Genomic DNA, 54,251 nt, shown 5'->3' with positions numbered 1-54,251 from the left:
CGGATCATGGGGGGAGGGTTAACGACCTGTACCTTGCATCAGGTGCAGATTCTTTTCCTTATGCTTTATGAGTTGGCGGTCGAGCTTGTCGTAGAGCGAGTCGATCGCCGCGTACATGTCTTCATGCTCCGCATTGGCGACCAGCTTTGCATTCGGTACGTGCAGGGTGGCCTCGATTTTCTGCTTGAGCTTATCGACCTCCATGATGACCTGCACGTTGGTGATCTTGTCAAAATGCCCCGCCAGCTTGTTCAGCTTGCTTTCGGTGTATTCACGCAGGGGTTTGGTGACTTCCAGCTGGTGTCCACTGATGTTGACTTGCATACAGCTTCTCCTTCGTTGCCAGTGCATAAAGCGGTGGGCAGGAATACCCACCACTGGAACGCTGTGGCCCGCCCGTCACATCAAACGCTTACGCTCGCTGGAAGGCGCGATCCCGAGGGACTCGCGGTACTTGGCGACGGTTCGACGGGCGACCTGAATGCCTTGTGCCTCCAGTAAACCAGCGATCTTACTGTCACTCAATGGCTTTTTCTGATTTTCCGCGGCAACCAGTTTTTTGATGATCGCGCGGATCGCCGTGGACGAGCATTCACCGCCTTCGGAGGTGCTGACGTGGCTTGAGAAAAAGTATTTCAGTTCATAAATACCCCGTGGGGTATGCATGAATTTCTGCGTGGTGACCCGGGAAATCGTCGATTCATGCATGCCCACCGCTTCGGCGATGTCATGCAGCACCAGCGGTTTCATGGCTTCGTCGCCGTATTCCAGGAAGCCGCGCTGGTGCTCGACGATCTGGGTGGCCACTTTCATCAGGGTTTCGTTGCGGCTTTGCAGGCTCTTGATGAACCAGCGCGCTTCCTGCAACTGGTTGCGCATGAAGGTGTTGTCGGCGCTGGTGTCGGCGCGACGCACAAAACCGGCGTATTGCGGGTTGACCCGCAGGCGTGGCACCGACTCCTGGTTCAGCTCCACCAGCCAGCGCTCGTTGTCCTTGCGCACGATCACGTCAGGCACCACGTATTCGGCTTCGCTGGACTCGATTTGCGAGCCTGGGCGCGGGTTGAGGCTCTGTACCAGCTCGATGACCTGGCGCAGGTCGTCTTCCTTGAGCTTCATGCGGCGCATCAACTGGCTGTAGTCGCGGCTGCCCAGCAGGTCGATGTAATCGGTGACCAGGCGCTGGGCCTCGGCGAGCCAAGGTGTCTTGGCTGGCAGTTGGCGCAATTGCAGCAGCAGGCATTCGCTGAGAGTGCGCGCGCCGATTCCAGCAGGCTCGAACTGCTGGATGCGGTGCAGGACGGCTTCAATCTCGTCCAGCTCGATATCCAGTTCCGGGTCGAAGGCTTCAAGAATCTCTTCAAGCGTCTCGTCTAGATAACCCTGGTTGTTGATGCAGTCGATCAGGGTTACGGCGATCAGACGGTCGGTGTCCGACATCGGCGCCAGGTTCAGTTGCCACAGCAAATGGCTCTGCAGGCTTTCGCCGGCGGAGGTGCGGGTGGTGAAGTCCCACTCGTCATCGTCGTTGCTGGGCAGGCTGCTGGCGCTGGTCTGGTAGACGTCTTCCCAGGCCGTGTCGACAGGAAGCTCATTGGGGATGCGTTCGTTCCATTCGCCTTCCTCAAGGTTATCCACCGTAGGGGCGGTTTCCTGATAGGAGGGTTCCTGCACGTCGGAATTGGGTTTTTGCTCGATGTTATCGGCCAGCGGGTCTGCGTTATCGAAGTCGTCGCCTTCTTCCTGGCGTTCGAGCATCGGATTGGACTCCAGGGCCTCCTGGATTTCCTGTTGCAGGTCCAGGGTCGACAATTGGAGCAGGCGGATGGCCTGTTGCAGCTGCGGTGTCATCGTCAGCTGCTGGCCCATTCTCAGGACTAGCGATGGTTTCATGGCAGGGGCTTAACACCTTATTCGCCGGCGCAATGCGCCATCCACGACAGGGCGCGTGAGCGCCAAACATAAGCAAATTATATGCCTGATGTCGGGGGCTTTGCCTAGAGCGCGGTAACAATAAAAATCCGGAGGTTTTCATTGACTCCCGCGCACCTCGGCAAACGGCCGTGACACCACGGTGTTTACAGGCGGAACTCGTGACCCAGGTACACTTCCTTGACCAGTTCGTTGGCCAGGATGGTGGCTGAGTCACCTTCGGCGATCAGTTGACCATCGTTGACGATATACGCGGTTTCGCAGATATCGAGGGTCTCGCGGACGTTGTGGTCGGTGATCAACACGCCAATGCCCTTGGCCTTGAGGTGATGGATGATCTGCTTGATGTCGCCGACCGAGATCGGGTCAACGCCGGCAAACGGTTCGTCCAGCAGGATGAACTTGGGTGCCGTAGCCAGGGCGCGGGCGATTTCCACACGGCGACGCTCACCACCAGACAAGCTCATACCGAGGTTGTCGCGGATGTGGTTGATGTGGAATTCCTGCAGCAGGCTTTCCAGCTCCTTGCGACGGCCATCACGGTCGAGCTCCTTGCGGGTCTCGAGGATCGCCATGATGTTATCGGCGACCGACAGTTTGCGGAAGATCGACGCCTCCTGCGGGAGATAGCCGATACCGGCGCGCGCACGGCCGTGCATCGGCTGGTGGCTCACGTCGAGGTCGTCGATCAACACGCGACCCTGATCCGCCTGGACCAGGCCGACGATCATGTAGAAGCAAGTGGTCTTGCCGGCGCCGTTGGGGCCGAGCAAGCCGACGATCTGGCCGCTGTCGATCGACAGGCTGACGTCGCGCACGACCTGACGGCTTTTATAGGCCTTGGCCAGATGCTGGGCTTTCAGGGTTGCCATTACTCGGCCTTCTTCTTCGGCTGGATAACCATGTCGATGCGTGGACGAGGCGCGGTGACCTTGTTGCCATTGGCACGACCGGCGTTAGCGATCTGTTTCACGGTGTCATAGGTGATTTTCTCACCTTCCGTGGAGTTGCCATCGGGGCTGAGCACCTTGGCCTGGTCGATCAGCACGATGCGGTTTTGCTGGGCGTGGTACTGGATGGTCTTGCCATAGCCTTTCATCGGGCCCGTGTCGGTGGGCGACTGCTTCTGTTCGAAGTAAGCCAGGTTGCCTACCGAGGTCACGACATCGATATCGCCGGTCTTGGTGCGCGTAAGCGTCACGGTATTACCGGTGATTTTCATCGAACCCTGGGTGATGATCACGCCGCCGGTGTAGGTGGCAACGCCTTGCTTGTCATCCAGCTGCGCATCGTCGGCCGAAATGTGGATCGGCTGCTGGCTATCGTTCGGCAGAGCCCAGGCGCTCACGCTTCCCAGTGCTGCGCCCAGACTGAGCAAAATAGGGAGAGTTTTAACGAGCCTCATACTGTCCTCTTACGTTCGATAGCAGGTGTATCCTGCTTTCTTTCAAATACGCTTTCATTCCCTTGCCAGTCGATACACCGCCAGCGCCGTCGATTCTAACGTCTTGCTCGGTCTGCGCATATTGCTTCTGCGGGAATACGGTCATGCGACTGCTGGTAATCACGGTCTCACGATTTTTATCGTCGGTGCGCGCAACGCGCACCGAGTCGATCAGTTCCACCTCGGTACCGTCCGGGTTGACCTCGCCACGCTTGCTGGTGACGTGCCACGGAAACTCGGTGCCGCGGTAAATATTCATGTCCGGGTTGGTCAGCAGGGTGATTTCGCTGGCCTTGACGTGCTCGACCTTGTCCGAGGTCATCTCGTACTGCACCTTGCCGTCGGGCAGGAACTGCACGCTCTTGGCATTGGTGGCGTAATAGTCGATAGCCCCCTCGTCAACCTGCGCAGCAGGCTGGTCGAGAAAGCGCTCCGGGCTGATATTCCAGTAGCCCACCGCCAGGAACAGCGCGGCGATGACCCCGAATAGCAGGAAGTTGCGAATCTTTTTGCTCAGCATAAAACGCTCTATAAGTAGGCGGCGTGGGCCGCTTCAAGGCTGCCCTGGGCACGCAGGATCAGCTCGCAGAACTCGCGGGCGGCACCTTCGCCGCCACGGGCGGTGGTGATGCCATGGGCGTGCTCGCGAACAAACGCCGCCGCATTGGCGACGGCCATGCCCAAGCCCACTCGACGGATCACCGGCAGGTCTGGCAGGTCATCGCCCAAGTAGGCGACCTGCTCATAGCTTAGGTTGAGTTGGCCAAGAAGCTCGTCCAGAACCACCAGTTTATCCTCGCGGCCCTGATACAGGTGAGGAATCCCCAGGTTTTGTGCGCGGCGTTCCACAACCGGGGTTTTCCGGCCGCTGATAATCGCCGTTTGCACGCCCGACGCCATCAGCATCTTGATGCCTTGGCCGTCGAGGGTGTTGAACGTCTTGAATTCGCTGCCGTCTTCGAGGAAGTACAGGCGGCCATCGGTCAGCACGCCATCAACGTCGAAAATCGCCAGTTTGATGTTCTTGCCGCGTTGCAACAGGTCGCTGGTCATTTACATCACTCCCGCACGCAGCAGGTCGTGCATGTTCAGGGCGCCGATCGGGTGGTCATTGCCATCGACCACCACCAGTGCGCCGATCTTGTGGTCTTCCATGATTTTCAAGGCTTCGGCTGCCAGCATCTCGGGACGGGCGGTCTTGCCGTGGGGGGTCATCACCGCGTCGATGGTGGCGGTGTGGATATCAATGGTGCGATCCAGGGTGCGGCGCAGGTCGCCGTCGGTGAAGACCCCGGCCAGGCGGCCGTCGGCTTCCAGGATCACGGTCATGCCCAAGCCCTTGCGGGTCATTTCCATCAGCGCGTCCTTCAGCAAGGTGCCGCGCTGGACGTGGGGCAATTCATCACCGGAATGCATGACGTTTTCCACTTTCAACAGCAGGCGACGGCCCAAGGCGCCACCCGGATGGGAAAACGCGAAGTCTTCCGCGGTAAACCCGCGGGCTTCCAGCAGCGCCACGGCCAGGGCGTCGCCCATCACCAGTGCGGCGGTGGTGGAGGAGGTCGGTGCCAGGTTCAGCGGGCAGGCTTCGTGGGCCACGTGAACATTCAGGTTCACTTCGGCGGCCTTGGCCAGCGTCGAATCCGGATTGCCGGTGAGGCTGATCATCTGGATGCCCAGGCGCTTGATCAGCGGCAGCAGGGTCACGATTTCGTTGGTGGTGCCGGAGTTGGACAGCGCCAGGATGATGTCATCCTTGGTGATCATGCCCATGTCGCCGTGGCTGGCTTCGGCCGGGTGCACGAAAAAAGCGGTGGTCCCGGTGCTGGCCAGGGTGGCGGCGATCTTGTTGCCGACGTGGCCCGACTTGCCCATGCCGACCACGACAACGCGGCCTTTGCTGGCCAGAATCATCTCGCAGGCGCGTACGAAATCTGCGTCGATATGCGCCAGCAAGCCTTCCACGGCTTCAAGCTCGAGGCGGATGGTGCGTTGTGCGGATTGAATAAGGTCGCTGGATTGGCTCATGTCTGAAATCGTATAGCCTGACGAAAAGTCGGCGATTATAGCGGTAATGATCAATTCCCTCACGCTAGTTCGTCAGGGTTTGTTCGCAATGCGCCTGAGATTCATCCTAAGCAACAATTTTTCCCTGTCCCCAATCTGAACAAGCGCTGTTCCGGCCTTGGGCGCCTTGTACCAGCAGTGATATAGTTCGCCGCCAGTTCGGTCCGCCCAGCCCACGTGCCAACTATTGCACAACGGTTGCAAACGTTTGTCGCAAGCGTGGTGTCTGAGTGAGAGGCTGCATCCCAAGGAGTTTAGATGAGTGCCGATAACGCCTACGCGGTCGAGCTGAAGGGACTGACCTTCAAGCGCGGGACGCGCAGCATCTTCAATAACGTCGATATCCGCATTCCGCGCGGCAAGGTCACGGGCATCATGGGGCCTTCCGGTTGCGGCAAGACCACCCTGTTGCGCCTGATGGGCATGCAATTGCGGCCCAGTGCCGGCGAAGTGTGGGTCAATGGCCAGAACCTGCCGACGCTGTCGCGCAGCGATCTGTTCGATGCGCGCAAGCACATGGGCGTGCTGTTCCAGAGCGGTGCGCTGTTTACCGACCTCGATGTGTTCGAGAACGTGGCTTTTCCGCTGCGGGTGCATACCCAGCTGTCCGATGAAATGATTCGTGACATTGTGTTGCTGAAACTGCAGGCCGTAGGCCTTCGCGGTGCCATCGACCTGATGCCTGACGAGCTTTCCGGCGGCATGAAGCGCCGTGTGGCGCTGGCGCGCGCCATTGCCCTCGACCCGCAGATCCTCATGTATGACGAGCCCTTCGTCGGCCAGGACCCCATCGCCATGGGCGTGCTGGTGCGCTTGATCCGCCTGCTCAATGATGCGCTGGGTATCACCAGCATCGTGGTCTCCCATGACCTTGCAGAAACCGCGAGCATAGCCGATTACCTCTATGTCGTCGGCGATGGCCAGGTGCTGGGGCAGGGCACGCCTGAAGAGCTGATGAACGCCGACAACCCGCGCATTCGCCAATTCATGACCGGCGATCCCGATGGCCCGGTGCCTTTTCACTTTCCGGCAGCGGATTACCGCTCAGATCTTCTGGGGAAGCGCTGATGCGCAAGACATCTTTTATCGAGAAGGTTCGCCTTTTCGGTCGCTCGGGTATCGACATTGTCGAAGTGCTCGGCCGTTCGACGATTTTCCTGTTCCACGCCCTGCTCGGTCGCGGCGGCATTGGTGGCGGCTTTGGCCTGCTTATCAAGCAGCTGCATTCGGTCGGCGTGATGTCCCTGGTGATCATTGTGGTCTCCGGGGTGTTCATCGGCATGGTGCTGGCGTTGCAGGGCTTCAATATTCTTTCCAGCTACGGTTCGGAGCAAGCGGTCGGGCAGATGGTCGCCCTGACGCTGTTGCGTGAACTGGGGCCGGTGGTGACCGCCTTGCTGTTCGCCGGGCGTGCGGGTTCGGCGCTGACTGCCGAAATCGGCAACATGAAGTCCACCGAACAGCTGTCCAGCCTTGAAATGATCGGCGTGGACCCGCTCAAGTACATTGTTGCCCCGCGCCTGTGGGCCGGCTTCATTTCCCTGCCACTGCTGGCGATGATCTTCAGCGTGGTGGGTATCTGGGGCGGTTCGTGGGTGGCGGTGGACTGGCTGGGCGTCTACGACGGCTCCTACTGGGCCAACATGCAAAACAGCGTGACCTTCAGCGGTGACGTGCTCAACGGCATCATAAAGAGCATCGTCTTCGCCTTCGTCGTCACCTGGATCGCCGTATTCCAAGGCTACGACTGTGAGCCCACTTCAGAAGGGATCAGTCGCGCCACCACCAAGACCGTTGTGTACGCCTCGCTGGCGGTACTGGGCCTTGACTTCATTTTGACCGCCTTGATGTTTGGAGATTTCTGATGCAAAACCGCACTGTGGAAATCGGTGTCGGCCTTTTCTTGCTGGCTGGCATCCTGGCTTTATTGTTGTTGGCCCTGCGCGTCAGTGGCCTGTCGGCGAGCCCCACCGCCGATACTTATAAACTTTACGCGTACTTCGACAATATCGCCGGTTTGACTGTCAGAGCTAAAGTGACCATGGCCGGTGTGACCATCGGCAAGGTCACGGCAATCGATCTGGACCGCGACAGCTTCACCGGGCGAGTGACCATGCAACTGGACAAGAAGGTAGATAATCTGCCGACTGACTCCACTGCATCTATCCTCACTGCGGGTCTGCTGGGCGAAAAATACATCGGTGTCAGCGTGGGTGGGGAAACAGCCCTGCTCAAGGATGGCTCGACAATCCACGACACACAGTCGTCGCTGGTGCTTGAAGACCTGATCGGTAAATTCCTGCTTAATACGGTCAATAAAGACGCCAAATGAGGAATCTGTTCATGATCTCTACCTTGCGACGTGGCCTGCTGGTGTTGTTGGCAGCGCTGCCGCTGATGGCTAACGCTGCAGGTTCTGCCCACGACCTGGTGCAGGACACGACCAGCAAAATGCTGGCTGACCTGACTGCCAATAAAGAGCAGTACAAACAAGATCCGAGTAAGTTCTACGACGCGCTCAACACCATTGTCGGCCCGGTCGTCGATGCCGAGGGCATTTCCCGCAGCATCATGACCGTCAAGTATTCGCGCAAGGCGACCCCGGCGCAGATGCAGACCTTCCAGGAAAACTTCAAGCGTGGCCTGTTCCAGTTCTATGGCAACGCTTTGCTTGAGTACAACAACCAGGGCATTACCGTCGCTCCCGCCGGTGATGAGTCCGGTGATCGCACCAGCGTCAACATGAGCGTCAAGGGCAACAACGGCGCCGTCTACCCGGTGCAGTACACCCTGGAGAAGGTCAACGGCGAGTGGAAGCTGCGTAACGTGATCATCAACGGTATCAACATCGGCAAGCTGTTCCGTGATCAGTTCGCCGACGCCATGCAGCGCAATGGCAACGACCTGGACAAGACCATCAATGGTTGGGCCGGTGAAGTCGCCAAGGCCAAGGAAACGTCCGATAAAGAAGCCGGGAAGCCTGCGCAATGACTGAAGCGGCTGTTCGTCTAGGCAATGCCGGCGAGCTGTTCATCAGCGGCGTGCTGGATTACCGCACCGGTCCTGACCTGCGCAAGCAGGGTCAGGCACTGATCAAGGCCAGCTCCGCACCCGCGCTGGTGCTGGATTGTTCGGCGGTGACCAAGTCCAGCAGCGTCGGTTTGTCGTTGTTGCTGTGCTTCTTGCGCGATGCTGAGGCGGCCAAAAAGCCGGTCAGCATTCGTGCAATGCCCGAAGACATGCGTGAAATCGCCGAAGTTTCCGGCTTGACCGAGCTGCTGGCGCATCCTTAATACACATTATTAGAGAGGCCCCCCGTCAGAGTCCTGCTATGCGGGGTTCGCAGGCGCGGGGCTTTTTTGTATGATGTGCGACCCGCGCGCACTGGGCGCCGATAGAGGTTGAGCATGCAGGCCCTAGAAGTTAAGAGCTTTCTTGAAGGAAAGCTGCCGGAAACGACCGTTGAAGTTGAAGGCGAAGGCTGCAACTTCCAGCTGAACGTGATTAGCGATGAACTGGCGGCACTGAGCCCGGTCAAGCGTCAACAGCAGATCTATGCCCATTTGAACCCGTGGATCACCGATGGCAGCATCCATGCGGTCACTATGAAATTTTTCAGCCGCGCGGCCTGGGCCGAGCGCACCTGAGCCCCCAAGGCGTCGAGATTCTTATGGATAAATTGATTATTACCGGCGGTGCCCGCCTTGATGGCGAGATTCGCATCTCCGGTGCAAAAAACTCCGCCTTGCCGATCCTGGCAGCGACCCTGCTGTGCGATGGCCCGGTCACTGTGGCCAACCTGCCGCACCTGCACGACATCACCACCATGATCGAGCTGTTCGGTCGCATGGGCATTGAGCCGGTGATCGACGAGAAGTTGGCCGTCGAAATTGACCCGCGCACCATCAAGACCCTGATCGCCCCGTACGAACTGGTGAAAACCATGCGTGCGTCGATCCTGGTGCTGGGCCCTATGGTTGCCCGTTTCGGTGAAGCCGAAGTCGCTTTGCCTGGCGGTTGCGCCATCGGCTCGCGTCCGGTGGACCTGCACATCCGTGGCCTTGAAGCCATGGGCGCGGTCATCGACGTCGAAGGCGGCTACATCAAGGCCAAGGCGCCGGAAGGCGGCCTGCGTGGCGCGAATTTCTTCTTTGATACCGTCAGCGTGACCGGTACCGAGAACATCATGATGGCCGCTGCCCTGGCCAAAGGCCGCAGTGTGCTGCAGAACGCCGCGCGCGAGCCGGAAGTGGTCGACCTGGCCAACTTCCTGAATGCCATGGGTGCCAAGGTTTCCGGAGCCGGCACCGACACCATCACCATCGATGGTGTAGAGCGCCTGCACACCGCAACCTACAAAGTGATGCCGGACCGCATCGAGACCGGCACCTACCTGGTTGCCGCCGCCGTGACCGGTGGCCGCGTCAAGGTCAAGGACACCGATCCGACCATCCTGGAAGCGGTCCTGGAAAAACTGCGCGAAGCCGGTGCCGAAATCACTACTGGCGAAGACTGGATCGAGCTGAACATGCACGGCAAGCGTCCTAAAGCCGTCAACGTGCGAACGGCTCCGTACCCGGCGTTCCCGACCGACATGCAGGCGCAGTTCATCTCCTTGAACGCCATTGCCGAAGGCACCGGTGCCGTGATCGAGACCATCTTCGAAAACCGCTTCATGCACGTGTACGAGCTGCACCGCATGGGCGCGAAGATCCAGGTTGAAGGCAACACCGCCATCGTCACCGGTACCGAGAAACTCAAGGGCGCGCCAGTGATGGCCACCGACCTGCGGGCTTCGGCCAGCCTGGTGATCTCGGCGCTGATCGCCGAAGGCGACACATTGATCGACCGCATCTACCACATAGACCGTGGCTACGAGTGCATCGAAGAAAAACTGCAGATGCTCGGCGCAAAAATCCGCCGCGTACCGGGCTAGTTGCTGTTGTAGTGAGCGGGCTTGCCCCGCGCTGGAGCGCAAGCGCTCCCAAGATTTTTAGGGCCGCTTCGCAGCCGAGCGCGGGGCAAGCCCGCTCACTACAAATTAAAGAAGCAGTATGCTGAATTTGTTCCAAATCGAGGCTGTAATGGCCTCGATCTGTGTCCGGCGCCGTTTGCGACCGGGCAGCAATAGCCTGATGAAGGACTGACGTTTCCCATGTTGACCATCGCACTGTCCAAGGGCCGCATCCTTGACGACACTTTGCCGCTTCTGGCTGAAGCGGGCATCGTGCCGACCGAGAATCCGGACAAGAGCCGCAAGCTGATCATCCCCACGACCCAGGACGACGTTCGCCTGTTGATCGTGCGGGCTACCGACGTGCCGACCTACGTTGAACATGGCGCGGCCGACCTCGGTGTCGCCGGTAAGGACGTGCTGATGGAATACGGCGGCCAGGGCCTGTACGAGCCGTTGGACCTGCGTATTGCCCTGTGCAAGCTGATGACCGCCGGCCGTGTCGGCGACGTCGAGCCTAAAGGCCGCCTGCGCGTGGCGACCAAGTTCGTCAACGTTGCCAAGCGTTACTACGCCGAACAAGGTCGTCAGGTCGATATCATCAAACTCTACGGTTCGATGGAGCTGGCGCCGCTGATCGGCCTGGCCGACAAGATCATCGACGTGGTCGACACCGGCAACACCCTGCGTGCCAACGGCCTCGAGCCGCAAGACTTCATTGCCGACATCAGCTCCCGCCTGATCGTCAACAAAGCCTCGATGAAGATGCAGCACGCCCGTATCCAGGCGTTGATCGACACCCTGCGCAAGGCAGTGGAGTCGCGACACCGCGGTTGACTTACCCGCGTAGCCGGAAGGCTGCGCCCGTCTATCCGCCTCATAGCCAGAATTCTCAGGTGCCCAAGCGGAAACGACTGCTAGTTTAGGGCGCCTGAGTTTTTGCCAATTCTATTGAGGCCCTCGCTATGACCACGTCCACTGCAATTGCCCGACTCAACGCTGCCGACCCGGATTTCGCCCATCATCTGGATCATCTGCTGAGCTGGGAAAGCGTGTCCGACGAGTCGGTCAACGGGCGAGTGCTTGACATCATCAAGGCCGTGCGCGAGCGCGGTGATGCGGCGCTGGTGGACTTCACCCGCCAGTTCGATGGCCTGGACGTTGCGTCGATGTCCGACCTGATCCTGCCCCGTGAACGCCTGGAACTGGCCCTGACACGCATTACTGCACCTCAGCGCGAAGCCCTGGAAATCGCGGCGGCACGGGTGCGCAGCTACCACGAAAAGCAGAAACAAGACTCCTGGAGCTACACCGAGGCCGACGGCACCGTGCTGGGCCAGAAGGTCACGCCGCTGGACCGTGCCGGCTTGTACGTGCCAGGCGGTAAAGCTTCCTACCCGTCGTCGGTATTGATGAACGCCATCCCGGCCAAAGTGGCAGGCGTGACCGAAGTGGTCATGGTCGTGCCGACCCCGCGCGGTGAAATCAACGAATTGGTGCTGGCCGCCGCCTGCATCGCCGGTGTCGACCGCGTGTTCACCATCGGTGGCGCCCAAGCCGTCGCGGCCTTGGCTTACGGCACAGAGAGCGTGCCGAAAGTGGACAAGGTGGTCGGCCCTGGCAATATCTACGTCGCCACCGCCAAGCGTCACGTGTTTGGCCAGGTTGGTATCGACATGATCGCCGGCCCGTCGGAAATCCTTGTGGTGTGCGACGGCCAGACCGATCCGGACTGGATCGCTATGGACCTGTTCTCCCAGGCCGAGCACGACGAAGACGCCCAGGCGATCCTGGTCAGCCCGGACGCCGCGTTCCTCGACCAAGTCGCCGCCAGCATCAACAAGTTGCTGCCGACCATGGACCGCGCCGAGATCATCGAGAAGTCGATCAATGGCCGTGGTGCGTTGATCCTGGTGCGCGACATGGAGCAGGCCATCGAAGTGGCCAACCGCATCGCGCCGGAGCACTTGGAGCTGTCCGTCGCCGATCCGCAAGCCTGGCTGCCGTCGATCCGCCACGCCGGTGCGATCTTCATGGGCCGCCACACCAGCGAAGCCCTGGGCGACTACTGCGCGGGCCCGAACCACGTGCTGCCGACGTCCGGCACCGCGCGTTTCTCGTCGCCGCTGGGGGTGTATGACTTCCAGAAGCGTTCGTCGATCATCTTCTGCTCGCCGCAGGGCGCCTCCGAGCTGGGCAAGACCGCCTCGGTGCTGGCCCGTGGTGAATCCCTGAGCGCCCACGCCCGTAGCGCCGAATACCGCATCCTTGAAGAAAAGGGGAACTGAGACATGAGCAAATTCTGGAGCCCCTTCGTCAAGGACCTCGTGCCTTACGTGCCCGGCGAGCAACCCAAGCTGACCAAACTGGTCAAGCTCAACACCAATGAAAACCCCTACGGCCCATCGCCCAAGGCGTTGGCGGCGATGCAGGCGGAGTTGAACGACAACCTGCGCCTGTACCCGGACCCCAACAGCGATCTACTCAAGCAAGCGGTCGCCAAGTATTACGGGATCGATGCTGGCAAGGTGTTCCTCGGCAACGGTTCGGACGAGGTCCTGGCGCACATCTTCCACGGCCTGTTCCAGCACGACCTGCCGCTGCTGTTTCCGGACATCAGCTACAGCTTCTACCCGGTGTATTGCGGCCTGTATGGCATTCAATCCGACCCGGTGCCGCTGGACGAGCAGTTCCAGATTCGTGTGGCGGACTACGCCAAGCCCAACGGTGGGATCATTTTCCCCAACCCGAACGCGCCGACCGGCACCGTGCTGGCGCTGGATGCGGTGGAGCAGATCCTCAAGGCCAGCCCGGATTCGGTGGTGGTGGTTGATGAAGCCTATATCGACTTCGGCGGCAAAACCGCGATCAGCCTGGTGGACCGTTACCCGAACCTGCTGGTGACCCAGACCCTGTCCAAATCACGCTCACTGGCCGGTTTGCGCGTGGGCCTGGCCGTGGGCCATCCGGACCTGATCGAGGCGCTGGAGCGCGTCAAGAACAGCTTCAACTCCTATCCGCTGGATCGCCTGGCGATTGTCGGTGCGGCGGCGGCGTTCGAGGACCGTGAGTATTTCGACAAGACGTGTCAGTTGGTGATCGACAGCCGCAACAAGGTGGTCGGGCAGTTGGAGGCGAAGGGCTTTGAAGTGTTGCCGTCGGCAGCGAACTTTATTTTTGCTCGTCACCCCAAGCACGACGCTGCCGGCCTGGCGGCCAAGTTGCGTGAGCAAGGTGTGATCGTGCGGCACTTCAAGCAGGCGCGGATTGCGCAGTTCTTGCGGATCAGCATTGGTACGCCGGAGCAGAACCAGGCGTTGATCGATGGCCTTGGTGAGCTCTAAGCCACACTGAAGATCAAAAAAATGTGGGAGCGGGCTTGCTCGCTCCCACATTTGGTTTTGCGGTGTTAGTTACAGCAGCGGTTCGTCAGGCTTCTTGTTCTTCCAACCATCATTGCCCGGCAGCAGCAGGTTCAAACCAATCGCTACCACCGCACACAGGGCGATGCCCTTGAGGCCGAAATCGTCCGGCCCGGTGCCGGTGCCGACCAGCACACCGCCAATCCCGAATACCAATGTCACCGACACGATCACCAGGTTGCGCGCCTCACCCAGGTCGATCTTGTGGCGGATCAGCGTGTTCATGCCCACCGCCGCAATCGAACCGAACAGCAGGCACAGGATCCCGCCCATCACCGGCACGGGGATGCTCTGCAGCAGTGCGCCGAACTTGCCGATGAACGCCAGGCTGATGGCAAACACCGCCGCCCAGGTCATGATCTTCGGGTTGTAGTTCTTGGTCAGCATGACCGCGCCAGTCACTTCCGCGTAGGTCGTGTTAGGCGGGCCACCAAACAGGCCGGCGGCCGTGGTGGCAATACCGTCGCCCAGCAGGGTGCGATGCAGGCCGGGCTTCTTCAGGTAGTCGCGACCGGTCACGCTGCCGACCGCAATCACACCACCGATATGCTCGATTGCCGGGGCCAGGGCCACCGGGACGATGAACAGGATCGCCTGCCAGTTGAATTCCGGCGCGGTGAAGTGGGGCAGGGCGAACCATGGCGCGGCGGCGATCTTCGCCGTGTCGACCACGCCAAAGTAGAACGACATGGCAAAACCCACCAGCACGCCGGAGATGATCGGCACCAGGCGGAAAATACCTTTGCCGAACACCGCCACGATCAACGTGGTCAGCAGTGCTGGCATCGAGATCATCATCGCCGTCTGGTAATGGATCAGCTCGGCACCATCGCCGGCTTTACCCATCGCCATATTGGCGGCGATGGGCGCCATGGCCAGGCCGATGGAAATAATCACCGGCCCGATCACTACTGGCGGCAGCAGCCGGTCGATAAAACCGGTGCCTTTGACCTTCACCGCCAGACCCAGGAAGGTATAAACGAAACCGGCCGCCATCACGCCGCCCATGGTCGCCGCGAGGCCGAATTGGCCCTTGGCGAGAATGATCGGTGTGATAAACGCAAAGCTCGACGCCAGGAATACCGGCACCTGCCGCCCTGTCACCACCTGGAACAGCAACGTGCCCAGGCCCGCGGTGAACAGTGCGACGTTTGGATCAAGACCTGTGATCAGCGGCATCAACACCAGCGCGCCAAATGCTACGAAGAGCATTTGTGCGCCAGACAGGATCTGGCGCCAAAGCGGGTCGTTGAATTCATCCTGCATGCTCACGCGTCCTTCTGCTTGGTGCCGAAGATCTTGTCACCGGCATCGCCCAGGCCTGGGATGATGTAGCCGTGTTCGTTCAGGCGCTCGTCGATGGACGCGGTGTAGATCTGCACGTCCGGGTGGGCCTTCTCGACGGCCGCAATGCCTTCGGGCGCAGCGACGAGGACCATGGCGCGGATGTCCCGGCAACCGGCTTTTTTCAGCAGGTCGATGGTGGCAACCATGGAACTGCCGGTGGCCAGCATCGGGTCGATGATCATCGCCAGGCGCTCGTTGATTTCCGGAACGAGTTTTTCCAGGTAGGTGTGGGCCTCCAGCGTCTCTTCATTGCGGGCTACGCCCACGGCGCTGACCTTGGCGCCCGGGATCAGGCTGAGCACGCCTTCGAGCATGCCGATACCGGCGCGCAGGATCGGGACCACGGTGATTTTCTTACCAGCGATTTTCTCCACCTGGACGGGACCGGCCCAACCGGGGATCTCGTAGGTTTCCAGGGGCAAATCCTTGGTGGCTTCGTAAGTGAGCAACGCTCCGACTTCCTGAGCAAGCTCACGGAAGTTCTTCGTGCTAATGTCGGCGCGGCGCATAAGGCCGAGCTTGTGTCGGATCAGCGGGTGGCGGATCTCGCGAGTGGGCATGGGAAAGGCTCCGGCGGCGGGCAAAAAAACCGGCCTAGATTAATCTATCCGAGGGTGTTGTCCTATAGACATCTAGTACGTTAGTCCATTAAGGCTTGCTCGGAGCGCACGAGAAGCGTACCTTCGCCCGCTTTTCTTGCCACAGCACCCCCTTGGAGAGCGCCATGTCCGCTGATCTCGAGCATATCCGTCAAATCATGCGCGAGGCTGACTGCCTGTACACCGAAGCGCAAGTCGAAGAGGCGATCGCCAAGGTCGGCGCGCACATCACCCGCGAAATGGCCGACACCAACCCGGTGGTCTTCTGCGTGATGAACGGTGGCCTGATCTTCGCCGGCAAATTGCTGACTCACCTGCAATTCCCGCTGGAAGCCTCCTACCTGCACGCCACTCGCTATCGCAACGAAACCAGCGGCGGCGACCTGTTCTGGAAAGCCAAGCCGGAAGTTTCGTTTATCGACCGCGACGTGCTGATCATCGACGACATCCTCGATGAAGGTCACACCCTGGGCGCGATCATCGACTTCTGCAAACACGCCGGCGCGCGCAACGTGCACACCGCCGTGCTGATCGACAAAGACCACGACCGCAAGGCCCGCCCAGACCTCAAGGCCGATTACGTCGGCCTGCCGTGCATCGACCGCTACATCTTCGGTTACGGCATGGACTACAAAGGCTACTGGCGCAACGCCAATGGCATCTACGCCGTCAAAGGGATGTAAGCCATGGCCCGCTTTCTGGATCAGACGCTGTTTGCCGAACTGGCCGAGAAAGCGGGCGCCAGCCCTCGTGGCCGGCACCATCACAACTTCCACCAGATGGAAGAACCTTGCCACCGTCTGGCCGTAGGGCTGCAACCCAGCACTTATGTGCCGCCGCATCGTCACCTGAGTGCGGACAAGGCGGAAACCTTGCTTGTGCTGCAGGGCAGCCTGGGTTTGCTGGTGTTCAGTGAGTCCGGCGAAGTGCTCACCAAGCGCGTGATGCAGGCTGGTGGTGAATGCGCTGGGGTCGATCTTCCACCTGGCGTGTTCCACGGCCTGGTGGTGCTTGCGCCCGACACGGTGATGTTTGAGTGCAAGGCTGGCCCGTATCGCCCGGTGGGCGAAGGCGAACTGGCCGACTGGGCCCCCCGCGAAGGCGATGCCGGCGTGGCCGAGTATCAACGCTGGATGCTTGCCCAGTTCGATTGAGCTACAGTGCTGGGCCCATCTTGCCGGAGCGGCCCATGAGCCTGTTGATACGCACCTGCGCCGCCCTGGCGCTGACCCTCAGCCTGCCGCTGGCTGCGGCGCCGGCACCGATGCACAGCCAATTCCTGCCGTCGGACGATCTGGCCATGCGTGCCGAAACGCCCGATCAGCAACAACTGCTGCAAGTCACCGAGTATGCGGTGGTAGTCGGCAACCAGCGCCAGTCCAGCCAGCAGCCGATCCCGGTGACCTCGCCGCTGATGATCCGCCTCAAGGGAAAGTCCCTGAACAAAGGCGCCTCTATCGCTCAAGTGGTGCTCAATTTCGACGCCGAAAGCAAAAGCCTGAAAAAACCGGCCTACGATGACAAGAGCAAAACCCTGACACTGTCCTACCCGGTGGCCCAATACCGCGTGATTGTCGACCTGCTGCGCAATGACACGGTGTATGTGCAGTTTCTCAGCTACGCCAATGGCCACATCTGGGCGGATCTGCACACCGGCGCTGTAAAGGCCAGGTAGCCCCGCCTACACAAGCCCGCGCCCCGCAGGTAGACTTCAAACCCCGTGTAAATGTCTGCAGGCTGGAGTCGGTAATGCGTAAAGATAAGAAACAGGTGATTGGTGACGAGATCGGCGACGATCAGATCAAGTTGTTCCTGGACTTCGAGCCGGTCGACGCGACTTCCCCGTCCCTGCACAAACTGATCAAGGCCTACCGTGGCCTGCGTATCGACGATTTCGAGCGGTTCCTGGGCTTTTTCAAGGAAGCGGGCCTGGACCTCGACGGCAAGGATGAGCATGGCCAGACCTTCGTCGACCTGATCAAGGACCAGCGCAACGCGGACGAGTACATCGAACTGATCGAAAACGCTCGCGGCTGATTATCCGAGACATAAAAAAACGCCCCGTCCTCAGGTTGAGAGCGGGGCGTTTTTTATGGTGCTTCAAGCGTAGCTTTCGGTCTCGGCGGCAGGTTCAACCAGCTCCAGGCTGATGTTGTTCTGCGCGTTGATCTTGCGATACAGCTCGGCGTCCGTCTCCAGTACCTTTTCCCGTGCCGGGAAAATTTCCTGCAACTTGGCGGCCCATTCACCCGCTGCTTTGCCTGGGAAGCACTTCTCGATCAATTCCAGCATGATCGAAACGGTCACCGAAGCACCCGGGGACGCGCCCAGCAGCGCAGCCAGCGAGCCATCTTTGGCTGCGACCAGCTCAGTGCCGAATTGCAGCACGCCGCCTTTTTTCGGATCTTTCTTGATGATCTGCACCCGTTGGCCGGCCACTTCCAGGCGCCAGTCTTCGGCTTTCGCCTCCGGGTAGAAACGACGCAGGGATTCCAGGCGCTGTTCCATGGACTGGCGTACTTCGCTGACCAGGTACTTGGTCAGGTCCATGTTGTCGCGGGCCACGGCCAGCATCGGGCCGATGTTGCCGGCGCGAATCGACATCGGCAGGTCGAGGAACGAGCCGTGCTTGAGGAACTTGGTGGTGAAACCGGCGTATGGCCCGAACAGCAGGGACTTCTTGCCATCCACCACGCGGGTGTCCAGGTGCGGCACGGACATCGGCGGCGAACCCACGGCGGCCTGGCTGTAGACCTTGGCCTGGTGGTGCTTGACCACGTCCGGGTTGTCGCAACGCAGCCACTGGCCGCTGACCGGGAAGCCGCCAAAACCTTTGCTTTCCTCGATGCCCGAGGCTTGCAGCAGCGGCAGGGCCGCGCCACCGGCGCCGAGGAACACGAACTTGGCGTCCACTTCACGGCTGTTGCCGCTGTTGACGTCCTTGATGCTCACGGTCCAGCCCGCGCCGTTGCGCTTGAGGCCGGTGACGCGCTTGCAGTACTTGACCTGAGCGTCGGGCGAGCTGGTCAAGTGGCTGAGCAGTTGGTTGGTCAGCGCGCCGAAGTTGACGTCGGTGCCGTTCATCACGCGGGTGGCCGCGATTTTTTCGTCGAGCGGGCGGCCCGGCATCATCAGCGGCATCCACTCGGCCATTTCGCTACGGTCTTCGGTGTAGTGCATGTCCGAAAACGCGTGGTGCTGGCTGAGAGATTCAAAGCGCTTCTTGAGGAAATCCACGCCTTTGTCGCCTTGCACGAAGCTCAGGTGCGGCACCGGACTGATAAAGGACTTTGACGAGCCAAAGGTGCCCTTTTTGGTCAGGTACGCCCAGAACTGCTTCGACACCTCGAACTGGGTGTTGATGTGCACGGCTTTCTTGATGTCGATGGAGCCATCGGCGGCCTTCGGCGTGTAGTTCAGCTCACACAGCCCGGCGTGGCCGGTCCCGGCGTTGTTCCACGGGTTGGAACTTTCCGCGGCACCCGAATCCATCAGCTCAACGACTTCCAGCTTGAGGCCGGGGTCGAGCTCTTTGAGCAGTACGGCCAGGGTGGCACTCATGATGCCGGCCCCTACCAGTACTACGTCGACTGCTTCGTTATGCGCCATTTAACGCGTCTCCAAAATCTGCAGCACCAAATTGACGGCATGGCTGCCAGGAGTGACGGGGCGGTTCACGTGTTGCCCCAGGTTACCCATGGCCAGGATCGCCATGTCCGATTCGCAATTCTTTGCATGTTCAGCGCACGCTTCCTGCCGGGCTAATCTGCCTATGAACGCATTCATGGGCGCCTGTGGCAATTCGACTTATGGTCAAAGCGTGCGATTCGTGCAACCAATCCGTAGCGGACAGGCTCAAGCTCCGGTTTTTAAGGCGTGCTCGGTCCTGTGTGGTTGGGCTGTTCCAGACGCTGATGGTGCTTGTACAAACGCCAAACTATTCATTTGCTCGCCACACTCTTGTGAAGTTGTGAAAACCCGTTTTTTCACGCTCTTTTGAAGACGTGAACCTCAAAAAAGGGCTGCCCCAGCCTGGCACCTGGCCCCTAGCCGACACGCGGCAAAACGGGCAAACAACTCAAGTGGCCGAGCGCAATGGCAGCTCTGGCAGATTCGGTAAAGGCGGGTGGTTTGCAAAGAAAACAGCAAGCGCGCCAGCTTCACTCGATCTGTGTGGGCGGCTCTCTGTGGGCGATTGGGGGGTTAGTGCCGAGGCATTAACGATGCTGCGAGGCCCGATCAGGAGACGTCCTTATAATCGGGGGGAGATTGTAGCGAAGAACGCCAGGGAAATGGGCGTGTTTTATGACTTTTATTAGGCGTTCGGTCAGGCGGCCAACGGCTGATGCCGGGGCGACCGCGCAGGACGTGGGCTGACGCGGGCACGGGCTGGCAGCGGGTGGTGCATCCAGCTCAGGCGGATTTCATCGATTTCTACCCAGCCATCGCCAACAGGCGGCTGGCTGCATTCTTTGAAGGCCTGGCAACGACCTTGCACATCGAGCAGGGCGAACTGGCGAAGGGCGGGCTTGCGCGTAAACAATGACCAGAGAAAATGCATGGGGATCAACCTCCTGAGATTGGGACCCAGCATGCCTGGCCGGGATGACGAGCCCATGTAACGGGTGTGACATATCGGTGACATCGAACCGCCGCCCAGCCAACCGGTCTCAGGTTGTAACTGATGCTAGTTCCCCGCAGTGGCGCCCCGCTATACTGCCGGCCTGTCGGATCCTGATTTCTGGAGAGAAGCGCATGTTGCAACGCCTGTTGTTCGGTTTGATCACTGTGACCAGTTTGACGCTGGTTGGCTGCGCCAACAGCCCGCAACAACTGACCCCTGAGCCGAAAATCACCACGCAGCTGGCCCCAGTGGGCCACGGCCAGCCGGTGTCGGTGCGGGTGGTGGATGGTCGTCCATCGCCGACCCTCGGCTCGCGCGGTGGCCTGTACCCGGAAACCGCCCTGGTCTCGGTGAATGCCCAGGACGTGCTGCCCAAGCTGCAGGCCCAGGCAGAAGCCGCCGTGCGTCTGCTGGGTTTCACCCCGAGCGCGAATGCACCGGGTGCGCCGCAGTTGACCATCACCCTGGCTGAGCTGAAGTATCAATCGCCTAAAGACGGCCTGTACGTGACCGAAGCGTCCATCGGCGCGACCTTCAAGTCCGATGTCAGCGCCGGCACCCGTCGCTACAGCGGTCGTTATGGCGCGTCCCTGAACCAGCGCTTCGGCATGTCGCCGAACCAGGAAACCAACACCAAGCTGGTCAGCGACGTCCTCAGTGATGCCTTGACCCGCCTGTTCAAGGATCCAAGCATCGGTTCGTTGCTCAGCTCGCAATAAGCGATCCCACAAAAAGCCGGGCTCAGTGATGAGCCCGGCTTTTTTTCGTCTCCAGTTTCATGCGGCGCTGTCGATACAGAAATCCAGCAGGCTCACCCCTGTCAGCAGATCGGTCTCCGGCAAGTCCGCATGCTGGTGTCCGCCGAGGGCGCAATACACCAGCCAGTGGCGGTCCTGGACGTTGAATGCGAGGCCGCCGACCAGTGCTTCTTGCTCATCACTCTGGGCGATCAGGTACAGCCGATCCTGGTTTTGCGCGTGCAGCATGACAAGCTCCTAAGCGTCGAAGGGCAACAGAGTGGCTTGTTAAGGTGACGTTCAGGTGACGGCGTAAATTACTGGATACATTACCCGTCAATGGGGGAGGGAGCATTTACGGCGCCGGAGGCCACTATCGTTCAGGTTTGTATCTGAACTGATACCAAAACACTGTTTTACCGAGGTTTGCGATGGCGCTGCCCGCATTATTGACCAATGTTGTTGCGTTAGCAGTGGCCTGCCCGGGCGCTGCGCTGCTGTTCCTTACTCGCCTGCGCGAACAGCGCGCACTGGCCGACCTGACCGCGCAAGGTGAAGACCGTGCGATCGACCAACCGATGTTGTTTCTGGATGTGCGCACCGAACGGGCGCATCGTCTGGCTTACCGCATCGGGTTTGCCTGCCTTGGGCTGGCGCTGGCCATCTCCTGGCTCAGCACCCGCCTTTAGGCCCTACAGGGCAATCCCGGCCTTGACCCGATACTGATTACGCACCGGCGTTGCATATTGCACCACCAGGAAAGGGCGGTGCTCGGCCGGGCATTCGTTCAAGCGCCGCTCCCACTCTGCCTTGGCCTTGGCCAGTTCGTCCGCCGGGAACACTTCGGCGGCGGTCGGCACCTGCAATTGCGGGTCGGCATCGCTCCACTGGGCGTAGGCCAAGTAATGCACCGGGAACAAACGGTATCCGCCGAGAATCTGCCGGTCCATCTCTGCGGCCAGCAGCTTGGTGTCTTCGAAGCGCTCGGTGATCGGCGGTGCAAAGTTCACGTGCACCCGACCTTTATAGCCGGTGATGCCCAGCGCAATGCTCACGTCATCCTCGCCCGGCGCCTTGCTGTAGGTGCCGGTGGTGGCGCGGATGTACAGTTCGCGGGCCTTGGCTGAATCGCACGGGTCGTATTCGTAGCTGATAGACACTGGCGTCAGGTTCAGCGACTGGATCACCTCGGCAAACGGCTCATCCTTGCGGCTGACGTGGAACATCTTGAGGATCGCCGACTCGGTGCGATCATCCCCATCCTTGGCGCGCCCTTCAGCCTGGGCGATCCAGATCGACGCACCGTCGTTGCGGATCGAATGGTTGATGTACGCCGACAGCAGCTGATAGGCCGCCATCTTCTCTTTGCGCCCGGTGATCGAGCGGTGCACGATGAAGCTCTTGTTCAGGCGCATCAGGTCGCTGACAAACGGCTTTTGCAACAGGTTGTCGCCGATGGCGATACGTGGCGTCGGCAGGCCGGCGTGGTAAACAGCGTAGTTGACGAAGGCCGGGTCCATCACGATATCGCGGTGGTTGGCCAGGAACAGGTAAGCCGTGCCGGACTTGAGCTGCTCGACGCCCGTGTAGGTCACGCCGTCGGTCGCCCGATCAATGGTGTGGTCGACGTAGTACTCGACTTTGTCCTGCAGCGTGGCCACGGTGGTGACGCCAGCGAACTCGCGGCGCAGTTTGCGGGCGATCATCGGCTTGAGCAGCCAGCCCAGGGCGCCGGCAAAGCGCGGGAAGCGGAAGTGGGTCAGGATGTCCAGAAAGGCCTTGTCACTGAACAGACGTGCCAGCACTGCCGGGACTTCGCTGTCGTTGTAAGGTCGGATGGTATCGAATTCGCCCATCATGCTCTCTTGTTAGAAACGGCTAGGGTAAGTAAAGGAAATACCAGGGGGCGGACTGAGGAATGGCCTCAGCCGAAAATAGCCCTGTCAATAGACCGGCGATTATACGCACAAGTCACCTTGGAGGCTGCGATGCTGGAAAACGCGACGTACGATTGTCCTTATTGCGGTGAAGTGGTCGAGACAACTGTGGATTTATCTGGCGGTGACCAGCGCTATATCGAAGACTGCCAGGTCTGTTGCCGGCCGATCATTTTCGATCTGCAGGTACATGGGGAAGAGTGGATGCTCGAAACCCGAAGCGAAAACGAATAACGGATACACCCATGCAGCGAATCTACGAACCGGAAAACCTGATGGAAGGCGAGTTGCTGCAACAGATGCTCGCCAGCGAGGGCATCGAGGCGCATCTGGTGGGCCGTCATTTGCTCGGCGGCACTGGCGAATTACCTATTTTCGGCCTGCTGGGCCTGGAGGTGGACAACGACCGCGCCATGGACGCCCGTGAGCTGATTACTGCTTATATCGGCGCACAACCGCTGCCCGGTGATGAACCCGACAGCTTCCCCGATGTGCTGGTCTGTTAGGCTGTCGGTCGGTTTACCCAAGAGTCGTGTTGCCCCATGTGTGGACGTTATGCCCTGTTTCGCTGGAACCCCGCCTTTGCTGCCTTGCCGGGCTTCCCGGCCGACCAGCAGGCCCAGTGGAATATTTCCCCGAATGATTCGGTGCTGATCCAGCGTGTCACCGATGGTCAGCGCACCCTGGCCCGCGCCCGCTGGGGCCTCACGCCGCCGTGGTTGACCGATCTTTCCCGCACGCCCGCCCATGCCCGCGCCGAAACCCTGGCCGAACAACCGATGTTCCGCGAAGCATTCCGCCAGCGCCGTTGCCTGCTGCCCGCCAATGGGTTCTACGAATGGCGCGGCACCCAGCGCAAACGCCCGTACTGGCTGACGCCGGGGGAGGGCTCCACGCTGTTTTTCGCCGCGATCTGGGAAGCGTATCCGGTGCAGGAACAGGTGTGGCTGAGTACGGCGGTGGTGACCCAGGCCGCGCATGCTCAGCGTCGCCCGCTGATTCTGGATGAGGCCGGGCAGGCCGCCTGGCTCGATCCCGAGACGCCGTTGCATGTATTGCAAGGCCTGCTGGCCAGTGAACCCGTCGCGTTGCGCGAGCGGGTGCTGGCCAACATGGTCAACGATCCCAAGCTCAATGGGCCGGAGTGCCTGACCCCGGCTTAGACCTTGAACTGATTGATCAGCCGGCGCTGCTGCTCCGCCAGCTTGGTCAAGTCCGCACTGGCCGCGCTGGATTCATCCGCGCCGCCCGCCACTTCATTGGCCACCTGGCCGATATTGATCACGTTACGGTTGATGTCCTCGGCCACTGCGCTCTGTTCCTCGGCGGCACTGGCGATCTGGGTGTTCATGTCGTTGATCACCGAGACGGCCTGGGTGATCGTCTCCAGCGCTTCGGCCGCCTTAGCCGCGTGTTGCACGCTTTCATCGGTGCGGTTCTGGCTGTCCTCCATCACCCGCACCACGTCCCGCGTGCCTTGTTGCAACTGCTGGATCATGGTCTGGATTTCTTCGGTGGCTTTTTGGGTCTTCTGCGCCAGGTTGCGCACTTCGTCGGCGACCACCGCAAATCCACGACCTTGCTCACCGGCCCGTGCTGCTTCGATGGCGGCGTTGAGCGCCAGCAGGTTGGTCTGTTCGGCAATCCCGCGAATCGCGGTGAGGATGGCGTTGATGTTCTCGCTGTCCTTGGCCAGGGTTTGCACCACGCTGACGGCCTTGCCGATTTCCTCGGCCAGCGCGCCGATGGAGGTGGAGGTGTCGCGCACGATGCGCATGCCTTGGCTGGCGGCCTGGTCGGCATGGCTGGCAGCTTGGGCGGCCTGGGTGGCGTTGCGCGCAACGTCTTGCGCGGTGGCGGTCATCTCATGCACGGCGGTGGCGACCTGATCGATTTCCACCATCTGCTTATGCACGCCCTGATTGGTACGGATCGCGATGTCGGCGGTGTGTTCCGAGGAATCGCTGACCTTCTGCACCGAACTCACCACCTGGGTAATCATGCCTTGCAGCTTGATCAAAAAGGTGTTGAAGCCGGTGGCGATCGCGCCCAGTTCATCGGCGCGGTCACTGGTCAAGCGCCGCGTCAGGTCACCTTCGCCTTGGGCGATGTCATTGAGCATGGCCACCATTTGTTTGAGTGGGCGGGCAATGCCGTGGCCGACCAGCCAGATCACCAGCAATCCAATACCCGCGATCAGCAGACCGGCGATGGTCATGCCGAAGATGTCGGTCTTGCGCTGGGCTTCCAGGTCGCTTTGCAGCTTCTGCGAATCGGCCATCACGGCGCTGAGCGGTAGTTGCAGCATCAGCGTCCAGCGCGCGTCGGCCTGGCCGATATTGAACGGCAGGAACAGCTCGATGTGCCCGTGTTCCTTGTCGATGTCGTAGCGCACTTCGCCGACTTTCAGTTGGCCGAGGTTCGCCAGTTCGTTGCTGTCGAGCAGGTCGGTGGCCTTTTCGCCGAGCTTGCTGGGGTCCTTGGTGTAGGCCACCAGGCGACCGTTGCTGGAGATCAGCGCCAGTTCACCCGCGCCGTTGTAGAGTTTTTGATCGGCACTGGTGAGCATGTCCTGGATGAAGTTCACCGACAGGTCGGCACCGACGATGCCTTGGAACGCGCCGTCGATCATGATCGGCTCGATGAACGAAGCCAGCATCACCATCGCATTGCCCACCTTATAAGGGGCGGGGTCGATGGCGCAGGCCTTTTTATTTTCCTTGGAGCACAGGTAGTACTCACTGGCGCGTACGCCGGTGGAGAGGATGTTTTGGTCGTTGACGTCGGCAAGCTTGTCCAGGCCCAGGCTGCCATCGGCGTTGCGATACCACCACGGCAGGAAGCGGCCGTCGGCGGCCATGCCGACAATGGGGCTGTTCACATAGGCCGCGTCGTTATGATCGATCGCGTTGGGCTCCCAGCCAATGTAGGCGCCGAGGATCTTCGGGTTGCGCACCACGGTTTCATGCAGCAGGTTGATCAATTGCTCGCGGCCGACTTGCAGGGCCGGCTCGCTCTTGGTGTCTTTCATGCCGAGCAGGGCGTTGGCGGTGGCCAGGCTCTTGGCGGTCACCAGCGGCGCTTCGAGTTCGCGCTGGATCAGGGTGGCCTGGGTCTGGGCCAGGGCGGTCAGGCGTTGCTCGATGATCTGTTCAAACTGCACCTGGGTGCGATCCTGCACCATCTCTTGGGTCCGCGCTCCGGCAAACAAGGCGTACAGCACCAGCACCGCGACCACGCTCAGGACAATCGCCCCGGCCAGTGCCGCGACAGAAAATTGGATCGACTTGAATTTCATGAAGGCTCCGGGCACAGGGGAGAGAATCCGCCTTTTTGTATCGGCCACGGGCGCGCAGGGCATTAGGGGGTGTCCTACAAAAATGTTTGGAGTGTCGCAAATGGAATGCCCGCCGCCGTTGTGGGGGCGGTGGGATGTATCTGAAAATCAGCGGTTACACGTCTGGTGTATCTGGCGTCGATACAAACGAGCGCCTACGATACGCGCCATGTTTTAAGGGCGTGTTTTCAGGGAGAGGTTCATGAAGAAGTCATTGGCAGTTAGCGGCCTGGTTGCAGCGATGCTGCTGGCCGGGTGTCAGTCGGTCAACACCACCAGCGGCGGCGCCGTTGGGGTTGAGCGCAAGCAGTACATGTTCAGCATGCTGTCGAGTCAGGAAGTCGACCAGATGTATGCCCAGTCGTACCAGCAGACGTTGGGCGAAGCCAATAGCAAGGGCCAGGTGGACAAGACCAGCGCCAACGCCAAGCGCGTGCAGGCCATCGCCAACCGCTTGATCGCCCAGGCGCCGACCTTTCGTGCGGATGCCGCGCAGTGGAAGTGGGAAGTGAACCTGATCAAGAGCGACGAGATGAACGCCAACTGCGGGCCTGGTGGCAAAATCTTCGTGTACAGCGCCTTGATCGACAACCTCAAGCTCACCGATGACGAACTGGCCGCTGTGATGGGCCACGAAATCGCCCACGCCTTGCGTGAACACGGCCGTGAAGCCATGTCCAAGGCCTACGGCATCGAGATGGCCAAGCAGGGCGCCGGTGCGTTGTTCGGTCTTGGCCAGGACAGCCTGGCATTAGCCGATACCGTGGCCAACTACGGCATGACCTTGCCCAACAGCCGCAGCAATGAAAACGAAGCGGACCTGATCGGCCTGGAGCTGTCGGCCCGTGCAGGCTACAACCCGAACGCTGCCATCACCTTGTGGAACAAAATGGCTAAAGCCTCGGAAGGTGCGCCGCCGGAGTTCATGAGTACTCACCCGGCTTCTGACAGCCGAATCGCCTCGTTGCAGGCGGCGATTCCGAAGGTGATGCCGCTGTACCAGCAGGCCAAAAAGTCCTGAAGGGTTGAGGGTTCCCATGCCGGGCATGGGAACCCTCATCGGTTTAGATCCAACCGCTGCTCTGCATGGCCTTGTAAACCGCCACAATCGCCAGGATGAAGAACGCCGACGCCGCCAGTCGACGAATCAAGGTCAACGGCAGTTTCTCCGCCGCAAAATTCCCCGCCAGGACCACCGGCACGTTGGCAATCAGCATGCCCAGGGTCGTCCCGATAATCACCAGCCACAACTCCGGGTACTGCGCCGCCAGCATCACCGTGGCGATCTGCGTCTTGTCACCGATTTCCGCGAGGAAGAATGCGATCAGGGTAGTCAGGAACGGACCGAATTTGCGCGTGGTACTGGCTTCGTCATCGTCGAGTTTGTCGGGCACCAGGGTCCACAAGGCCGTGGCGCAGAAGCTCGCCGCGAGGATCCAGTGCAACACCGCATCCGAGAAGAAACTGCCGAACCAGGCCCCCACGGCACCGGCGGCCGCATGGTTGGCCAGGGTCGCGGCGACGATGCCGGCGATGATCGGCCAGGGTTTGCGAAAGCGTGCGGCCAGGATGAGCGCGAGCAGTTGCGTCTTGTCGCCGATTTCGGCCAAGGCAACGATTGCGGTAGGAACGAGTAATGAATCCAGCATCAGGTAGGTTTCCAGGGGCGGGTCGACACGGCTATGACACGTACAGCCTTCCCGCCCCGGGTAAGGTGTGCGTGTCATAGGTCTTGTCAAACCCCGGTCCGTCTGTGCGGACTCCTGGGTCGCATACGCCATGGTCTGCTGACCAAGTATGTTGACGTATGCCGGACGAGCGTGGCGCTCGTGGGAGACTACTCCCCTAGGACGGAGCGGATTCTGCCTAGGCAAAATCCATTCGGCAAGCCTTCTTTTTCAAACGCCCGTCAGCCGCGCTTGGCGCGGTAGATGCGAAAACCATTGCCCTCGGCCTTGATCGCGCACACGCCCAGGTGCTCTTCGATCAGCGGTTGGTACTTGAGGAAGCTGTTGGCGACCAGGCGAAGTTCGCCACCTTTTGCCAGGTGTTTCGCCGCTTTTCGCAGCAGGTTTTCAGTGGCGAAATAATCGGTGTGTACGCCGACATGGAACGGCGGGTTGCTCAGAATCGCGTTCAAACCCATAGGCGCCGCGTCGATGCCGTCACCGGTCAGCACGTCGGCTTCCAGACCATTGGCGGCCAGGGTCAAGCGACTGCTGGCGGCGGCGAAGGCGTCCACGTCGAGCATCGTCACCGTGTTGTGCGGGTAGCGACGTTTGACCGCAGCCCCCAGCACGCCCGCGCCACAACCGAAGTCCAGCAAATGGCCGCTTGGCAGTTTGTCCAGATGCTCCAGCAACAACTCGGTACCACGATCCAGGCGCCCGTGGCTGAACACGCCTGGCAGACTCACCACTTTGAGTGGGCCCTCGGCCAGCGGCACGTCGAAGACCTGGGCGAGGCTCTCCAGCTCGACCGCCTGCGGGGCGTTGGCCACGGTGATCTGCCACAGCTGGCAATGCCGCGCACTGTCGAGCTTGCGCGGTTTGCCGAAGGGGATCAGCTGCTTGGCGGCGCTTTCGATCCCGGCTTTCTTCTCGCCGACCAAAAACACCTCGGCGCCGGGCAGGCGCGAGGCCACGGCGTTGAGCAGGTAGTCGGTGAGGTCCTTGGACTTGGGCAGGAAGATCACCGCCACATCAAACGCCCGCTCCGGCACGTTCACGCCGAACTGGCTGCGCTCGGGGAAACGAGCGTCGAGTGCCGCCTGATCGCCGGCATGCCAGCACCAGCCGTGGGCGTTGGGCAGGCGACCCAGCAGGTCGTCGGCAGGCAAGCCCACCAGCAGCAGGTTGCCTTGAAAAAGTTCGGCCTGACGAAGCAGTACTTCACTGCGCGGATCCATGGTCTGCTCCTTGAAAAGGGGCGCAGTTTATCAACTGACGACGCGCAGCGGGGCCCCGTTGAAAAAGCCCCGCGCGTTTTCCGCCAGTTGGCCGACGATGCGCTGGCGCGCTTCGCGACTGCCCCAGGCGTTGTGCGGGGTGACGATCAGCCGAGGGATGTCGCCGGCCAACAGTGGGTTGCCATTCACCGGCGGTTCCACGCTCAGCACATCGGTGGCCGCGCCGCCCAGATGGCCGCTGCGCAAGGCGTCCGCCAGGGCCTGCTCGTTGATCAAGCCACCGCGCGCCGTGTTGACCACAAACGCGCCAGGTTTAAGCAGTGCCAATTCGCGGGCGCCGATAAAGTCGCGGGTGTGTTCGTTGAGTGGGCAGTGCAGGGTGAGTGCGTCCACCTGGGCCAGCAGTTCATCCAATGGCACGCGGTCGGCACGCGCTGGCCGGCCTGGAATAGCGCCGAGCACAACACGCATGCCGAACGCTTCAGCCAGTCGCGCGACGGCGCCGCCCAATTCGCCATGACCGAGCAGGCCGAGGGTCTTGCCTTCCAGCTCGACAATCGGGTGGTCCAGCAGGCAGAACTGCTTGGCTTCCTGCCACTTGCCGGCGCTGACGTCCCGTTGATAATCCTTCAAGCGCGTCGCCAGGTTGAGCAACAGCATGATCGTGTGCTGCGCCACCGACGGCGTGCCGTAGCCCTGGCAGTTGCTCACGGTGATGCCGTGGGCGCGGGCGGCGTCGAGGTCGACGTTGTTAGTGCCGGTGGCCGACACCAGGATCAGCTTGAGTTCCGGGCAAGCCGCCAGGGTTTCGGTACTGAGCGCGATCTTGTTGCTGATGACCACGTGGGCGCCTTGCACGCGTTCAATCACGTTCTGCGGCGTGGTGCCGGTAAACAACTGCAACTCGCTGAAGCTGTCTCGCAGCTCGCTGAGGTCGAGGTCCCCAAGGTCCAGGGACGGGTGATCAAGGAAGACGGCGCGGCGATTGTTCGTCATCAACTGTACCTTTTGCGACAGGGTTCGAAGGCGTAATCTCTTGAGCCTATCAGATGAAATAATCAGTTACTTAATTGGAGTGAGCATGTACGCCGCCGAGTTCTTGACCGTAGCCCTGATTCACTTATTGGCGGTGGCCAGCCCCGGCCCGGATTTCGCGGTGGTGGTGCGTGAAAGTGTGACCCACGGCCGTCGCGCCGGCACCTGGACTGCGCTGGGCGTCGGTTCGGCAATTTTCCTGCACGTGGGTTATTCGTTGCTCGGTATCGGCTTGATCGTGTCCCAGTCCATCGTGCTGTTCAACGCCTTGAAATGGGCGGCGGCGGCCTACCTGCTGTACATCGGCTTCAAAGCCCTGCGCGCGCAGCCGGCCAAACCTGCCGCCGAAGGCGAGTTGCACCGCGAAGCCGGCGAGCGCACCCCGCGTGGCGCGTTTACTGCCGGTTTCGTGACCAATGGCTTGAACCCCAAGGCCACGCTGTTCTTCCTGTCGTTGTTCACCGTGGTGATCAACCCCCACACACCGCTGGCGATCCAGGCGGGTTACGGCGTTTACCTGGCGGTAGCGACGGCGCTGTGGTTCTGCCTGGTGGCCATGCTGTTCAGCCAGCAGCGCGTGCGCGCCGGGTTTGCGCAGATGGGGCACTGGTTTGATCGGACCATGGGCGCGGTGTTGATTGCCATCGGCGTGAAACTGGCATTCACCAGCATGAAATAGGCTGGATGCTGGCGCAAAGCTAGCATTCATCGGGTTCTGCAAATCATTCCTTTGGCTGATTTGGCTGAAACATATGCGCTCTACAGTGCAGTTCTTTCAGCCAAGACCGTGCAGTCATAAAAGGGATTCGTATGTTGCAGACCCGCGTCATTCCGCCCGCCGAAGGTGCGTACCAATACCCGCTGTTGATCAAACGCCTGTTGATGTCCGGCACCCGCTATGAAAAGACCCGGGAAATCGTCTACCGCGACAAACTGCGCTACACCTACCCCACCCTGATCGAGCGCGTTGCCCGCTTGGCCAATGTGCTGACTGAAGCGGGCGTGAAGGCCGGTGATACCGTGGCGGTGATGGACTGGGACAGCCACCGTTACCTGGAATGCATGTTTGCCATTCCGATGATTGGTGCGGTGATCCACACCATCAACGTGCGCCTGTCGCCGGAACAGATCCTCTACACCATGAACCACGCCGAGGACCGCTTTGTGCTGGTCAACAGTGAGTTCGTGGGGCTTTACCAGGCGATTGCCGGGCAGTTGACCACGGTCGACAAGACCCTGCTGCTCACCGACGGTGAGTCCAAGACCGCCGAACTGCCTAACCTGGTGGGCGAGTACGAAACCCTGCTGGCCGCCGCCAGCCCGAAGTACGACTTCCAAGACTTCAACGAAAATTCTGTCGCCACCACTTTCTACACCACCGGTACCACCGGTAACCCCAAGGGCGTGTATTTCACCCACCGCCAGTTGGTGCTGCACACCATGGGCGTGGCGACCATCATGGGCAGCGTCGACAGCGTGCGGTTGCTGGGCACCAACGACGTGTACATGCCGATCACGCCGATGTTCCACGTGCATGCCTGGGGGTTGCCGTATGTGGCGACCATGCTCGGCCTGAAGCAGGTCTACCCTGGCCGCTACGACCCGGAATACCTGGTGGAGCTGTGGCGCAAGGAAAAGGTCACCTTCTCCCACTGCGTACCGACCATCCTGCAAATGGTGCTCAACGCCAAGGCGGCTCAGGACGTGGATTTCGGTGGCTGGAAAATCGTCATCGGCGGCAGTGCGCTTAACCGTTCACTGTACGAAGCGTCCAAGGCCCGTGGCATTCAGTTGACCGCCGCCTACGGCATGTCCGAGACCGGGCCATTGGTGTCCTGCGCCCACCTCAACGAAGAACTGATGGCTGGCAGCGAGGATGAGCGCACCACTTACCGCATCAAGGCCGGCGTGCCCGGGCCGTTGGTGGAAGCGGCGATCATCGACGGTGATGGAAACTTCTTGCCCGCTGATGGCGAGTCGCAAGGTGAGCTGGTGCTTCGCGCGCCATGGCTCAGCGAAGGCTATTTCAACGAGCCGCAAAAAGGCGCCGAGCTGTGGGAAGGCGGCTGGATGCACACGGGCGACGTAGCCACGCTGGATGCCTTCGGCGTGATCGACATCCGCGACCGCATCAAGGATGTGATCAAGACCGGCGGCGAGTGGATCTCCTCCCTGGCCCTTGAAGACCTGGTCAGCCGTCACCCGGCGGTACGCGAAGTAGCGGTGGTGGGCATCGCCGACCCGCAGTGGGGCGAGCGCCCGTTTGCCTTGCTGGTGGTGCGAGATGGCCATGTGATAGGGGCCCGTGAGCTCAAGGAACACCTCAAGCCGTTCGTGGAACTGGGCCACTTGAGCAAGTGGGCGATTCCGAGCCAGATTGCCGTTGTTACTGAAATTCCCAAGACCAGTGTCGGCAAGCTCGACAAAAAACGTATCCGCATCGACATCATCGAATGGCAGGCCAATAACAGCACCTTCCTCTCCACCCTCTGACGCCCCTCGCCGTGCCCGTTCGGGCACGGCAATGCTCTATCTGGCACCTCTACTTGTGATTTGCCGATTTTCAGCCATCCTTGCCGCGTCGGCCTTCGTCGACGTGGCGAAAGGGTCGTGGCAGACGGGTCGGTGATGCAAATCACACTTTAGAGGGATCAAGCACTACCCCCTGCTGGCTATAGTCCCTTCCAGAGTTTTTCAAGGATGTTCCGCTTCGGGCCATGGGGGCTCGGCTGCCGAGCGGCATTGGAATCGTTGTATTCCGGCCGTTACACGCATCACAGAAAGAACTCACTGCCATAACAATAATGCACATGGAGTAGCGTCGATGACCTCAGTAAACCAGTTCTGGCGCCGGGCAAGACTGCCCCTGGCCGTCAGTCTCGCTTCTACGCTCGCCGGGCCCGCATTCGGCGTCAGTTTCAACATTGGTGAAATCGAAGGGAGTTTTGACTCGTCGCTTTCCGTGGGCGCCAGTTGGTCGACAGAAAAAGCCAACAAGAACCTCATCGGTTCCAACAATGGCGGGCATGGTCTCTCGCAGACCTCTGACGACGGGCACTTGAACTTCAAGCGCGGGGAAACGTTCTCGAAGATCTTCAAGGGCATCCATGACCTGGAACTGAAGTACGGCGATACCGGTGTGTTTGTGCGCGGCAAGTACTGGTATGACTTCGAACTCAAGGACGAAAGCCGTCCGTTCAAGGACATCAGCGACAGCAACCGCAAAGAGGGCGCCAAGTCTTCGGGGGCGCAGATCCTCGATGCGTTTATCTACCACAACTACAACATTGCTGATCTGCCGGGTTCGGTGCGCTTCGGCAAACAGGTAGTGAGTTGGGGTGAAAGTACCTTCATTGGTGGCGGTATCAACTCCATCAACCCGATCGACGTGTCTGCGTTCCGTCGTCCGGGTGCCGAGATCAAGGAAGGTCTGATTCCGGTCAACATGTTCTATCTGTCTCAGAGCATTACCGACAACCTTTCTGCCGAAGGCTTTTATCAGCTCGAATGGGACCAGACCGTCACCGACAACTGCGGCACCTTTTTCTCGCAGCCCGACGTGATTTCTGATGGCTGCGATAAAAACCTGGCTGTTCTGGCCACGCGTAATAATTTGAACAATGGGTTGGCTGGCCGAGGTATTCCCGCCAACTTCCGTAATTCGATCATCAATACGCTGCAGGCGCGAGGCGTGAATTTCGGCAGCCCGGACGAAGGGACTATCGTGAAGCGCGGGCCTGACCGCGATGCGCGTGACAGCGGCCAGTTCGGTCTGGCGTTGCGCTACATGTTTGAGCCGCTGGACACCGAGTTCGGCGCCTACTTCATGAACTATCACAGCCGTGCCCCGATCTTCAGTGGCAGAGGGGCGCCTGCAAGCGCCTACAGTCCTACTGCATTGGCCGGATCCTTGATTGGTGCGGGTGTTCCGGGCGCGATCGCAACCAACCCCGCGCTACTGGCATCCCTGATGCCGTTGGTGGTTGCGGGCAACTCCAGCTACTACGTCGAGTACCCTGAAGATATTCGTCTCTATGGGTTGAGCTTCTCCACCACGTTGTCCACCGGTACGGCCTGGAGCGGTGAAATCAGCTATCGCCCGAATGCGCCTGTACAACTCAATACAACCGATATCCTCTATTCCGGCCTGACACCGCTGGACCCGAATGCGTCGGTTCTGCAAGGCAAGGCAGATACCGATCAGCCGGGCTACCGCCGCAAGGAAATCACCCAACTGCAAACGACGTTCACCCACTTCTTCGACCAAGTCATGGGCGCCGAGCGGCTGACGCTGGTTGGCGAGATCGGCTTCACCCACGTAGGTGGGTTGGAAAGCACGTCCAAAGCGCGTTATGGCCGCGACCCGGTTTATGGGCCAGGTCCTTTGCCTAATGGTCGTTGCCAGACCCTGAACGCGAGCACATTGGCGGGCGCAGCCATGAACAACGTTTCGCGCTACTGCGAAAACGATGGCTTCACCACGGCCAACTCCTGGGGTTATCGCGGACGGGCGATCTGGGACTACAACAGCGTATTCGCGGGCGTCAACCTCAAGCCTAGCGTGGCGTGGTCCCATGACGTGAGCGGTTACTCACCTGGCCCTGGTGGCAACTTCGAAGAAGGCCGTAAAGCCATCAGCCTGGGCCTGGACGCCGAATACCAGAACACCTACACCGCAGGTCTTTCGTACACCAACTTCTTTGATGGCAAGTACACCACTGTGGATGACCGAGACTTTGTTGCGCTCAGCTTCGGTATGAACTTCTAAGCGACCGTATTTCAGGAAGACCAGAACATGAAAATAACTAAAAGTCTGTTGCACGTGGGTGTGCTTGGGCTGTCGATCCTGGCGAGCAACGTCATGGCGGCAGTGTCGGCGGATGAAGCCGCCAAGCTGGGTACGACCCTGACACCGATGGGCGCTGAAATGGCCGGTAACGCGGCGGGCACCATTCCTAAATGGTCACCGCTGCCCACCAACGCAGGCGCTGTCGACGCCCGTGGGTTCCTGGCCAACCCTTACGCCAGTGAGCAACCACAATTCACCATTACCGCGGCGAACGTCGAGCAGTACAAGGACAAGCTGGCGCCGGGGCAGTACGCGATGTTCAAGCGCTACCCGGACACCTTCAAGATGCCGGTCTACCCGACCCATCGTGGCGCTACCGTGCCGGCGGATGTGTTCGCAGCCATCAAGAAGAACGCCACCACCACCAACCTGGTGTCTGGCGGCAACGGCCTGGAAAACTTCGAAACCGCCGTACCGTTCCCGATTCCGAAAAGCGGCGTGGAAGTGATCTGGAACCACATCACCCGTTACCGCGGTGGCAGCGTGACCCGTCTGGTGACCCAGGCCACGCCGCAAACCAACGGCTCGTACAGCCTGGTTTATTTCCGCGACCAGTTCGTGTTCCGCGACAAGATGAAAGACTTCGACCCGAAAAATCCGGGCAACGTGCTGTTCTACTTCAAGCAGCAAGTGACCGCGCCGGCACGTCTGGCCGGTGGTGTGCTGCTGGTGCACGAAACCCTGGACCAGGTGAAGGAGCCGCGTTCGGCCTGGGTCTACAACGCCGGCCAGCGCCGTGTGCGCCGGGCGCCGCAAGTGTCCTATGACGGGCCAGGCACCGCAGCCGACGGCCTGCGTACCTCCGACAACCTCGATATGTACAACGGTGCGCCGGATCGCTACGACTGGAAGCTGGATGGCAAGAAAGAAATCTACATCGCCTCCAACAGCTACAAGATCGATGATCCGAAGCTCAAGTACGCCGACATCATCAAGGCCGGCCACATCAACCAGGACCTGACCCGCTACGAGTTGCGTCGCGTCTGGCACGTGGTCGCCACTTTGAAAGAAGGCCAGCGCCACATCTACGCCAAGCGTGACTTCTTCATCGACGAAGACACCTGGCAAGCCGCCGTGATCGACCACTACGACGGTCGTGGCCAACTGTGGCGCGTGGCGGAAGCCCATGCCGAGAACTACTACGACAAGCAAGTGCCGTGGTACGCCCTGGAAACCCTCTACGACCTGCAGTCCGGCCGTTACCTGGCGCTGGGCATGAAGAACGAAGAGAAGCAGGCGTATGACTTTGGCTTCACCGCCACCACCAGTGACTTCACCCCGGCGGCCCTGCGCCAGGATGGTGTTCGCTAACGTGCGTTAACCGAGGCCGCATCCTCGCAAAGAAGCCCCGACCGGTTCGGGGCTTTTTTGTGCGCGTATTTTTTTGTCGCAGTTCTTTTTCAGTCATTTGTAGCAAAGATCTACAAACCGGCGGCTTTTACCGCTAGTCTGCGGACATCTGCAATGCCGACAACAGCCTTCTACAAGAGCCCGGCGATGACTGATCTGTCCCGAATCCAAGGGCCTGCCAGTGCGGTAATCCCGACCCTGGAAGGTCGCTTCTACAGGCCTCCGCTGCCTGACGGCTATGTGCTGCGCCCGCGCCTGTGCGAACGCCTGAGCGCCGGGCTGGAAGGGCGGCTGTTGCTGGTCAGTGCACCGGCTGGTTTCGGCAAGAGTTCATTGGCGGTGGAGTTCTGCCAGGGCTTGCCGGCCCATTGGCAAAGCCTGTGGCTGGGCCTCAGCCCACGGGACAACGACCCTGGGCGTTTCCTCGAACGCCTGCTCGACGGCTTGCAGCAATTCTTCCCGCAACTCGGCGCCCAATCCCTGGGCTTGCTGAAAATGCGTCAGCGTCATCAACCCTTTGCCTTTGAAGAATGGCTCGATGGCCTGCTCGACGAGCTGGCGGTGCAGCTGTCCTTGCGTGCACCGCTATTGCTGGTGCTGGATGACTACCATCTGGCCCAGGGGCCCGTGCTTGACCGTTGCCTGCAATTTTTCCTCAATCATCTGCCTGATGGCCTGGTGGTATTGGTCACCAGCCGTCAGCGGCCGGACTGGCATCTGGCGCGGCTGCGGTTGTCGCGTCACCTACTGGAACTGCACGAACAGGATCTGCGCCTGACGCACGAGGAATCACTGGCCGTGCTGGATCGTCACAGCAGTTCCTTGCGCGGCGAAGCTCTCGACAACCTGATCCGCCGCAGCGAAGGCTGGGTCGCCGGCCTGCGTTTCTGGCTGTTGGCCGCCTCCGAGGCTGGCAGCGACGGCGCCTTGCCGCAGAGCCTGCATGGCGGCGAAGGGCTGATCCGTGATTACCTGCTGGAAGAAGTCATCGACTGCCTGCCGGCCGACGTGCAGGCGTTTTTGTACGACACCGCGCCTCAGGACCGATTTTGCAGCGAACTCTGCGACGCGGTGCGTGAAGCCCACGACAGCGCCGAAATCCTGCGTTACCTGCAGGCGCACCAAGTATTCCTGGTGCCGCTGGACGACCTGGGGCATTGGTACCGTTATCACCATCTTTTTTCGGACTTGCTGCGCACGCGGCGCGCCAGCAGCAACGTGCTGCCGGCGGCCAGCCTGCACCTGCGCGCGTGTCGCTGGTTCAATGCCCAAGGTTTGATCGACGAGGCGGTGGAGCAGGCGTTGCGCGCCGGTCACCTGGATGTGGCGGCCAACCTGGTGCAGAACCTGTCCGAGGAGCAACTGCTGGCCGAGCAGAACGTGGGCATGTTGCTGCGCTGGAAAATGGACTTGCCCGACAGTCTGCTGATCAGCACGCCGCGCTTGATCGTGCTCTACAGCTGGGCCTTGGGCCTGGCCTGCCAACTGGATGCGGCGGAGGAGCTGTCCAGTTACCTCAGTCGCTTCCTGCCGGCGCCGTCGGCCACTGCGCAAAAGTCGATGTTGGCCCAGTGGCTGGCGTTGAGCGGGATCATCGCCCGTGGCCGTGGCGATCGCGAACTGACCCAGCGCTATTGCAGCGAAGCGCTGGAAAGCTTGCCGCAACGGCGTTACGGCCAGCGGTTGATGTGCTTGTCGACCCTGTCCAACCTGGCCATTGTCGATGCCGACCTGTGGCGTGCACGGGGCTTGAATCGTGAATCCCTGGAACTGGCGCAGCGCGTCGGCAACCCCTTGTTCGAAGCCCTGGCCCATTACGACCGTGCGCGGGTGTTGCAGGCGCGCGGCGAGATCCTGCGTTCCCTGGATGAAGTGCGCCAGGGCCTGCAACGCCTGCACGGCCTGGCGCCGCAGCGCTTGTACGCGGTGCGTGCACGGTTATCGCTTTACGAGGGTTTTTTGTTGCTGGTGCGGCTCCAGCCCGAAGCGGGCCTTGCCCGTTTGCGCACCGGTCTTGCTGAAGCCCGCGCTTGCCGCGATATCAGTGTGTTGATCGGCCATTGTGTGATCGCCAATTTCGAGGGGCGCCGGGGTGACTTTGCCAAAGCCTTCGCCGAACTGGCCGAGGCCGAACGCCTGATGCATATCTGGGACGTGCCGCCGATCTACTACCTGGCAATGATCACCCTGATCAAGTGCGAGCTGTGGCTGGCCCAGGGCCGCACTGATCTGGCCGACGCCTGGTTGACGCGCCTGGGGCAAACCTACAACGGCGAACACGCTGCTGCCGCGCCGGAGTTCCACCCACACTTGCCGCAGCATATCGGGCTGCAACAGGCTGCGTTGGACGCGACTCGCCATCAACCTGCAGCAGCGTTGCAGCGCCTTGAAGAACTGGCGCAACAGGCGCACAACAGCGGGCGTCAGATGATCGCGCTGATGGCCCTGACCCAGCGGGTGCAACTGCTGCTGGAGGACGGCCAGGAGGCCAAGGCGCGCCCGGTGTTTGCCAAGGCCCTGGAGGCCGGCATAGGTGGCGCGCTGCAACCCTTCCAGCGTTTGCTGGAGACTCATCCAGACTGGATGCGTGAGCAGCTTGCCAAAGATCCCCATGGGCTGCTGAACCAGAGCCTGCTTGCGTTGTTGCCGTCGGTCGTGGTGGTGGAGGCCGTTTCAACCCATGAGACGTTGAGCACGCGGGAGCTGGCGGTGTTGCAATTGATTGCTCAGGGGTGTTCCAACCAAGAGATCAGCAACCGGTTGTTTATCTCCCTGCACACGGTCAAGACACACGCGAGCCACATCAACAGCAAGCTGGGTGTGGAGCGGCGCACCCAGGCGGTGGCTAGGGCTCAAGAGCTGAGGTTGATCGGCTAGGAGGGGCCCAGTCTGTTTTAATGGTGCAATTATTCTGGCGATACTTGCCCGGAATCGATATTTCACTTGCACGACAGGACCCTGAATGGAAACCGCCAAGCCGACCCTCATCCGCGAAACTTTTCCCGTCGGCCCTTTGCAATGCAACTGCACCATCATCGGCGATCCGATCAGCAAAAAGGCCATCGTGGTCGACCCAGGCGGCAATCATGAGTTGATCCTTGCGAGGCTAGATGCCTTGGGATTGAAGGTGGTGAGCATCATCCACACTCATGCCCACCTGGATCACTTTCTGGCATCCGGCCAGCTGAAAGAGAAGACCGGTGCCACCTTGCACCTGCACAAAGAAGATCAATTCCTTTGGGACAATCTGGAAATGCAATGCCAGATGTTTCGTGTGCCCTACATCCCGGTGCCTTCGCCGGATCGCTGGCTGGAGCATGATGAGGAGTTGGCCTGCGGCTGTGGCGTGGCGTTGCACACCCCAGGCCACACGCCGGGGTCGATGAGCTTCTGGTTTGCCGATGCCAAGCTGCTGATTGCCGGCGACACGTTGTTTCGTCGCGGCATCGGGCGTACGGATTTGTGGGGCGGTGACCAGGCGACCATCGTGCGCTCGATCAAGCAGCGCCTGTATACCCTGGACGAGGGCGCGACGGTGGTGACCGGTCACGGGCCGGATACCCGACTGGGCGATGAAATGCGTGAGAATCCTTTTGTGCGTGCGTGAAGGAGTAATTGCCCGGCAGCACGCGTTCTATAACAGGCAAGCCTTGTAGCAAAAACTCAGGTCGTGTTCAGCGTGCGTCTGCTACGGTTTCTGTAGCCACGGAATTTTTACCGTTTGTCGCGTTCCAAACTCGGCACAGGTCCATTGCCAATGTCCTTTGCACCATAGAATGCAAAAGTAGGAGCTCCCTTCATGTTCACTTCGCGTCGTCTGCTTGTTGTCGCTACCGTCGTAGCCCTGTTGTCCGGCTGCGCATCACCTAACCCTTATGACGGCAGCAGCCAGGGACAGGCGAGTAATGAATCCGGCGGTATGAGCAAGACCGCCAAGTACGGTGGCCTGGGTGCCCTGGCCGGTGCATTGGCGGGTGCGGCCATCGACCACAACAACCGTGGCAAGGGCGCACTGATCGGTGCGGTCGTTGCGGGTGCCGGTGCTGCGGGTTATGGCTACTACGCCGACCAGCAGGAAAAGAAACTGCGTGAAAGCATGGCCAATACCGGTGTTGAAGTTCAGCGCCAGGGTGACCAGATCAAGCTGATCATGCCGGGCAACATCACCTTCGCGACCAACTCGGACGCGATCTCCAGCAGCTTCTACCAGCCGCTGAACAACCTGGCCAACTCGCTCAAGCAGTTCAACCAGAACACTATCCAGATCGTTGGCTACACCGACAGCACGGGTAGCCGCCAGTTGAACATGGACCTGTCCCAGCGTCGCGCCCAGAGCGTGGCCAACTACCTGACGTCCCAAGGCGTCAACGGCGCCAACCTGAGCGCTCGCGGTGCCGGCCCGGATAACCCGATTGCCAGCAACGCCGACGTCAACGGCCGTGCCCAGAACCGTCGCGTAGAAGTGAATCTTGGCCCGATCCCAGGCCAGCAGTATGGCCAGCCAGGCGCCCAGCAACAGGCACCACAGCAGAACAACCAGTTCCAGGGCAATCCGTACTCGCAGTACCAGTAATCAAGCAGCCACAAAAAAGGGCGCCGTGCGGCGCCCTTTTTTGTGGCTGCTTGATTACTTCAGTCGATGTACTCGAACACCTTGACGATTTTCTGCACACCGGACACACCCTGCACCAAGTTGGCTGCGCGAGTGGCTTCGGCCTGGGTGAGCAGGCCCATCAGGTAAACGATACCGTTGTCGGTCACGACCTTGATGCGCGAGCCAGGGATCGCGTTATCGGTGAGCATCTGCGCCTTGATCTTGGTCGTCAGCAGCGCGTCGTTGCTGATGGCCAGCAGGGTGATCGGGTCCATCACCTGCAATTCGTTGTGCACCTTCTTCACGCGCTGTACAGCGGCGGCGGCTTGTTCGGCCTGGGCCTTGAGGTCGGCGCGGGGCGTCTGGCCGGCGAGCAGCACGACGCCGTTGAAGCTGGTGACCACAATGCGCGAGGCGCCGTTGCCCAGGTCGGTGGCGGCCTTGGCGACGTTGACTTCAACCTTGGTTTCGATCAGCGAGTCATCGATCTTGCTGCCGAAGGTACGGGTGCCCTTGTCATCCTGAATAGGGGTGTCGCGTGTTGCAGTGATGGCCGTACTGCAGCCGCTGATAGCGAGGCACAGGGTCATGGCCAAAAGGCTGAGGCGGTTAACGGTCATTCTTCACTCCCAAACAGTTGGCTGTCGATCAGATCGCACAGGCAGTGGATCGCCAGCAGGTGGACTTCCTGGATACGTGCGGTGACATTGGCCGGGACGCGAATCTCCACATCTTCAGGCAACAGCAGCGAAGCCATGCCTCCGCCATCGCGTCCGGTCAATGCTACGACAATCATTTCGCGATCATGTGCGGCCTGGATTGCCTGAATAATATTCGCCGAGTTGCCGCTGGTAGAAATCGCCAGCAACACATCGCCGGGTTGGCCCAGGGCGCGGATCTGCTTGGAGAAGATCTCGTTGTAGCTGTAGTCGTTGGCGATCGAGGTGATCGTCGACGAGTCGGTGGTCAAGGCAATGGCCGGCAGGCTAGGGCGCTCACGCTCGAAGCGGTTGAGCAGCTCGGACGAGAAATGCTGGGCATCGCCGGCCGAACCGCCGTTGCCGCACGAAAGCATTTTGCCCTCGTTGAGCAAGGCATTGACCATGACCTGACTGGCTTGCTCGATGTGCGGTGCAAGTACGTCCATCGCCTGTTGCTTGGTGTCGATGCTGGCCTGGAAAAGCTGGCGAATTCGGGATTGCATGTCCATCTGTGTGACCTTAAGTAGCGCGGCTGTTTGGCACAGGAATGTGCAGCCCGCAAAGCAAAGAGCAAAAGTGTGTGGTGAAGATGTCCGGCGAATCAGCTGTCGAAGGCATTTTTCAGCCAGTTCAGATCAGCCTGACCAGACGGTGTGCTTTCTATGGCAACCACATCGAAACGGCAGGGGGCGTCGGCCCAGCGATGCTCTTTTTGCAGGAAAAACTGCGCGGCGAGTATCAGCTTTTGACGCTTGCGCCCGTCAATACTGGCGAGCGCGCCACCCCATTGTGCGTGTTTTCTGTAGCGGACTTCGACGAATACTACTGTATCGCCGTCAAGCATGACCAGATCAAGCTCGCCGCGTTTACATAACCAGTTCTGCGCCAGCAGGCGCAGACCCTGTTGTTGCAAGTGTTTCAGAGCTTGTAGTTCGGCATCCTTGCCGCTTTGTGCGCTGGACCGCTCAGGCATCAGCGCGGGGTGTCCGGCAGGCGCTGGATCTCGCCGCCGACAAACTTGGCCCATGGCATCTGGCGATCAACGCGCTGGTTGGCGCTGATGCCCAGGTTGCCCGACAGGCCTTCAACACGGGTGTCCGGCAGCGCCTTGAGTTGCCCCAGGCGCGGAGCCAGGCGGTAGGCATCGACGCCCATCGCGTACAGTCGGCCGAGGCTGCCATTGGCTTGCGGCCATTGCGCGGCAACCTGGTTGCGCAGTGGGTCGGTGGTGTTGAGCAGCCAAGGGGTTTCGCAGAACATCACGTTGGTCATGTCCAGGTACTGGTTCTTGTCGCCGCTGGCGCTGAACACGTGGGACGTGGCGTACACCGGCACATCGCCGGCATATTGGAAGTTCAGGGTTGGCTTGATCTGTTGGGCCAGTTGCGGCGTCACGGCCAGGAAGATGAACTCGATGTCCTGGCGACGCGAAGGTTGCGCGGCGACGTCGGTGCCGACGGTGCTTTGCAGGCTCTTGGCGCGGCCTTCGCTTTTACGTAGTTGGAACAGGTCGGCAATTTGCTGGGCAAGGGCGACGGGCTGATCGACATACTCGACCCCCATGACCTGGCCGCCATTGGCTTCCCAGTCCTGGCGGAAGGCCTTGTAGACTCGCTCGCCCCATTCGCCACGGGGCACCATCGCGGCCGCACGGTGCAGGCCGTCGGCACGGGCGCGGCGCGATACTTCGCGGGCTTCGTCTTCAGCGGCCAAACCGAACTGGAACAGTTGCGCCGGGCTACGATCGGTCTCGCTGTAGTTCAGTGCCAGGGTGGTGATTGGTAACTGCGGACGTGCGCTGAGCTGTTTGACCAGCGGTTTTTCCAGCGGGCCGACCACCAGTTGCACGCCGGAAGCCTGGGCCTTGGCGTAGAAGTCATCGAGGGAGTTGAGGCGCGAGCTGTCATAGAACTCGATGACCGGCGGCTTCTGCCCGGCTTGTTCAGCCTGGTAGTGCGCCGCCATGAAGCCTTCACGCAGCGCCTTGCCGACGGAAGCCAGCGGGCCGTCCTGTGGCAGCAGCAGGGCAATCTTGGTCAGTGGCTGGCTCGCCAGCTCCTTGAGCTTGGTCAGTGGTGTCGGCAGTTGCACGGCTGCCGGGTGACCCGGGTTCTGCGCGCGCCAGGTGTCGATAGCGGCTTGTTGTTGCTCCAGTGTGCCGGCGCCCTTGACCGCCTGGGCCAGGGTGATCCAGCCGTCGAGCGTCGGGTTGCCGCTGGCTTGCAGCTGTTCAGCCGGCAGGGCGGCAATCAATACCCAGATGGCTTCGTGGTTGCTTTTGGCGGCATCGCCCGTGAGCAGCGGGGCCATGGCCACACGTTCGCGGGCGGCGGCCAGGGTCTGGCCATCCGCTTCATACGCACGGGCGTGCACGCTCCCGGTGCGGACCTGCTGTTCAGGTGGCAGGTCCTTCAGGCTTTGCAGGCTCGGGTGGTTCAGGGCGGTCAACGCGGCCTTGGGCTGGTTGCGCGCCATGGCCAATTCGGCGGCCAAGGTGCTGGCAAACACTTGCGCGGCGGGCTTGAGGGCATCCAGAGGCACCTGCGCAAGAATCTGCGACGAGCGGCCAGGGTTGTTCTGCTTGTAGGCCATGTCTGCCGCACTCAGGCGCAGTAATGCGGCCTTTTCTGGCGTCTTGGCGGTGGTGGCCTGTTCGAGCAGTTGCTCGATACTGGCGTCCGGGGTCCGTGGAAGGTCGCCAAGGCTGGACGAGGGCGAGCTGGCACACGCGGCCAACAAGGCAGCGAGGCAGAGGGCGGAGAGCAGCCGCAGGCAAGCGATCATGTAAGTGTTCCTGATACCGATCAAATTAGCGTGGAATTGTACCCAAGCACTGGCCCAGGCGCGATGTTACTGGCGTGAAACCGTCGATTTAGGTCGTGCAAATGTTGCAGTTGGCTTTAAACGGCTGAAAAGGCATCGGCCGTGATGGCATATTTTCCAGGCGCCTACGCGCTACAATGTCGCTTTTGCCAACCATCGAGGTGTGCGTTTTGACTGCTCCAGGTCCTTTGAATTCCACTGCAGGCTCGCTTTTTGTCGTGGCGACGCCCATTGGCAACCTGGACGACATCAGTGCGCGAGCATTGAAAGTGTTGCGCGAGGTTAAATTGATCGCGGCTGAAGACACCCGTCACTCCCAGCGGTTGATGCAGCATTTTGGAATCAGCACGCCATTAGCGGCTTGCCATGAGCACAACGAGCGCGAGGAAGGCAGTCGCTTTATCGTGCGTCTGCTGGCCGGCGACGATGTGGCGCTGATCTCCGACGCGGGCACGCCGCTGATCTCCGATCCCGGCTACCACTTGGTGCGCCAGGCGCGAGCCGCTGGTATCAATGTAGTGCCTGTTCCGGGAGCGTGCGCGCTGATCGCTGCATTGTCGGCGGCGGGGCTGCCGTCGGACCGTTTCATCTTTGAAGGTTTTCTGCCGGCGAAGGCCGTTGGGCGTCGTGCGCGCCTTCAAGCGCTGAAGGAAGAACCCCGCACCTTGATCTTCTATGAAGCCCCGCATCGCATCCTTGAATGCCTGCAGGACATGGAACTGGTGTTTGGCGGCGAGCGCCTGGCGCTGCTGGCCCGCGAGCTGACCAAGACCTTCGAAACCCTCAAGGGCCTGCCATTGGAAGAGCTGCGTGCGTTCGTCGAGGGCGACAGCAACCAACAGCGCGGCGAGTGCGTGGTGCTGGTGGCGGGCTGGACCGCGCCAGAGGACGAAGACGCCGTGGGCAGCGAGGCCATGCGCGTCCTGGACTTGCTGCTCAAGGAGATGCCGCTCAAGCGAGCCGCAGCCCTGGCGGCGGAAATTACCGGTGTGCGCAAGAACCTCTTATATCAAGCGGCGCTGGATAAGCAGAAAGCCGAATAGTTCCGGTGTTAAATCGGTATTGCGTCTGAACGTGATGGCAATTCTGAACTTTTATTACTTGTCCTAAGTCCGTCGTGCCGTTAACCTGCGCGGCGGAGAGTCGATTGGACAGTCGCTGCCCTCTATGAAAATTAGGGGGGGGAGGAAAGTCCGGGCTCCATAGGGCGAAGTGCCAGGTAATGCCTGGGAGGCGTGAGCCTACGGAAAGTGCCACAGAAAATAACCGCCTAAGCACTTCGGTGCCGGTAAGGGTGAAAAGGTGCGGTAAGAGCGCACCGCACGACTGGCAACAGTTCGTGGCTAGGTAAACCCCACTTGGAGCAAGACCAAATAGGGTCCCAAGGCGTGGCCCGCGCTGGGACCGGGTAGGTTGCTAAAGATGTCCAGTGATGGCCATCGTAGACGAATGACTGTTCAAGACAGAACCCGGCTTACAGATCGACTCTCCACCTTTTTCCTTCTGTCCGAATCTCGTGCAGAAAACCGGTAGTAACGCAAGAATCCCTCCCTGCCGAATCATTGGCAGATGCATCTTCGTAATACCAAAAAAATCTTACTCTTAATAAATTACTTTAACTTCGAGCTATAGCTCTTTGAGCTATTTGCGCTTGTTGGGCCAAAAACATCGCCGAACTCTGGTTTCTCCTCCCTTTACGCTCCTAAATCTCCGTTCTGTAAGGCTTTTCCTTGAATCCGCGCCTTGACGGTGTGGTGGGCGCATTCCTATAGTGTGCGCAAGTGGCGGAAAGTGGCACAAAGTGGGTTTTTTGAACGTAAAACGCTAAAATTTGGAGAAACGCATCTGTGTTTCGCGGAGCTAACGCTATCAGTCTCGATGCAAAAGGCCGTCTCGCCATGCCGAGCCGGTATCGTGACGAGCTGATTTCGCGAAGTTCTGGACAGTTGATCATCACGATCGATGCCGTTGACCCTTGTTTATGTGTTTACCCCCTCGATGAGTGGGAGTTGATTGAAACCAAACTGCGCGCCCTGCCTTCATTGCGTGAAGAGAACCGTCGCCTGCAGCGTTTGCTGATTGGTAACGCCGTCGACCTCGAGTTGGATGGCAGCGGTCGCTTCCTGGTGCCTCCGCGTCTGCGCGAGTACGCCAAGCTGGACAAGCGCGCAATGCTGGTTGGCCAACTGAACAAGTTCCAATTGTGGGACGAAGATGCCTGGGATGCTGTTTCTGCAGCTGACCTGGCTGCTATTCAACAACCGGGCGCCATGCCTGATGAACTGCGTGATTTGATCCTGTGACTATTGATAGCGGCTTTAACCACATCACCGTACTGCTTGACGAAGCCGTTGAGGCTCTCGCCGTACGCGCGGATGGCTGCTATCTGGATGGCACCTTCGGCAGGGGCGGGCATAGCCGGTTGATACTCAGCCAGCTCGGGTCCGACGGCAAACTCCTCGGGTTTGATAAAGACCCTCAAGCGATTGCCACCGGGCAAGCGCTAGCGGCCGAAGACGGCCGCTTTGTCGTTGTGCAGCGCAGCTTTGCCGAACTAGGCGCCGAAGTCGCCGAACGTGGCATGGCGGGCAAGGTGGCCGGGGTTTTGCTCGACCTGGGCGTGTCTTCGCCACAGCTCGACGACCCGGAGCGCGGCTTCAGTTTCATGAACGATGGCCCGCTCGATATGCGCATGGACCCGACTCGGGGCATCAGCGCAGCGGAGTTCATTGCGACCGCGCCCCATGAAGAAATCACCCGCGTGTTCAAGGAGTACGGTGAAGAGCGTTTCGCCGGTCGCATGGCCCGTGCCGTGGTCGAGCGCCGTGAAATCCAGCCGTTCGAACGCACCGCCGACTTGGCCGAAGTGCTGAAGGTCGCCAACCCCGCGTGGGAAAAAGGCAAGAACCCGGCGACCCGTGCGTTCCAAGGTCTGCGCATTCACGTCAACAACGAATTGGGCGACCTGGAGACCGGCCTTGAGGCTGCCCTCGAGGCGCTGGAAGTGGGCGGTCGCCTTGTCGTGATCAGCTTCCACTCCCTGGAAGATCGTATCGTCAAACTGTTCATGCGTCGCCTGGTCAAGGGTGAGTCCGACAACCTGCCGCGCAATCTGCCGGTGCGTTTCGAAGCCTTTGTGCCGAAAATCAAAATCCATGGCAAAGCGCAGTTCGCTTCCGAAGCCGAGCTCAAGGCCAACCCACGTTCCCGCAGCGCCGTCATGCGCGTTGCCGAGAAGCTGCGGTGAGCAAGCTTTTTGCCAAGCCCCTCCCGGGCGGCAGCTTCTTTATGATGCTGCTGTTTGTCGGTGTACTGGTTTCCGCGATTGCGGTGTCCTACAGCGCCCACTACAACCGTCAACTGCTCAATACCCTGTACGGGGAACTGAGTGTGCGTGACAAGGCACAAGCGGAGTGGGGCCGGTTGATCCTGGAGCAAAGCACCTGGACGGCCCATAGCCGTATCGAAGTGCTGGCCACCGAACAGCTGAAAATGCACATTCCTGGCGCGGCTGAAGTCCGCATGGTGGCGCCATGATGAAACTCGAGGGCGCACTCTACCCCTGGCGCTTCCGCCTGATGCTCGGCTTGCTGGCATTGATGGTGGGTGCGATTGCCTGGCGGATCATCGACCTGCAAGTGGTCGATCGCGACTTCCTGATCGGCGAGGGTAATGCCCGTAGCCTGCGTCATATTCCGATTCCTGCACACCGCGGCCTGATCACCGACCGCAACGGCGAGCCCTTGGCCGTTAGTACCCCGGTGACCACCCTGTGGGCGAACGCAAAGGAATTGCAGGTCGCCAAGGATCGTTGGCCGGCCCTTGCCTCTGCATTGGGACAAGATCCGAAAGCCTTGGCTGAGCGCCTGGAAGCCCAGGCCAATAAAGAGTTTATCTACCTGGTTCGCGGGCTGACCCCTGAACAAGGCCAGCAAGTGCTCGACCTTAAAGTCCCCGGTGTCTACGGCATCGAGGAATTTCGTCGTTTCTACCCGGCGGGTGAAACCACTGCGCATATGGTCGGCTTCACCGACATCGATGACCATGGCCGCGAAGGCGTGGAACTCGCCTACGATGAATGGCTCGCCGGGGTTCCCGGCAAACGACAAGTCATCAAGGATCGGCGTGGCAGACTGATCAAGGATGTCCAAGTCACCAAAAACGCCAAGGCCGGTAAGCCCTTGGCGTTGTCGATTGACCTGCGCCTGCAATACCTGGCCAACCGCGAGCTGCGTAACGCGATCATCGAAAACGGCGCCAAGGCCGGCAGCCTGGTGATCATGGACGTGAAGACCGGCGAGATCCTCGCCATGGTCAACCAGCCGACCTACAACCCGAACAACCGTCGCAACCTGCAACCGGCGATGATGCGCAACCGCGCGATGATCGACGTGTTCGAGCCGGGTTCGACCATGAAAGCCATCTCCATGAGTGCCGCGCTCGAAACCGGACGCTGGAAGCCCAGCGACAAGGTCGAGGTGTATCCAGGCACCTTGCAGTTGGGCAAATACACCATTCGTGACGTGTCCCGCACCGAAGGTCCGGTGCTGGATTTGACAGGTATCCTGATCAACTCCAGTAACGTGGGCATGAGTAAGGTCGCCTTCGATATCGGCGGTGAAACCATCTACCACCTGGCGCAGAAGATCGGTCTGGGCCAGCCCACCGGCCTCGATTTCCCAGGCGAGCGCGTGGGCAACCTGCCGAACTACCGCGACTGGAAAAAGGCCGAGACCGCCACGCTTTCCTACGGCTACGGCCTGTCGGTGACGGCGATCCAGCTGGCCCACGCTTTCTCTGTATTGGCGAATAATGGCCGGATGGTTCCGCTGAGCCTGATCCACGTCGACGAAGCACCTAAAGCCACCCAGGTGATCCCGGAAAACGTCGCCAAGACCATGCAAGGCATGCTGCAACAAGTGATCGAAGCACCGCGCGGCGTATTCCGTGCACAGGTGCCGGCGTATCACGTGGCCGGCAAGTCGGGTACGGCGCGTAAAACCTCGGTGGGCACCAAGGGCTACGCCGAAAACTCCTACCGTTCGCTGTTCGCCGGTTTCGGCCCGATGAGCGATCCACGCTACGCCATCGTCGTTGTGATCGATGAGCCGAGCAAAGCCGGTTACTTCGGTGGCCTGGTATCGGCGCCGGTGTTCAGCAAAGTGATGTCGGGCACCCTGCGCCTGATGAACATCACGCCGGACAACCTGCCGCCGACCCAACAAGCGAACGCCGGACCACCGGCCGCTGCCGTAAAAGCCAATGGAGGGCGCGGCTGATGTCTCTTAGCCTGAACAAGATTTTTGCCCACGCCGGTCGCGATCTGCTGATTCGCGAGTTGAGCCTGGACAGCCGCAATGTGCGTGCCGGTGACCTGTTCCTGGCCGTGCCTGGCGGTAAATTCGATGGCCGAGCGCATATCGCGGATGCGTTGCAACGCGGTGCGGCCGCTGTGGCTTATGAAGTGGAAGGCGCCACCGTGCTGCCGATCACCGACGTGCCGTTGATTCCGGTCAAAGGTTTGGCCAAGCAGCTCTCGGACATCGCCGGGCGTTTTTATGGTGACCCAAGTCGACACGTCAATCTGGTCGGCGTCACTGGCACCAACGGCAAGACCAGCGTGACTCAACTGATCGCCCAGGCGCTTGACCTGCTGGGTCAGCACTGCGGCATCGTCGGCACACTGGGCACCGGTTTCTACGGCGCGCTGCAAAGCGGCCTGCACACCACGCCGAATCCAATCGCCGTGCAAGCGACCCTGGCCGACCTGAAAAAGGCCGGCGCCAAGGCGGTTGCCATGGAAGTGTCGTCCCATGGTTTGCATCAAGGCCGCGTGGCTGCGCTGGCGTTTGATGTGGCGGTGATGACCAACCTGTCCCGTGATCACCTCGACTACCACGGCACCATGGAAGCCTACGCTGCGGAAAAGGCCAAGCTGTTTGCCTGGAACGACCTCAAGTGCCGCGTGGTAAACCTGGATGACGCATTCGGCCGCCAACTGGCCGCCGAAGACCGTGAATCGCGCCTGATCAGCTACAGCCTGGAGGATTCCAGCGCGTACCTGTACTGCCGCGAAGCCCATTTCAACGACGAAGGTGTGCGCGCCACACTGGTGACGCCGCAGGGCGAGCATCATTTGCGCAGCAGCCTGCTCGGTCGCTTCAACCTGAGCAACACCCTGGCGGCAGTCGGTGCATTGCTCGGCCTGGATTACGCCCTCGACGAAATCCTGCGTGTACTGCCGAAGCTGGAAGGCCCGGTCGGTCGCATGCAGCGCCTGGGTGGCGGCAAGCAGCCGTTGGTGGTGGTCGACTACGCCCACACGCCGGATGCCCTGGAAAAAGTCCTGGTGGCTTTGCGTCCGCACGCCAAAGGCAAGCTGCTGTGCCTGTTCGGTTGCGGCGGTGACCGTGACCGCGGCAAACGCCCGTTGATGGCCGAGATCGTCGAGCGCCTGGCCGATGGCGTGCTCGTCACCGACGACAACCCGCGCAGCGAAGACCCGAGCCAGATTTTCGACGACATTCGTGTCGGCTTCAAAGACGTGTCCAAGGCCTCCTTTGTCGCCGGTCGCGGTGCAGCCATCGCCCAATTGATCGCCAGCGCTGGTGCTGACGATGTGGTGGTGCTGGCAGGTAAAGGTCACGAGGACTATCAGGAAATCAACGGTGAGCGCCACGCCTTTTCCGATCTGGTCGAGGCCGATCACGCCTTGACCGCCTGGGAGGTCGCCCATGCTTAAAGCAATGAAATTCAGCGAACTGACCGAGGCCCTGTCGGCCCGTGTGTTGTCGAGTGATTGCAGTTTCGACGGCGTCAGTATCGACAGCCGCGCCATCAAGCCAGGGCAATTGTTTGTCGCCCTGGCGGGCCCGCGTTTCGATGGTCACGACTACCTGAATGACGTCGCCGCCAAAGGTGCCGTCGGTGCCTTGGTGCAACGCGAAGTGGCGGATTCCACACTGCCACAACTGCTGGTTGCCGATACCCGCTTGGCCTTGGGTCAACTGGGTGCGCTGAACCGTGCAGCCTTCGACAAGCCTGTTGCAGCCATCACCGGCTCCAGTGGCAAGACCACGGTCAAGGAACTGCTCGCCGGTGTGTTGCGTACACGCGGCCCGGTTCTCGCGACCCGTGGCAATCTGAACAATGATTTCGGTGCTCCGCTGACCCTGCTTGAATTGGCCCCGGAACACACCGCTGCCGTGATCGAGTTGGGCGCATCGCGCGTCGGCGAAATTGCCTACACCGTGGCGCTGACCAAGCCCCACGTGGCGATCATCAATAATGCCGGTACCGCCCACGTTGGCGAGTTCGGTGGCCCGGAGAAAATCGTCGAAGCCAAGGGTGAAATCCTTGAAGGCCTCGATGCCTCGGGCACTGCTGTGTTGAATCTCGACGACAAGGCCTTCGAAACCTGGCGTGTACGCGCCGCCGGGCGCAAGGTCCTGACGTTTGCCGTGCTCAACGCCGCAGCTGATTTCCATGCCTCCAATATTACCGTTGATGCGCGTGGCTGTCCGTCCTTTACCTTGCACACTCCGCAAGGCAACGAACACGTGCAACTGAACCTGCTGGGCAACCATAACGTCGCCAATGCCTTGGCCGCCGCCGCTGCCGCGTACGCCCTGGGCGTGTCGCTGTTCGGTATCGCCACAGGTTTGGGCGCAGTGCAGCCGGTCAAAGGGCGCACCGTGGCGCAGTTGGCCAGCAACGGCATGCGCGTGATCGACGACACCTATAACGCCAACCAGTCCTCCATCTGCGCCGCCATCGACCTGCTCAAAAGCTTCGACGGCCGCAAGGTGCTGGTGCTGGGCGACATCGCTGAACTGGGTGAGTGGGCCGAACAGTCCCACCGCGACGTCGGCGCCTATGCCGCTGGCAAAGTCGACGCGCTGTACGCCGTCGGCCCGCACATGGCGCACGCCGTCAGCGTATTCGGCCCTGGTGCCCGCCATTTCGCGACCCAGGCCGAGCTGATCCAGGCGCTGACGGCGGCTGAACACGACAAACACACAACCATTTTGATCAAGGGATCGCGCAGCGCGGTGATGGAAAACGTCGTCGCGGCCTTGTGTGGCTCAAGTACGGAGAAACATTAATGCTGCTGCTGCTGGCTGAGTATCTGCAACAGTTCCACAAAGGCTTCGCGGTCTTTCAGTACCTGACCCTGCGCGGGATCCTGGGTGTGCTGACCGCGTTGTGTTTGTCGCTGTTCCTGGGGCCGTGGATGATCCGCACCCTGCAGAACCTGCAAATTGGTCAATCGGTTCGTAATGACGGCCCGCAGTCGCACCTGTCCAAATCCGGCACCCCGACCATGGGCGGCGCGCTGATCCTGTCGTCCATCGGCATCAGCACGTTGCTGTGGGCCGACCTGCACAACCGTTATGTGTGGACCGTTCTGTTGGTGACGCTGCTGTTCGGCGCCATCGGCTGGGTGGACGACTACCGCAAAGTGATCGAGAAAAACTCGAAAGGGCTGCCAAGCCGCTGGAAGTATTTCTGGCAGTCGGTGTTCGGCCTCGGCGCTGCGATCTTCCTTTACACCACAGCGCCAAGCGCCGTGGAAACCACTTTGATCATCCCGATGCTCAAGGACGCCAGCATTCCCCTGGGCATCGGCTTCGTGGTGCTGACCTACTTCGTGATCGTCGGCTCCAGCAACGCGGTCAACCTGACTGACGGCCTCGACGGCCTGGCGATCATGCCGACGGTGATGGTGGGCGGCGCGCTCGGTATCTTCTGCTACCTGTCGGGTAACGTGAAATTCGCTGAATACCTGCTGATCCCCTATGTGCCGGGCGCAGGTGAATTGATCGTGTTCTGCGGTGCGCTGATCGGTGCCGGCCTGGGCTTCCTGTGGTTCAACACGTATCCCGCACAAGTCTTCATGGGTGACGTCGGCGCACTGGCGCTGGGCGCGGCCCTCGGCACCATCGCCGTGATCGTTCGCCAGGAAATCGTGCTGTTCATCATGGGCGGCGTGTTCGTGATGGAGACCCTGTCGGTGGTCATCCAGGTGGCGTCCTTCAAGTTGACCGGGCGCCGCGTGTTCCGCATGGCGCCGATTCACCACCACTTTGAACTCAAGGGCTGGCCTGAGCCACGTGTGATCGTCCGCTTCTGGATCATCACCGTGATTCTGGTGCTGATCGGCCTTGCCACCCTGAAACTGAGGTAGAAACGAGTGTCCCTGATCGCTTCAGACCACTTCCGCATCGTTGTCGGCCTCGGCAAGAGCGGCATGTCCCTGGTTCGCTTCCTGGCGAACCGGGGCAAGCCGTTTGCCGTGGCCGATACGCGGGAAAATCCACCGGAGCTGGTCACGCTGCGCCGTGACTACCCGCACGTGGAAGTGCGTTGTGGCGAGCTGGATGTCGAGTTTCTGTGCCGTGCCGACGAGCTCTACGTGAGCCCCGGCCTGGCCATCGCGACCCCGGCCCTGCAAGCTGCCGCCGCCCGTGGCGTGAAGCTGTCGGGCGATATCGACCTGTTCGCGCGTAACGCGCAGGCGCCGATCGTGGCCATCAGCGGTTCCAACGCAAAAAGCACCGTGACCACCCTGGTCGGCGAGATGGCGGCTGC

The 54,251-nt window shown here is 60.5% G+C and carries 58 protein-coding genes, 1 other RNA gene, 1 pseudogene and 1 riboswitch (2 of these 61 cut by a window edge); of the genes and pseudogenes, 37 read left to right on the top strand and 23 right to left on the bottom strand.

Going from position 1 to position 54,251, the window contains the following annotated elements; all coding sequences use genetic code 11:
* From ptsN to ACP7BX_RS05170, 8 genes are all read right to left on the bottom strand, one after another.
* Positions 1-8, bottom strand: the start of a protein-coding gene (ptsN, locus tag ACP7BX_RS05205; RefSeq protein ID WP_061435337.1) for a PTS IIA-like nitrogen regulatory protein PtsN. It extends 457 nt beyond the left edge of the window; the window shows 8 of its 465 coding nt (coding positions 1-8); its start codon is at positions 6-8; its stop codon lies beyond the left edge, outside the window.
* Positions 9-18: 10 nt separating this feature from the next.
* Positions 19-324 carry a ribosome hibernation-promoting factor, HPF/YfiA family gene (gene hpf / locus ACP7BX_RS05200; protein WP_003171804.1) on the bottom strand — a complete coding sequence of 102 codons (306 nt, stop codon included), beginning with the start codon at positions 322-324 and terminating at the stop codon, positions 19-21.
* A gap of 75 nt (positions 325-399) precedes the next feature.
* Positions 400-1,893: an RNA polymerase factor sigma-54 gene (locus tag ACP7BX_RS05195; RefSeq protein WP_016974289.1), complete on the bottom strand. Its 1,494-nt coding sequence runs from the start codon at positions 1,891-1,893 to the stop codon at positions 400-402.
* A 185-nt stretch (positions 1,894-2,078) separates the two neighbouring features.
* Entirely contained in the window at positions 2,079-2,804 is a 726-nt protein-coding gene (lptB, locus tag ACP7BX_RS05190; protein WP_003171806.1) for an LPS export ABC transporter ATP-binding protein, read from the bottom strand.
* Positions 2,804-3,337 (bottom strand): lipopolysaccharide transport periplasmic protein LptA, encoded by a 534-nt coding sequence (gene lptA / locus ACP7BX_RS05185; protein ID WP_016976205.1) that lies wholly within the window; start codon positions 3,335-3,337, stop codon positions 2,804-2,806. The genes lptB and lptA overlap by 1 nt, the downstream gene beginning before the upstream one ends.
* The gene (gene lptC / locus ACP7BX_RS05180; RefSeq protein WP_033899375.1) at positions 3,324-3,896 is read right to left on the bottom strand and encodes an LPS export ABC transporter periplasmic protein LptC; all 573 of its coding nucleotides are present in this window, start codon (positions 3,894-3,896) and stop codon (positions 3,324-3,326) included. The genes lptA and lptC overlap by 14 nt, the downstream gene beginning before the upstream one ends.
* Positions 3,897-3,904: 8 nt before the next feature.
* Positions 3,905-4,429 (bottom strand): KdsC family phosphatase, encoded by a 525-nt coding sequence (locus tag ACP7BX_RS05175; protein ID WP_010213109.1) that lies wholly within the window; start codon positions 4,427-4,429, stop codon positions 3,905-3,907.
* Positions 4,430-5,404, bottom strand: coding sequence for a KpsF/GutQ family sugar-phosphate isomerase (locus ACP7BX_RS05170; protein WP_033899378.1), 975 nt, complete (start codon positions 5,402-5,404; stop codon positions 4,430-4,432). It abuts the gene before it with no gap.
* Positions 5,405-5,701: 297 nt separating this feature from the next.
* Here ACP7BX_RS05170 and ACP7BX_RS05165 point away from each other — a divergent pair, with 297 nt between their 5' ends.
* The 10 genes from ACP7BX_RS05165 to hisC all read left to right on the top strand — a co-directional run bounded on the left by ACP7BX_RS05165 (position 5,702) and on the right by hisC (position 13,741).
* Positions 5,702-6,511 (top strand): ATP-binding cassette domain-containing protein, encoded by an 810-nt coding sequence (locus tag ACP7BX_RS05165; RefSeq protein WP_003171811.1) that lies wholly within the window; start codon positions 5,702-5,704, stop codon positions 6,509-6,511.
* Positions 6,511-7,308 carry a lipid asymmetry maintenance ABC transporter permease subunit MlaE gene (gene mlaE / locus ACP7BX_RS05160; protein ID WP_016976202.1) on the top strand — a complete coding sequence of 266 codons (798 nt, stop codon included), beginning with the start codon at positions 6,511-6,513 and terminating at the stop codon, positions 7,306-7,308. Before ACP7BX_RS05165 ends, mlaE begins: the two co-directional genes overlap by 1 nt.
* Complete coding sequence (mlaD, locus tag ACP7BX_RS05155) at positions 7,308-7,775, top strand: outer membrane lipid asymmetry maintenance protein MlaD (RefSeq protein WP_003171814.1); 468 nt, start codon at positions 7,308-7,310, stop codon at positions 7,773-7,775. The genes mlaE and mlaD overlap by 1 nt, the downstream gene beginning before the upstream one ends.
* Before the next feature lie 11 nt (positions 7,776-7,786).
* Positions 7,787-8,434, top strand: a complete 648-nt coding sequence (locus ACP7BX_RS05150) for an MlaC/ttg2D family ABC transporter substrate-binding protein (protein WP_016976201.1) — start codon at positions 7,787-7,789, stop codon at positions 8,432-8,434.
* Complete coding sequence (locus ACP7BX_RS05145) at positions 8,431-8,736, top strand: STAS domain-containing protein (RefSeq protein WP_426128177.1); 306 nt, start codon at positions 8,431-8,433, stop codon at positions 8,734-8,736. The genes ACP7BX_RS05150 and ACP7BX_RS05145 overlap by 4 nt, the downstream gene beginning before the upstream one ends.
* A gap of 114 nt (positions 8,737-8,850) precedes the next feature.
* Positions 8,851-9,090: a BolA family protein gene (locus ACP7BX_RS05140; RefSeq protein ID WP_003188597.1), complete on the top strand. Its 240-nt coding sequence runs from the start codon at positions 8,851-8,853 to the stop codon at positions 9,088-9,090.
* A 23-nt stretch (positions 9,091-9,113) separates the two neighbouring features.
* On the top strand, positions 9,114-10,379 hold the full coding sequence (gene murA, locus ACP7BX_RS05135; RefSeq protein WP_010213103.1) for a UDP-N-acetylglucosamine 1-carboxyvinyltransferase: 1,266 nt from the start codon (positions 9,114-9,116) through the stop codon (positions 10,377-10,379).
* A 219-nt stretch (positions 10,380-10,598) separates the two neighbouring features.
* On the top strand, positions 10,599-11,234 hold the full coding sequence (gene hisG, locus ACP7BX_RS05130; RefSeq protein ID WP_003188599.1) for an ATP phosphoribosyltransferase: 636 nt from the start codon (positions 10,599-10,601) through the stop codon (positions 11,232-11,234).
* 128 nt (positions 11,235-11,362) lie between these two features.
* Positions 11,363-12,685 (top strand): histidinol dehydrogenase, encoded by a 1,323-nt coding sequence (hisD, locus tag ACP7BX_RS05125; RefSeq protein ID WP_016976594.1) that lies wholly within the window; start codon positions 11,363-11,365, stop codon positions 12,683-12,685.
* A gap of 3 nt (positions 12,686-12,688) precedes the next feature.
* Positions 12,689-13,741, top strand: coding sequence for a histidinol-phosphate transaminase (hisC, locus tag ACP7BX_RS05120; RefSeq protein WP_426128180.1), 1,053 nt, complete (start codon positions 12,689-12,691; stop codon positions 13,739-13,741).
* Between the two features lie 69 nt (positions 13,742-13,810).
* On the opposite strand, the gene ACP7BX_RS05115 is transcribed toward hisC, so the two are convergent.
* Together ACP7BX_RS05115 and upp are read right to left on the bottom strand one after the other, a co-directional pair.
* Complete coding sequence (locus tag ACP7BX_RS05115) at positions 13,811-15,085, bottom strand: uracil-xanthine permease family protein (RefSeq protein ID WP_426128182.1); 1,275 nt, start codon at positions 15,083-15,085, stop codon at positions 13,811-13,813.
* A gap of 2 nt (positions 15,086-15,087) precedes the next feature.
* Positions 15,088-15,726, bottom strand: coding sequence for a uracil phosphoribosyltransferase (gene upp, locus ACP7BX_RS05110; RefSeq protein ID WP_010213094.1), 639 nt, complete (start codon positions 15,724-15,726; stop codon positions 15,088-15,090).
* 164 nt (positions 15,727-15,890) lie between these two features.
* Here upp and ACP7BX_RS05105 point away from each other — a divergent pair, with 164 nt between their 5' ends.
* The 4 genes from ACP7BX_RS05105 to ACP7BX_RS05090 all read left to right on the top strand — a co-directional run bounded on the left by ACP7BX_RS05105 (position 15,891) and on the right by ACP7BX_RS05090 (position 17,802).
* Positions 15,891-16,448, top strand: coding sequence for a hypoxanthine-guanine phosphoribosyltransferase (locus tag ACP7BX_RS05105; protein ID WP_038849867.1), 558 nt, complete (start codon positions 15,891-15,893; stop codon positions 16,446-16,448).
* Between the two features lie 3 nt (positions 16,449-16,451).
* Positions 16,452-16,919, top strand: coding sequence for a WbuC family cupin fold metalloprotein (locus tag ACP7BX_RS05100; RefSeq protein ID WP_016976599.1), 468 nt, complete (start codon positions 16,452-16,454; stop codon positions 16,917-16,919).
* 35 nt (positions 16,920-16,954) lie between these two features.
* The gene (locus ACP7BX_RS05095; RefSeq protein ID WP_426128185.1) at positions 16,955-17,440 is read left to right on the top strand and encodes a hypothetical protein; all 486 of its coding nucleotides are present in this window, start codon (positions 16,955-16,957) and stop codon (positions 17,438-17,440) included.
* A 74-nt stretch (positions 17,441-17,514) separates the two neighbouring features.
* Positions 17,515-17,802, top strand: a complete 288-nt coding sequence (locus ACP7BX_RS05090) for a PA4642 family protein (RefSeq protein WP_016976601.1) — start codon at positions 17,515-17,517, stop codon at positions 17,800-17,802.
* A gap of 63 nt (positions 17,803-17,865) precedes the next feature.
* Here the strand turns inward: ACP7BX_RS05090 and mqo are convergent, their stop codons facing one another.
* Both mqo and ACP7BX_RS05080 read right to left on the bottom strand, forming a co-directional pair.
* Positions 17,866-19,374: a malate dehydrogenase (quinone) gene (gene mqo, locus ACP7BX_RS05085; RefSeq protein WP_426128187.1), complete on the bottom strand. Its 1,509-nt coding sequence runs from the start codon at positions 19,372-19,374 to the stop codon at positions 17,866-17,868.
* 718 nt (positions 19,375-20,092) lie between these two features.
* Positions 20,093-20,326: a hypothetical protein gene (locus ACP7BX_RS05080; protein WP_033899399.1), complete on the bottom strand. Its 234-nt coding sequence runs from the start codon at positions 20,324-20,326 to the stop codon at positions 20,093-20,095.
* A 194-nt stretch (positions 20,327-20,520) separates the two neighbouring features.
* Here ACP7BX_RS05080 and ACP7BX_RS05075 point away from each other — a divergent pair, with 194 nt between their 5' ends.
* Positions 20,521-21,108, top strand: coding sequence for a YajG family lipoprotein (locus ACP7BX_RS05075; RefSeq protein ID WP_038849873.1), 588 nt, complete (start codon positions 20,521-20,523; stop codon positions 21,106-21,108).
* 57 nt (positions 21,109-21,165) lie between these two features.
* Here the strand turns inward: ACP7BX_RS05075 and ACP7BX_RS05070 are convergent, their stop codons facing one another.
* On the bottom strand, positions 21,166-21,375 hold the full coding sequence (locus tag ACP7BX_RS05070) for a hypothetical protein (protein WP_033899405.1): 210 nt from the start codon (positions 21,373-21,375) through the stop codon (positions 21,166-21,168).
* 182 nt (positions 21,376-21,557) lie between these two features.
* On the opposite strand from ACP7BX_RS05070, the gene ACP7BX_RS05065 reads away from it, so the two are divergent.
* Positions 21,558-21,815 carry a hypothetical protein gene (locus tag ACP7BX_RS05065; RefSeq protein WP_061435340.1) on the top strand — a complete coding sequence of 86 codons (258 nt, stop codon included), beginning with the start codon at positions 21,558-21,560 and terminating at the stop codon, positions 21,813-21,815.
* Positions 21,816-21,818: 3 nt separating this feature from the next.
* On the opposite strand, the gene ACP7BX_RS05060 is transcribed toward ACP7BX_RS05065, so the two are convergent.
* Positions 21,819-22,982 carry a 1-acyl-sn-glycerol-3-phosphate acyltransferase gene (locus ACP7BX_RS05060; RefSeq protein ID WP_269132870.1) on the bottom strand — a complete coding sequence of 388 codons (1,164 nt, stop codon included), beginning with the start codon at positions 22,980-22,982 and terminating at the stop codon, positions 21,819-21,821.
* Positions 22,983-23,114: 132 nt separating this feature from the next.
* On the opposite strand from ACP7BX_RS05060, the gene ACP7BX_RS05055 reads away from it, so the two are divergent.
* The 3 genes from ACP7BX_RS05055 to ACP7BX_RS05045 are packed head-to-tail and all read left to right on the top strand — an operon-like array spanning position 23,115 to position 24,226.
* Positions 23,115-23,297, top strand: a complete 183-nt coding sequence (locus ACP7BX_RS05055) for a CPXCG motif-containing cysteine-rich protein (protein ID WP_177112875.1) — start codon at positions 23,115-23,117, stop codon at positions 23,295-23,297.
* A gap of 11 nt (positions 23,298-23,308) precedes the next feature.
* The gene (locus tag ACP7BX_RS05050) at positions 23,309-23,569 is read left to right on the top strand and encodes a putative signal transducing protein (RefSeq protein ID WP_033899411.1); all 261 of its coding nucleotides are present in this window, start codon (positions 23,309-23,311) and stop codon (positions 23,567-23,569) included.
* A 36-nt stretch (positions 23,570-23,605) separates the two neighbouring features.
* Positions 23,606-24,226, top strand: coding sequence for an SOS response-associated peptidase (locus ACP7BX_RS05045; protein ID WP_426128190.1), 621 nt, complete (start codon positions 23,606-23,608; stop codon positions 24,224-24,226).
* Here ACP7BX_RS05045 and ACP7BX_RS05040 read toward each other — a convergent pair.
* Both ACP7BX_RS05040 and ACP7BX_RS05035 read right to left on the bottom strand, forming a co-directional pair.
* Positions 24,223-24,966, bottom strand: a complete 744-nt coding sequence (locus ACP7BX_RS05040; protein WP_370590777.1) for a methyl-accepting chemotaxis protein — start codon at positions 24,964-24,966, stop codon at positions 24,223-24,225. The two genes, ACP7BX_RS05045 and ACP7BX_RS05040, sit on opposite strands and share 4 nt — an antisense overlap.
* Positions 24,967-25,080: 114 nt before the next feature.
* A pseudogene (locus ACP7BX_RS05035) lies at positions 25,081-25,281 on the bottom strand (HAMP domain-containing protein); the annotation flags it as partial.
* Positions 25,282-26,602: 1,321 nt separating this feature from the next.
* Between ACP7BX_RS05035 and ACP7BX_RS05030 the strand changes: the two are divergent.
* Entirely contained in the window at positions 26,603-27,421 is an 819-nt protein-coding gene (locus tag ACP7BX_RS05030) for a M48 family metallopeptidase (RefSeq protein ID WP_038849881.1), read from the top strand.
* A 43-nt stretch (positions 27,422-27,464) separates the two neighbouring features.
* Here ACP7BX_RS05030 and ACP7BX_RS05025 read toward each other — a convergent pair whose 3' ends face one another.
* The 3 genes from ACP7BX_RS05025 to ACP7BX_RS05015 form a co-directional block, all read right to left on the bottom strand.
* Complete coding sequence (locus ACP7BX_RS05025) at positions 27,465-28,049, bottom strand: TMEM165/GDT1 family protein (protein WP_016978300.1); 585 nt, start codon at positions 28,047-28,049, stop codon at positions 27,465-27,467.
* 88 nt (positions 28,050-28,137) lie between these two features.
* A riboswitch (yybP-ykoY riboswitch) is annotated at positions 28,138-28,259 on the bottom strand.
* A 50-nt stretch (positions 28,260-28,309) separates the two neighbouring features.
* Positions 28,310-29,308, bottom strand: coding sequence for a class I SAM-dependent methyltransferase (locus ACP7BX_RS05020; RefSeq protein WP_033899421.1), 999 nt, complete (start codon positions 29,306-29,308; stop codon positions 28,310-28,312).
* Between the two features lie 30 nt (positions 29,309-29,338).
* A complete protein-coding gene (locus ACP7BX_RS05015) occupies positions 29,339-30,304 on the bottom strand; it encodes a 2-hydroxyacid dehydrogenase (protein ID WP_426128192.1) in 966 nt (321 codons plus the stop codon).
* 85 nt (positions 30,305-30,389) lie between these two features.
* Here ACP7BX_RS05015 and ACP7BX_RS05010 point away from each other — a divergent pair, with 85 nt between their 5' ends.
* The 7 genes from ACP7BX_RS05010 to ACP7BX_RS04980 all read left to right on the top strand — a co-directional run bounded on the left by ACP7BX_RS05010 (position 30,390) and on the right by ACP7BX_RS04980 (position 41,115).
* Positions 30,390-31,022, top strand: coding sequence for a LysE family translocator (locus ACP7BX_RS05010; protein ID WP_426128194.1), 633 nt, complete (start codon positions 30,390-30,392; stop codon positions 31,020-31,022).
* 131 nt (positions 31,023-31,153) lie between these two features.
* Complete coding sequence (locus ACP7BX_RS05005) at positions 31,154-32,836, top strand: fatty acid--CoA ligase (protein ID WP_177002427.1); 1,683 nt, start codon at positions 31,154-31,156, stop codon at positions 32,834-32,836.
* A 331-nt stretch (positions 32,837-33,167) separates the two neighbouring features.
* Positions 33,168-35,111 carry a DUF1302 domain-containing protein gene (locus ACP7BX_RS05000; protein WP_426128196.1) on the top strand — a complete coding sequence of 648 codons (1,944 nt, stop codon included), beginning with the start codon at positions 33,168-33,170 and terminating at the stop codon, positions 35,109-35,111.
* A gap of 27 nt (positions 35,112-35,138) precedes the next feature.
* Positions 35,139-36,503 (top strand): DUF1329 domain-containing protein, encoded by a 1,365-nt coding sequence (locus tag ACP7BX_RS04995; RefSeq protein WP_133074634.1) that lies wholly within the window; start codon positions 35,139-35,141, stop codon positions 36,501-36,503.
* A 186-nt stretch (positions 36,504-36,689) separates the two neighbouring features.
* Positions 36,690-39,419: a LuxR C-terminal-related transcriptional regulator gene (locus ACP7BX_RS04990; protein WP_426128198.1), complete on the top strand. Its 2,730-nt coding sequence runs from the start codon at positions 36,690-36,692 to the stop codon at positions 39,417-39,419.
* An 85-nt stretch (positions 39,420-39,504) separates the two neighbouring features.
* Complete coding sequence (locus tag ACP7BX_RS04985; RefSeq protein ID WP_028618886.1) at positions 39,505-40,149, top strand: MBL fold metallo-hydrolase; 645 nt, start codon at positions 39,505-39,507, stop codon at positions 40,147-40,149.
* Positions 40,150-40,341: 192 nt separating this feature from the next.
* Positions 40,342-41,115 carry an OmpA family lipoprotein gene (locus ACP7BX_RS04980; RefSeq protein WP_012722283.1) on the top strand — a complete coding sequence of 258 codons (774 nt, stop codon included), beginning with the start codon at positions 40,342-40,344 and terminating at the stop codon, positions 41,113-41,115.
* Positions 41,116-41,174: 59 nt separating this feature from the next.
* Here ACP7BX_RS04980 and ACP7BX_RS04975 read toward each other — a convergent pair whose 3' ends face one another.
* The 4 genes from ACP7BX_RS04975 to ACP7BX_RS04960 all read right to left on the bottom strand — a co-directional run bounded on the left by ACP7BX_RS04975 (position 41,175) and on the right by ACP7BX_RS04960 (position 44,621).
* Positions 41,175-41,756, bottom strand: a complete 582-nt coding sequence (locus ACP7BX_RS04975) for a BON domain-containing protein (RefSeq protein WP_033899448.1) — start codon at positions 41,754-41,756, stop codon at positions 41,175-41,177.
* Entirely contained in the window at positions 41,753-42,346 is a 594-nt protein-coding gene (locus ACP7BX_RS04970) for a phosphoheptose isomerase (RefSeq protein ID WP_007904374.1), read from the bottom strand. Before ACP7BX_RS04970 ends, ACP7BX_RS04975 begins: the two co-directional genes overlap by 4 nt.
* Positions 42,347-42,438: 92 nt before the next feature.
* Positions 42,439-42,810: a YraN family protein gene (locus tag ACP7BX_RS04965; RefSeq protein ID WP_061435353.1), complete on the bottom strand. Its 372-nt coding sequence runs from the start codon at positions 42,808-42,810 to the stop codon at positions 42,439-42,441.
* Positions 42,810-44,621, bottom strand: coding sequence for a penicillin-binding protein activator (locus ACP7BX_RS04960; RefSeq protein WP_426128200.1), 1,812 nt, complete (start codon positions 44,619-44,621; stop codon positions 42,810-42,812). The genes ACP7BX_RS04965 and ACP7BX_RS04960 overlap by 1 nt, the downstream gene beginning before the upstream one ends.
* 176 nt (positions 44,622-44,797) lie before the next feature.
* Between ACP7BX_RS04960 and rsmI the strand changes: the two genes are divergently transcribed.
* The 10 genes from rsmI to murD form a co-directional block, all read left to right on the top strand.
* Positions 44,798-45,703, top strand: a complete 906-nt coding sequence (rsmI, locus tag ACP7BX_RS04955) for a 16S rRNA (cytidine(1402)-2'-O)-methyltransferase (protein WP_426128202.1) — start codon at positions 44,798-44,800, stop codon at positions 45,701-45,703.
* A gap of 96 nt (positions 45,704-45,799) precedes the next feature.
* An RNA gene (rnpB, locus tag ACP7BX_RS04950) (RNase P RNA component class A) lies at positions 45,800-46,153 on the top strand.
* A 354-nt stretch (positions 46,154-46,507) separates the two neighbouring features.
* Positions 46,508-46,963: a division/cell wall cluster transcriptional repressor MraZ gene (gene mraZ / locus ACP7BX_RS04945; protein WP_003171868.1), complete on the top strand. Its 456-nt coding sequence runs from the start codon at positions 46,508-46,510 to the stop codon at positions 46,961-46,963.
* A complete protein-coding gene (gene rsmH / locus ACP7BX_RS04940; protein WP_426128204.1) occupies positions 46,960-47,907 on the top strand; it encodes a 16S rRNA (cytosine(1402)-N(4))-methyltransferase RsmH in 948 nt (315 codons plus the stop codon). The genes mraZ and rsmH overlap by 4 nt, the downstream gene beginning before the upstream one ends.
* A complete protein-coding gene (gene ftsL, locus ACP7BX_RS04935; protein WP_016974953.1) occupies positions 47,904-48,197 on the top strand; it encodes a cell division protein FtsL in 294 nt (97 codons plus the stop codon). Before rsmH ends, ftsL begins: the two co-directional genes overlap by 4 nt.
* Positions 48,197-49,939, top strand: coding sequence for a peptidoglycan D,D-transpeptidase FtsI family protein (locus ACP7BX_RS04930; protein WP_017738701.1), 1,743 nt, complete (start codon positions 48,197-48,199; stop codon positions 49,937-49,939). Before ftsL ends, ACP7BX_RS04930 begins: the two co-directional genes overlap by 1 nt.
* Positions 49,939-51,402, top strand: a complete 1,464-nt coding sequence (locus tag ACP7BX_RS04925) for a UDP-N-acetylmuramoyl-L-alanyl-D-glutamate--2,6-diaminopimelate ligase (RefSeq protein WP_314528705.1) — start codon at positions 49,939-49,941, stop codon at positions 51,400-51,402. The genes ACP7BX_RS04930 and ACP7BX_RS04925 overlap by 1 nt, the downstream gene beginning before the upstream one ends.
* Positions 51,395-52,765 carry a UDP-N-acetylmuramoyl-tripeptide--D-alanyl-D-alanine ligase gene (locus ACP7BX_RS04920; RefSeq protein ID WP_269132877.1) on the top strand — a complete coding sequence of 457 codons (1,371 nt, stop codon included), beginning with the start codon at positions 51,395-51,397 and terminating at the stop codon, positions 52,763-52,765. The genes ACP7BX_RS04925 and ACP7BX_RS04920 overlap by 8 nt, the downstream gene beginning before the upstream one ends.
* The gene (mraY, locus tag ACP7BX_RS04915) at positions 52,765-53,847 is read left to right on the top strand and encodes a phospho-N-acetylmuramoyl-pentapeptide-transferase (protein WP_033899470.1); all 1,083 of its coding nucleotides are present in this window, start codon (positions 52,765-52,767) and stop codon (positions 53,845-53,847) included. Before ACP7BX_RS04920 ends, mraY begins: the two co-directional genes overlap by 1 nt.
* Positions 53,848-53,853: 6 nt before the next feature.
* Positions 53,854-54,251, top strand: the beginning of a protein-coding gene (gene murD, locus ACP7BX_RS04910) for a UDP-N-acetylmuramoyl-L-alanine--D-glutamate ligase (protein WP_426128208.1). It continues 949 nt past the right edge of the window; only the first 398 of its 1,347 coding nucleotides appear in the window; the start codon lies at positions 53,854-53,856; its stop codon lies beyond the right edge, outside the window.

The organism is Pseudomonas sp. DWP3-1-3b3, from assembly GCF_049896305.1.
GTDB lineage: Bacteria > Pseudomonadota > Gammaproteobacteria > Pseudomonadales > Pseudomonadaceae > Aquipseudomonas > Aquipseudomonas azotoformans_A.
Note: the sequence above shows the minus strand (reverse complement) of the source record. Positions and strands in the feature narration are given on the sequence as shown.

Coding starts and splice junctions, on each gene's coding strand:
- hpf (WP_003171804.1), bottom strand. CDS start 324: ATGCAAGTCAACATCAGTGGACACCAGCTGGAAGTCACCAAACCCCTG.
- ACP7BX_RS05100 (WP_016976599.1), top strand. CDS start 16,452: ATGGCCCGCTTTCTGGATCAGACGCTGTTTGCCGAACTGGCCGAGAAA.
- ACP7BX_RS05140 (WP_003188597.1), top strand. CDS start 8,851: ATGCAGGCCCTAGAAGTTAAGAGCTTTCTTGAAGGAAAGCTGCCGGAA.
- ACP7BX_RS05045 (WP_426128190.1), top strand. CDS start 23,606: ATGTGTGGACGTTATGCCCTGTTTCGCTGGAACCCCGCCTTTGCTGCC.
- ACP7BX_RS04965 (WP_061435353.1), bottom strand. CDS start 42,810: ATGCCTGAGCGGTCCAGCGCACAAAGCGGCAAGGATGCCGAACTACAA.
- ACP7BX_RS05055 (WP_177112875.1), top strand. CDS start 23,115: ATGCTGGAAAACGCGACGTACGATTGTCCTTATTGCGGTGAAGTGGTC.
- ACP7BX_RS05175 (WP_010213109.1), bottom strand. CDS start 4,429: ATGACCAGCGACCTGTTGCAACGCGGCAAGAACATCAAACTGGCGATT.
- ACP7BX_RS04925 (WP_314528705.1), top strand. CDS start 49,939: ATGTCTCTTAGCCTGAACAAGATTTTTGCCCACGCCGGTCGCGATCTG.
- ACP7BX_RS05030 (WP_038849881.1), top strand. CDS start 26,603: ATGAAGAAGTCATTGGCAGTTAGCGGCCTGGTTGCAGCGATGCTGCTG.
- murA (WP_010213103.1), top strand. CDS start 9,114: ATGGATAAATTGATTATTACCGGCGGTGCCCGCCTTGATGGCGAGATT.
- mlaE (WP_016976202.1), top strand. CDS start 6,511: ATGCGCAAGACATCTTTTATCGAGAAGGTTCGCCTTTTCGGTCGCTCG.
- mlaD (WP_003171814.1), top strand. CDS start 7,308: ATGCAAAACCGCACTGTGGAAATCGGTGTCGGCCTTTTCTTGCTGGCT.
- lptC (WP_033899375.1), bottom strand. CDS start 3,896: ATGCTGAGCAAAAAGATTCGCAACTTCCTGCTATTCGGGGTCATCGCC.
- ACP7BX_RS05170 (WP_033899378.1), bottom strand. CDS start 5,404: ATGAGCCAATCCAGCGACCTTATTCAATCCGCACAACGCACCATCCGC.
- hisD (WP_016976594.1), top strand. CDS start 11,363: ATGACCACGTCCACTGCAATTGCCCGACTCAACGCTGCCGACCCGGAT.
- ACP7BX_RS05150 (WP_016976201.1), top strand. CDS start 7,787: ATGATCTCTACCTTGCGACGTGGCCTGCTGGTGTTGTTGGCAGCGCTG.
- ACP7BX_RS05020 (WP_033899421.1), bottom strand. CDS start 29,308: ATGGATCCGCGCAGTGAAGTACTGCTTCGTCAGGCCGAACTTTTTCAA.
- upp (WP_010213094.1), bottom strand. CDS start 15,726: ATGCCCACTCGCGAGATCCGCCACCCGCTGATCCGACACAAGCTCGGC.
- rsmI (WP_426128202.1), top strand. CDS start 44,798: ATGTCGCTTTTGCCAACCATCGAGGTGTGCGTTTTGACTGCTCCAGGT.
- ACP7BX_RS05050 (WP_033899411.1), top strand. CDS start 23,309: ATGCAGCGAATCTACGAACCGGAAAACCTGATGGAAGGCGAGTTGCTG.
- ACP7BX_RS05090 (WP_016976601.1), top strand. CDS start 17,515: ATGCGTAAAGATAAGAAACAGGTGATTGGTGACGAGATCGGCGACGAT.
- ACP7BX_RS05195 (WP_016974289.1), bottom strand. CDS start 1,893: ATGAAACCATCGCTAGTCCTGAGAATGGGCCAGCAGCTGACGATGACA.
- ACP7BX_RS05000 (WP_426128196.1), top strand. CDS start 33,168: ATGACCTCAGTAAACCAGTTCTGGCGCCGGGCAAGACTGCCCCTGGCC.
- ACP7BX_RS05075 (WP_038849873.1), top strand. CDS start 20,521: ATGTTGCAACGCCTGTTGTTCGGTTTGATCACTGTGACCAGTTTGACG.
- ACP7BX_RS04975 (WP_033899448.1), bottom strand. CDS start 41,756: ATGACCGTTAACCGCCTCAGCCTTTTGGCCATGACCCTGTGCCTCGCT.
- mraY (WP_033899470.1), top strand. CDS start 52,765: ATGCTGCTGCTGCTGGCTGAGTATCTGCAACAGTTCCACAAAGGCTTC.
- hisC (WP_426128180.1), top strand. CDS start 12,689: ATGAGCAAATTCTGGAGCCCCTTCGTCAAGGACCTCGTGCCTTACGTG.
- ACP7BX_RS05095 (WP_426128185.1), top strand. CDS start 16,955: ATGAGCCTGTTGATACGCACCTGCGCCGCCCTGGCGCTGACCCTCAGC.
- ACP7BX_RS05165 (WP_003171811.1), top strand. CDS start 5,702: ATGAGTGCCGATAACGCCTACGCGGTCGAGCTGAAGGGACTGACCTTC.
- ACP7BX_RS05065 (WP_061435340.1), top strand. CDS start 21,558: ATGGCGCTGCCCGCATTATTGACCAATGTTGTTGCGTTAGCAGTGGCC.
- hisG (WP_003188599.1), top strand. CDS start 10,599: ATGTTGACCATCGCACTGTCCAAGGGCCGCATCCTTGACGACACTTTG.
- ACP7BX_RS04985 (WP_028618886.1), top strand. CDS start 39,505: ATGGAAACCGCCAAGCCGACCCTCATCCGCGAAACTTTTCCCGTCGGC.
- ACP7BX_RS04960 (WP_426128200.1), bottom strand. CDS start 44,621: ATGATCGCTTGCCTGCGGCTGCTCTCCGCCCTCTGCCTCGCTGCCTTG.
- ACP7BX_RS05105 (WP_038849867.1), top strand. CDS start 15,891: ATGTCCGCTGATCTCGAGCATATCCGTCAAATCATGCGCGAGGCTGAC.
- ACP7BX_RS04920 (WP_269132877.1), top strand. CDS start 51,395: ATGCTTAAAGCAATGAAATTCAGCGAACTGACCGAGGCCCTGTCGGCC.
- ACP7BX_RS05080 (WP_033899399.1), bottom strand. CDS start 20,326: ATGCATTTTCTCTGGTCATTGTTTACGCGCAAGCCCGCCCTTCGCCAG.
- ACP7BX_RS05015 (WP_426128192.1), bottom strand. CDS start 30,304: ATGACGAACAATCGCCGCGCCGTCTTCCTTGATCACCCGTCCCTGGAC.
- ACP7BX_RS04980 (WP_012722283.1), top strand. CDS start 40,342: ATGTTCACTTCGCGTCGTCTGCTTGTTGTCGCTACCGTCGTAGCCCTG.
- lptB (WP_003171806.1), bottom strand. CDS start 2,804: ATGGCAACCCTGAAAGCCCAGCATCTGGCCAAGGCCTATAAAAGCCGT.
- ACP7BX_RS05060 (WP_269132870.1), bottom strand. CDS start 22,982: ATGGGCGAATTCGATACCATCCGACCTTACAACGACAGCGAAGTCCCG.
- ACP7BX_RS05025 (WP_016978300.1), bottom strand. CDS start 28,049: ATGCTGGATTCATTACTCGTTCCTACCGCAATCGTTGCCTTGGCCGAA.
- ACP7BX_RS05070 (WP_033899405.1), bottom strand. CDS start 21,375: ATGCTGCACGCGCAAAACCAGGATCGGCTGTACCTGATCGCCCAGAGT.
- ACP7BX_RS04930 (WP_017738701.1), top strand. CDS start 48,197: ATGAAACTCGAGGGCGCACTCTACCCCTGGCGCTTCCGCCTGATGCTC.
- lptA (WP_016976205.1), bottom strand. CDS start 3,337: ATGAGGCTCGTTAAAACTCTCCCTATTTTGCTCAGTCTGGGCGCAGCA.
- ACP7BX_RS05040 (WP_370590777.1), bottom strand. CDS start 24,966: ATGGTGGAAATCGATCAGGTCGCCACCGCCGTGCATGAGATGACCGCC.
- mqo (WP_426128187.1), bottom strand. CDS start 19,374: ATGGCGCATAACGAAGCAGTCGACGTAGTACTGGTAGGGGCCGGCATC.
- ACP7BX_RS04970 (WP_007904374.1), bottom strand. CDS start 42,346: ATGGACATGCAATCCCGAATTCGCCAGCTTTTCCAGGCCAGCATCGAC.
- ACP7BX_RS04990 (WP_426128198.1), top strand. CDS start 36,690: ATGACTGATCTGTCCCGAATCCAAGGGCCTGCCAGTGCGGTAATCCCG.
- ACP7BX_RS05115 (WP_426128182.1), bottom strand. CDS start 15,085: ATGCAGGATGAATTCAACGACCCGCTTTGGCGCCAGATCCTGTCTGGC.
- ACP7BX_RS04995 (WP_133074634.1), top strand. CDS start 35,139: ATGAAAATAACTAAAAGTCTGTTGCACGTGGGTGTGCTTGGGCTGTCG.
- ACP7BX_RS05010 (WP_426128194.1), top strand. CDS start 30,390: ATGTACGCCGCCGAGTTCTTGACCGTAGCCCTGATTCACTTATTGGCG.
- ACP7BX_RS05005 (WP_177002427.1), top strand. CDS start 31,154: ATGTTGCAGACCCGCGTCATTCCGCCCGCCGAAGGTGCGTACCAATAC.
- ACP7BX_RS05145 (WP_426128177.1), top strand. CDS start 8,431: ATGACTGAAGCGGCTGTTCGTCTAGGCAATGCCGGCGAGCTGTTCATC.